This is a genomic window from Burkholderia cepacia (genome assembly GCF_001039005.1).
In the GTDB taxonomy this organism is placed as follows: Bacteria; Pseudomonadota; Gammaproteobacteria; order Burkholderiales; family Burkholderiaceae; genus Burkholderia; species Burkholderia theae.
This window is the reverse complement of the sequence record NZ_LDWR01000074.1, coordinates 1-54,639: the sequence shown is the minus strand read 5'-3', so window position 1 is coordinate 54,639 and position 54,639 is coordinate 1. Positions and strand designations below refer to the sequence as shown.

The window sequence follows — 54,639 nt, the reverse complement described above, 5'->3', positions numbered from 1 at the left end:
CCTCCGCCGCCGCTACCGCCGCCGTGGCTTCCGCCGCCGTTTCCACCGCCTTGCGGCCGCGCACCGTAGCCACCACCGCCGCCCTGGCGCATCGGCGGAGGCATCGTACGCGCCTCGCCGCCCGGCCCGGCCGGCGCATGGAGCACGGCCGGCGGCGGGCCCGCCGGGCGGGCATTGCCGCCGGCGCCCGGCATCTGTGCGGGTGCCTGCGGCGGCGGCGTGCGGATCGCGCCGTTCCAGCCGCCGCGTGCAGCCGACGGCCGCGCGTCATGCTGCGCGGGTGGCGGGCCGCCCGGTTGCGGACGCCCCTGTCCCGGCGGCATGCCTCCGGGGCCGAGCCTCGGCTCCGGACGATGCGCCCAGCGATCGCGGTCGTGAAACCACGGCCGGTTACGGTAGTAGCGATCCCAGTACGCGGCGATCGCGAATCCGGTGATCGGGACACCGATGATCGCGCCATATTCCAGCATCGGCACATAGCTGCCCTGGTACGGATATTCGAGCAGTTGCGCATCGATCCAGCCGCGCACGCCCGGCAGCGCGACATCGCACCACGAGTAGTCGCTCAGGCAGCCGAACACGTCCAGCGCCGTGTCGGGCGGTATCTGCGCGACCACCGGATAATCGGGCGCCGGCCCCGCGTACAGTTCGGCCGGCGAATTCGTATAAGCGCTGCTTTGCGCATCGGCGACGCCCGGCGCGGCCGCGAGGCCAAGCAGGACGACGCACAGACTTCGGACAATCGTGTTGCTCATGATGCTCTCCCGCGCGGTGCCGCCGCGCGCCGGTCAGTGCCGATGGCCGCCGCCACCCCAATGCCCACCGCCCCACGGGCGGTGCCAGTAGCCGCCGCGGCCACCCCAGTATCCGCCGCCCCAACGGCCCCAGAAGCCGATCGTCACGGGCGGCCCGTACCAGCCCGGGTAGTATCCGGGGTAGTAGACCGGATACGGCGGCGGCACATAGGCCGGTGCGACGTACACGGGTGCCTGCGCATCGACGTCGGCTGGCGTGCCGGGCATCGGTGAAAGGGCCGGACCAGATGGGGCCGGTGCCACCGGGATTTCGCGCTGCGTCACCGTGGCGGGCACCGGCGCGTAATATGGCGCATAACCGTACGGGCTTGTGTAGTAGCAGCCGCCGAGCGTCAGCGCGGCGAGCGCGATGACGGCAGGCCTCGCGGCGGGAATCGGGTTCATCTCATGCTCCGGCAGAATCCGCGCGTCGCCGCCGGGCGCGCGCTTGACTCTAGCTTACGTCCCCTGCAGATTTCCGCGGGTATGATCGGTTACTTTTTGTTTCCTGCACCGGACGGTCGTGCGGGCATGCCGCGTGCTGGCACGTCTGCCGCGCCCGCGTTGAAGTTGGCGCAAATGCCCTCAACTTGAACGATGTCAGGCTGACCGGCGCGAACGGGCGTTCGCGGACATCCGGGTTGCCAGAATCCGGCGGACTTCGGCCCGCCCAGACAGGAACGCGGCTCACGCCGCCATCGACATGACTACGCCACGCCCCACTCTCCGGGCGGACACGCCGCTCGATCCGATCATCCAGTTGCTGGCGCTCGCCGGCGAACAGGGTTATCTGACGCACGCCGACCTCGTCGACGCGCTGCCGCCCGAAAGCGACAGCCCCGACGCGCTCGACGTCGTGCGCGCCGCGCTCGCCGACATCGGCATCGCCGTGCTCGACGAGCCGGCCGCGCCCGCGCCGTTCGCCGGCACGGCGCCTGTCGACGTCGATCGCGACGCGCTCGACGAAGGCCGGGCCGTGCTCGGCGATCTCGCACGGGGCACGAGCGCGTCGACCGATCCGCTCGCGCTCTATATGCGGCGCATGCAGGCGGTACCGCTGCTCACGCGCGAAGGCGAAATCGTGCTCGCCCGCGAGATCGAGACGGGCCGCCACCAGGTGCTGCACGCGGTGGCCGGCTGTCCGGCGGCGGTCGACGCGCTGCTTGCGCGTCACCGCGCGACGGGTGCGGCCGCCGCAACCGGTCCATCCGATGACGACACCACCGACACGCCGTTGCCCGCCAGCTACGACGCGCTGCAGGCAGCCGTCTCGGCGCTGCGCGGCGCACTGCTTGCGCATGGCTGCCGTTCGGACGAATACCGCGACGCACGCAACCGCATGGCCGCCCTGCTCGGTTCGATCGTGTGGGTCGCGCCGGCCGTCGACGACGCGAGCCGTGTCGTGCGCGCGCTCGCGGCGGCGCCGCATGATGGCGCCACCGGTGAAACCGCCCGCTTCGACGCGGTCGCGCGACGTGCACTCGCAGCCGCGCTGAGCGACGGCCAGCAGAAGGTGCACGACGCCACCCGCGCGATGCTCGAGGCGAACCTGCGGCTCGTGCTGTCGATCGCCCGCAAGTACATGAACCGCGGTGTCGACCTGCCCGACCTCGTGCAGGACGGTTGCCTCGGCCTGATGCGCGCGATCGAGAAATTCGAATACCGGCGCGGATTCAAGTTCTCGACCTACGCGACCTGGTGGATCCGCCAGGCGATCACGCGCGCGGTCGCGGATCGCTCGCGCACGATTCGGGTGCCCGTGCACGTCGGCGACCAGTACCAGCGCGTGCAGCGGCATGCGCTGCGCTTTCGCCAGCGCACGGGCCGCAAGGCGACGCCGGCCGAACTCGCGGCCGAAACCGGTCTCGACGAGGACAAGCTGCGCGCGGTGCTCGCGCTGCCCGCCGAGCCCCTCTCGATCGACACGCCGCTGCCCGACGCGGACACCGGCCTCGTGGATCTGATCGAGGACCAGGCATCGGCCAGCCCGTTCGAGCAACTGGCCGATACGCGCATGCGCGAATGCGTGACGTCGCTGCTCCGGTCGGTCACGCCGGCCGAGGCCGACGTGCTGCGCCGGCGCTTCGGCCTCGGCGGCACCGAGCCCGATACCTACGACGCGATTGCGCACGACGCGGGCATGTCGCGCGAGCGCGTGCGGCAGATCGAGAAGCGCGCGCTCGCCACGCTGCGCACGGCCGCCGAGGCCGAGAACGCGCAGTCGTTTCTCGACGCGTGATCGGGTCAAGCGACGCACGGTCGTGCCATCTGCCGGCACGACCGTGCGCTTCGCGCATGTGCTACGTTTGCCATTGACGTGCGTCAAGTTTTGTTCGTCGCGTACCGCGACAATGGTGAAAGGCCGACCGGCGCATCGCTCGCCGCGTCCATTTCGTTTGTGCTTCCCCAGGTCCCGCGCCATGCAGACGACCATCAGCCAAACGTACGAGGAAAACCGGCATATCGCGGCATGCCTGCGCGAGGCCGCTCAGCGGCTGGCCGACCAGGGTGCGAATCCGTATCGGGTCGCCGCGTACCGCGCGTCGGCCGATACGGTCGATGCGCACGACCACGACATCCGCACGCTGTTCGAGGCCGGTGGCGTGGACACGCTCGGCGCGCTGCCCGAGATCGGCACGGGCGTTGCGCAGGCCATCGCCGAGCTGCTGGTGACGGGGCACTGGCGCCAGCTCGACCGCCTGCGCGGCGACGCCGAACGCGCCTCCGCGTTCGAAGCCGTGCCGGGCATCGGCCATGCGCTCGCGCTACGCATTCACGACCTGCTGCATATCGATACGCTTGAGGAGCTCGAACGCGCGGCCCGCAACGGCCAGCTCGAGACGATCTCGGGTGTCGGCCCGCGGCGCGCGGCCGGCATCCGCAGCGCGCTCGACGACGTGCTGACCCGCCGCCGGCGCTGGCAGAGCCACGCGCAAGACGCCGGCCCCGGCACGGAACCGCCGGTCGAACTGCTGCTCTACATCGACCGCCTGTACCGCAACAAGGCGGCCGCCGGCGTGCTGCCGACGCTCGCGCACCGGCGCCTGAACGCGGACGGCTACGTACCGCCGCCCGTGATGCACGTGACCAAAGGCGGCTGGCATTTCACGGCGCTGTGCCTGCTGGCCGCCGCGCGCACGCCGGAAGCCGGCCGCCCGACGAACTGGGTGTCGCTCTATTTCTACGACGCCGTGCAGTGCGAGCATCAGCGTACCGTCTTCACCGAAACGTTCGGCTCGCTGGTCGGCAAGCGCATCGTGCGCGGGCGCGAGATGGAATGCCGCGTGTATTACGCGGGATGAGTCATGCGTCGGAGGCGTCGTCGAAGTCGAATGCCGCGTCGAGCACGTCGGCAATCTCGCGACATGCGTGGGTAAGCGCGCGTGAACGGCTGTCGGAATGCTCCAGATCCAGATCGAACAACGTCGAGTGCGATACGTACTCGGTCAGCTTTTTCAGGTTTGGCACGTCGAACCACAACGTCACCATGTAGCCGCCCACCCAGCGTAGCGGCAGCACCCGCGTCAACTTCAGCCTCGTGATCGCGCCGTGGCGGAACCGGAAGGCGTCGTCGCCGACGCGGAACCCCGACCACGCACCGTCGTTCGACACGAACACAGTCAGCGTGTCGTCCGCTGGCGCAAGCTCGGCCGCCGAAACCATCGCCGCGCCCGATCCGTCGCGGCCTGCGTCGATCTCCACGAACGATTCGATCCCCCGCTTCAACTCGTCGTAGAAACGGCGCGTGACGTCGAGCCGCGTGTCGCCGGCTACCAGGACCAGTTGCTTGAATCGCGCATGCTCGCCGTATCGCAGCCGCACGTCCGGCTCGTCATCCGGCTCGGCCTCGGGGAGGTCGGCCGGCACGATCGCCGCAGGCGGCGCGGCGGCCGCACGCCGCCGTTTCACCCGGGCCGCACCCCACGTCAGCAGCGCGGTCTGCGTCGCCAGTACGGCGGCCAGCGTCGCGAACCCGGCGAGAAACCCGTAATGCGGCCCGACCTTCGATGCCGCGTACGCGGCCGGAAGCACGTAAAGCAGATAGAAAAACCACACGCGGCAACCCCGTTGTCCCTGTTTGCGACGTCCGGACTGACGTAGCGTGGCGCGCCACCCTGCCTCCGGACCTCCGCTGCATCCCGCCGATGACACGCATCGCGCGGGCCGACCGCCTAAGCGCTTTCCGCCTTCGTGCGGCGCGCCGGATGACGATGCGCGGCGATGCGCAGCAGCTTCTGGAACGACGGGCATTCGAGATGGTTCGACGCCGGGCACACGGCCGCATGGCGCAGCGCATCGCGCACGGCGCCGAGGCGGCGGATCGTGCGATCGAGTTCGTCGGCCTTGCCGTCGAGCTTCACGCGATCGATCGCGGGCCGGCCGTCGGCGCCGACCATCGCGAGGATGTCGTCAAGCGAAAAACCGGCCTCGCGGCCGAGCGCGATCAGCGCCAGGCGCTCCAGCACCGACTCGTCGTATTGCCGCCGCAGCCCGTGCCGGCCGTTCGGGACGATCAGCCCCTTTTCCTCGTAGTAGCGCAGCGTCGATGCGGGCAATCCCGTGCGACGTGCGACCTCCGCGATATCCAGACGGCTCATGCTTGACCTCAAGTGAACTTGAAGTTGCAAGATAGTCGCTCGACTCCGTAATGACAAGCCTGGACCATCATGAAACCGCTGAAACCACCCCGCCTTCCGCTGCGCCGCGTTGCCGTCACCGTCCACCACGCGCGATGAGCCCGGCCGATATCCTGTTCGACCTGGTGCTGATCGGCGTAGGCGCCACGCTCGTGACGGATCTGTGGGCGCTGTTCCGGCGGCGTGCGTTCGGCATTCCGTCGCTCGACTTTGCGCTGGTCGGCCGCTGGATCGGCCACATGATGCACGGCCGGTTCCGGCACGTGTCGATCGTCGCCGCGCCGCCCGTGCCGGGCGAGCGCACACTCGGCTGGATCGCGCATTACGCGATCGGCATCGCGTTCGCGGCGCTGCCCGTCGCGATCGCGGGCACGGCGTGGATCGGCACGCCGACGCCGCTGCCCGCGCTCGTCGCCGGCCTCGCCAGCGTGGTCGCACCGTTCTTCGTGATGCAGCCCGCGTTCGGCTTCGGCATCGCCGCATCGCGCACGCCTCACCCGGGCGTCGCGCGCCGGCGCAGCATCGTCACGCATCTGTCGTACGGTGTGGGTCTCTATCTGGCGGCGTTCACGCTCGCGGCGCTGGGCCGTTGAACATGGGGCTTTGCGGGAGCCATGCAGGGTGGTACCGGCTCGGCCAGCCATCACTGAAGCCTGCGATGCGTCGTGCCGACGCCCTGTCTCCCGCTGTTCTCGTTGTTTTCGATCCCGCCACCCGGCGCGCCCGGATGGCCACGTGCATCACTCCCCGCCGCAGTCGATCAGGTTGTGGCGCACGCGCCCGAGCAGGCGCACCAGCGTATCGCGCTCGTCGGGCGTGAAGCCGCGCAGCCCGTCGTCGGTGACGGTATCGCCGACTTCGAGCATCTGCGGAAAGATCTCGCGCGCCTTGTCGGTCAACCGGATCACGAACGCGCGACGGTCGTCGTCGTTCGCGATGCGTTCGATCCAGCCATAGCTTTCCATCCGGTCGAGCAGCCGCGTGAGCGAGATCGGCGTGATCTCGAGCCATTCGGCGAGCCGCGCCTGATTCATCTCGCCTTTCCACGTCAGGTAGGCGAGCACACGGCTTTGCGCGCGCGTCAGCCCGATGCGCTTCGCACGCCGGTCGAACAGGCGTCCTTGCAGGCGGGCCACGTCTGAAATCAGGTAGCCGATCCGGTTCTCGTAGGTCTTGTCCATCCGCCGATTATAGGGTCAAGCCGTCACCGGCCCGCGGCTCGCGGGCCTGCGATAAGCGCATATATGATAAGCATGCTTATAATTGGCGCCATGCCGGATCGCCGCCCACGGCGACCGCCCTACGGAGACACCCGCTTGAACCCCGCCGCCGACGCCCCCGCCTCGCCCGCCCTGAACCGGCCGATGCTGACCCTGTCGATCATGCTCGCCACGCTGATCCAGACCCTCGACAGCACGATCGCGAACGTCGCGCTGCCGCACATGCAGGGCACCCTTTCCGCGTCGCAGGACGAGATCACATGGGTGCTGACCTCCTATATCGTCGCCGCGGCGATCGCGACGCCGCTCACCGGCTGGTTGTCCGACCGGCTCAGCGTCAAGCGGCTGCTGATCGTCTCGATCGCGGGCTTCACGGTCGCATCGGCACTGTGCGGGCTGGCCGAGTCGCTCGTGCAGATCGTCGGCGCGCGGATGCTGCAGGGTGTGTTCGGCGCCGCGCTGGTACCGCTGTCGCAGTCGATCCTGCTCGACATCAACCCGCGCGAGAAACAAGGCCAGGCGATGGCGATCTGGGGGATGGGCGTGATGGTCGGCCCGATCCTCGGCCCGACGCTCGGCGGCTGGCTCACCGACAGCTACAACTGGCGCTGGGTGTTCTTCATCAACGTGCCGATCGGCGCGTTCGCGCTGGCCGGCGTGATGACCTTCCTGCCCGCACGCGCGCCGCGCCCGCACGTGAACTTCGACGCGTTCGGCTTCGCGACGCTGGCGCTCGCGATCGGCGCGTTCCAGGCGATGCTCGACCGCGGCGAACAACTCGACTGGTTCGGTTCGTACGAGATCCGCATCGAGGCGCTCGTCGCGGCGCTCAGCTTCGCGTTCTTCCTCGTGCATACGGCGACCGTCGGCAAGGCCTCGTTCTTCAAGTCGGAATTGCTACGCGACCCGAATTTCGCCACGGGCACGCTGTTCATCTTCGTGGTCGGCGCGGTGCTGTATGCGACGCGCGCGCTGCTGCCGCCGATGCTGCAGAACCTGATGGGCTACCCGGTCGCGACGACGGGCCTCGTCACCGCGCCGAGCGGCGCCGGCACGATGATCGCGATGCTGTTCGTCGGAAGGCTGCTGAAATACGTGGATGCGCGGCTGCTGCTGCTCGCGGGACTGTCGATTTCCGCGCTCGCGCTCTGGCAGATGATGCAGTACACGGTCGTGCTGTCCGAATCGGACATCGTGTGGCCGGGCGTGGTCCAGGGCTTCGGGCTGGGGCTTGTGTTCGTGCCGCTGAGCGCGCTGTCGTTCTCGACGCTGGCGCCCGACCTGCGCGCGGATGGCACGGCCACCTACAGCCTGATGCGCAACATCGGCAGCAGCATCGGCATCTCGATCGTGCAGACGCTGATGACGCGCAACACGCAGGTCTCGCACGCCGATCTTGCCGCCCACATCACGCCGTTCAACCCGGCCGTGCAGGCAATGACCGGCAGCCGCCTCGACCTCGCACTGCTTGACAGCACGATCAACCAGCAGGCGACGATGATCGCGTACCTGAACGACTTCAAGCTGATGTTCGTCGCGACGCTGCTGATGATTCCGCTGTTGCTGCTGATCCGCCCGCCGCAGAAAACGGCGAGCGTCGATGTCGCGCACGCGGCGATGGATTGACGATCACGGCGGGCGCACGTGCGACGCACGCCCGCTGCAAGCCGCGTCAGGCCTTCATCGTCCCCGTGCGCACGTAGCGCTCGTGCCACGACAGCGCCTCGGCGAGCAGGTGCGGCGTGTGCTTGCCGAAGCTGTCGTGCGACGCGCGCTCGAAGTAATCCTCGAGCATCGGCCGGTAATCCGGATGCGCGCAGGTCGCGATGACCTTGCGCGCGCGCTGCTTCGGCGACAGGCCGCGCAGGTCCGCGAGGCCCTGCTCGGTGACGACCACCGCGACGTCGTGCTCGGTATGGTCGACGTGGCTCGCCATCGGCACGATCCGCGAGATTGCACCGCCCTTCGCGGTACTTGCCGACATGAAGCACGACAGGTAGCCGTTGCGCGCGAAGTCGCCCGAACCGCCAATGCCGTTCTGGATCTTCGTGCCCATCACGTGCGTCGAGTTCACGTTGCCGTAGATGTCGGCCTCGATCATCCCGTTCATCGCGATGCAGCCGAGGCGGCGCACGAGTTCCGGATGATTGCTGATCTCCTGCGGACGCAGCACGATCTTCTCGCGGAACGTCGCGATCTCGTCGGCGAAGCGCTGCACGGCGGCCGGGCTCAGCGACAGCGCGGTGGCCGACGCAAAGCTCAGCGTGCCGTCGTCGAGCAGGTCGAGCATCGCGTCCTGGATCACTTCGGTATACGCAGTCAGGTTCGAGAAGCCGGCCGAGCTGAGTTCCGCGAGCACCGCGTTCGTGATGTTGCCGACGCCCGACTGCAGCGGCAGCAGGTTTTCCGGCAGGCGGCCGCGCTTCACTTCGTGGCGCAGGAAGTCGATCAGTTGCAGCGCGATCTGCTTCGACGTCTCGTCCGGCGCGGAGAACGCGTTGCTGCGATCCGGCGCATCGGTCTCGACGATCGCGACGATCTTGTCGGCCGGGCAGCGCAGGTACGGCTCGCCGATCCGGTCGTCGCTCTTCGTCAGCGGAATCGGCTTGCGGTGCGGCGGCAGCGCGGTGCCGTAATAGACGTCGTGCATCCCGTCGAGGCCGAGCGGCTGGCGCGCATTGACCTCGAGGATCACGTGCTTCGCGCGTTCGAGCCAGGTCTTGTTGTTGCCGATCGACGCGGACGGAATCAGCAGCCCGTCCTCGCGGATGCCCGCGACTTCGACGATCGCGACGTCGAGATCGCCGTACAGCCCGAACCACGCATATTGCGCGACGTGGCTCAGGTGGACGTCCTGGTAGTCGACTTCGCCGCTATTGATCTTGTCGCGCAGCGTCGGGTCGGACTGGTACGGCAACCGCATCGAGATGCCGTTGGTGCGGGCGAGCGCGCCGTCGAGTTCCGGCGCGGTCGACGCGCCCGTCAGCACGTTGATCCGGAAATCCTCGCCGCGCGTGTGCGCCGCGTCGATGTGGGCGGCAAGCGCGGCCGGCACGGCCTTCGGATAACCCGAACCCGTGAAGCCGCTCATGGCGACGGTCATGCCGGGACGGATCAGCGCGGCGGCTTCGTCGGCGGTGCGGACGAGCGAACGCAGGGCGGGAGCGAGGATGCGTGATGAAGACATGGCTGGTTTCTGACGCTTTGGTCTGTCGTTGATGTCGCGGGGTCGCTCCGGAGCGACATGAAGCCCTTGGGGCCGCTCGGGGCGGCCGGCACCACAGGCACGGTCGGAGTATCGCAGAGGCAATCGCCGCGAAATGTCCGCTGAATGCAAAAGATCCTTACCGAATTTGCCGGGTATCGAACGACCGTTCTGTGACAGGCGATCCGCATGCGCCGAATGCACACGAAAGGTGCACGAAAGCCGCGATCGAATGGTCGGTCGACGATCGCCAACCCGTGCGCATCAATCGGCGGATTTCCATTGAAATTTATCGCCGGTCCATCAACAATCGACGACCCGCTGGCGGCGCGGCCAATTGTCGCCCGATGCGGCTGTTCTGGGCCCGACGCGGGTCAAGGTTGCACGCGCCGCGCGCCGTCCGCCGGCATGCGCGAAAATAACCGCCGCGCCGGCCTCGGAGGCCCGTCCGCCCTTGACACCCGCACGATGCGAACCACACTGGAATACGGGTGCGGCCGCCCCGTTTACCTGCCCTTTCGCATGCGCGGTTTTCGACCGGCCGACACCCGCAGGACGCGGTAACACTCTTGTATGTCAGGACATTGATTGAATAAAAAGCAACAAATTACAATTCCGTATATATTTCGCCGATGGACCAAAGAAAAACCGCCACACGCTCCGAGCCCCCCCTGCCACGCACCTGGGATGCGCGGCTCGCGCGCTCGCTTGTCCGACCGCTCGTCGATACGCCGGTCACCCCGAATCACCTCACTACACTGCGTCTGCTGATCGGCCTCGCCGGCGCCTGGTGTCTCGCGCACGGCGGTTTCGGCTGGAGCAACGCGGGCGCGTTCCTGATCGTCCTGTCGAACTTCGTCGACCACACCGATGGCGAGCTCGCGCGTATCAGCGGCAAAACCAGCAAGATCGGCCATTTTTACGACCTCGCGGCGGACGCGCTCGTCACGATCGCGCTGTTCGTCAGCATGGGCCTCGGCATCGTCGCTCAGGGCGGCCAGATGGCTGCGTCGCCGGTGCTGCTCGGCGCGGTGGCCGGCGCGGCCGTCGCACTGATCTTCTTCCTGCGCATGCGGATCGAATCGATCGCCGGCAAGGCCGGCACCAAGCAGGCATTCGCAGGCGGCTTCGAGACCGAGGACGTGCTGTACCTGCTGCCGCTCGTGACGCTCGTCGACGGCGTCGAGCCGTTCCTGCTCGCGGCGTCGATCGGCGCGCCGCTGTTCGCCGCCTGGGTCGTGATCGACTGGTGGCGCATCGTCCGGCGCGGCAACCTCCCGCAAGAAAACGCCGGGCCGCCCCAAGTTTTCTTGCCCCCCTCGGGGGGCCTGGCGCGCAGCGACAGGTCTGGGGGCGCTCAAAACCCTACTGAAATCCAGGCTTCCAAATGACTCCTAGCACGCGCGACGACTCCGTGCTGAGCCCGGCACGCCCCGCGCCTGCACGCGCGGCCGCGTCCGACCCCGATCGCACCGTGGCCGACCGCGTCGGCCATCTCGACCTCGACCGCCTGCGCGGCGACTATACGCGCCAGGGGTCGTTCCTGTATCTCGACACGTTCCTGCCGGCCGACGCGCACGCGAAGCTGGCGGCGGCCGCCCGCGCGATGCAGGCCGGCCTGAACCGCAATTACCTGCCCGGCCACAAACAGGGTGGCAGCGTGAGCCGCCATACGATCGACGAGCAGGCGCCGTACATCGCCGAACTGTACCGATCGAAGGCGCTGATCAGCTTCCTCGAGAAGGTCACGGGCGACAAGCTGATGCTGTCGCCGGACGACGATCCGCACGCGTACGCGCTGTATTACTACACGAAGCCCGGCGACCACATCGGCTGGCACTACGACACGTCGTACTACGACGGCCGCCGCTACACGCTGCTGATCGGCGTGATCGACGAATCGTCGTGCCGGCTCGACTACGAGCTGCACACGCGCAACCCGGACATGGCCGACGAGCCGGGCTCGGTGCAGATCGCCGACGGCGGCATCGTGCTGTTCGACGGCGACAAGCTGCGCCACCGCATCACGCCGCTCGGCCAGAACGAGATGCGCGTGTCGCTCACATTCGAATACGTGACGAACCCCGGCATGCGGCCGTGGAAGCGCTTCATCTCGAACATGAAGGACGCGATCGCGTATTTCGGTTTCCGCCAGGTGTTCAAGCAACTGGCCACGCGACGCACGACCGGGTCATGACACGCGCCGGCCTGATCCTGCTGTCCCTCGGGACGGCACTCTTCATCGCACTCCTCGCATGGCAAGGCGTCGGCGCCGTCGCGTCCACGTTTCTCGCGGCCGGATGGGGGCTCGCGCTCGTCGCGGCGTCCCACGTCGTGCCGCTCGTGATCGATGCGATCGCGATCTCGGTGATGTTTCGTCGCGGCCAGCCGGGCGCCGAGCTCGGCAACGCGCTGCGCGCGCGCTGGGTCGGCGAATCGGTCAACAGCCTGCTGCCTGCCGGGCAGATCGGCGGCCCCGTGCTGATGGTGCGCCACCTCGCGCAGCGCGGCACGCGGATGGCCGATGCGGCGGCGGCGGTCACCGTCAGCACGACGATGCAGGCGCTCGCGCAAATGGCGTTCGCGCTGATCGGCATCTGCGCGTTCAGCCTGTATGCAACGCACGAGTCGGTCGCGCACCTGCGCACGCCCGCGCTGATCGCCACCGGCGTGCTCGGCACCCTCGCCGCGCTGTTCTATGTCGCGCAGCGGCGCGGGCTGTTCGGCCGCGGCATGCGTCTCGCGTCGAAGCTGCTCGGCCCGCGCGACTGGTCGTCGCTCGCGACCCGTGCCGATGCGATCGACGCTGCGGTCGGCGCGCTGTACCGCGATCGTGCGAAGGTCGCGAAGACGTTCGCACTGAGCCTCGTCGGCTGGATCGTCGGCACCGCGGAAGTGTGGCTCGCGCTGCACTTCCTCGGGCACCCGGTCAGCTGGCTCGACGCGCTGCTGCTCGAGAGCGTCGGCCAGGCGATCCGCGGCGCGGCCTTCGCGATCCCGGGCTCGCTCGGCGCGCAGGAAGGCGGCTACCTGCTGCTCGCGCCGCTGGTCGGCCTGCCGCCCGACGCGGCGCTCGCGCTGTCGCTCGCGAAGCGCGCGCGCGAACTCGCGCTCGGCCTGCCCGGCCTGCTCTATCTGCATTTCAGTGAAAGAAACTGGCAGCGGCGCCGTGCGCCGCAGCCGCTCGCCGACTGATCGTTCAGATCCGCCGGCTTTTTGGTTGGAGAACCCATGCGAGCCATCATTCTTGCGGCAGGCCTCGGCTTGCGCCTGCAACAACCGCCCGAAGCGCAGTTCCCGAAGTGCCTGCTGCGCTTTGACGACGTTTCGCTGCTCGAGCGCCATTTGCGCGTGCTCGACGCCGCGGGCGTCGACGAGATCGTGCTCGGGCTCGGCTTCCAGTCCGAGAAGGTCGAGCAGGAATTGAAGCGCCTCGGCCGCCAGGCCGAAATCGTGCTGAACGAGCGCTACGACCTCGGCAGCGTGCTGACCGTGCATACCATCGCCGACGCGATGACGCGCGGCGGCGACGTGCTGCTGATGGACGCCGACGTGCTGTACGACGAAAACATCCTGCATGCGCTGATGGCCGATCCCGATAAGGCGGTCGACCGCCTGCTGATCGACCGCGACTTCGAGGCCGGCGACGAACCCGTCAAGCTGTGCGTGAAGAACGGCGTGCCGGTCGAGCTGCGCAAGCAGCTTGCGGTCGACCTCGACTACGACACGATCGGCGAATCGGTCGGCTTCTTCCGCTTCACCGAAGGCACCGCGCGCCGCCTCGCGACGATCGTCGCGGGCTACGTCGACAGCGGCCGCGCGAACATGCCGCACGAGGAAGCCGTGCGCGACCTGCTGCTCGAAGGCGGCCATTCGTTCGACATCGCCGACGTGACGGGCTCGCCGTGGATCGAGATCGACTTCCCGAACGACGTCGCACGCGCCACGCAAGAAATCCTCCCCCTGATTCAACGCACTACCGCAGGAGCCGCACGATGAACGCACGCGAACCCAATTTCACCGAATCGCGCAGCGCACGCCTGCGCCGCATGCTCGTCAGCAGCGACCTCGAATTCCTGATGGAAGCGCACAACGGCCTGTCCGCGCGAATCGTCCGCGAAGCCGGCTTCAAGGGGATCTGGGCGTCGGGCCTCGCGATCTCCGCGCAGTTCGGCGTGCGCGACAACAACGAGGCGAGCTGGACGCAGGTCGTCGACGTGCTCGAATTCATGGCCGACGCGAGCGACCTGCCGATCCTGCTCGACGGCGACACCGGCTACGGCAACTTCAACAACGTGCGCCGCCTCGTGAAGAAGCTCGAACAGCGCGGCATCGCCGGCGTCTGCATCGAGGACAAGCAGTTCCCGAAGACCAACAGCTTCATCGGCGGCGAGCGCCAGCCGCTCGCGGAAATCGACGAGTTCTGCGGCAAGATCAAGGCCGGCAAGGATTCGCAGACCGATCCCGACTTCTCGATCGTCGCGCGTGTCGAAGCGCTGATCGCAGGCTGGGGGATGGACGAGGCACTGCGCCGCGCGAACGCGTATGCGGAAGCCGGCGCCGACGCGATCCTGATCCACAGCAAGCTCTCGCGCCCGGACGAGATCCTGCAGTTCGCACGCGAATGGAGCGGCAAGGCGCCGCTCGTGATCGTGCCGACCAAGTACTACAGCACGCCGACCGACGTGTTCCGCCAGGCCGGCATCAGCACCGTGATCTGGGCGAACCACCTGATCCGCGCGTCGGCATCCGCGATGCAGGCGACCGCGCGCGAGATCCACGAGAGCGAAACGCTGATCAACGTCGAGGACCGCGTGGCATCGGTCAACGAGATCTTCCGCCTGCAGGACGCCGACGAGTACTCGGCCGCCGAGCGCATCTACCTGTCGTCGTCGTCACGCGCGTCGAACGCCGCGATCGTGCTCGCCGCGAGCCGCGGCAAGGGCCTCGAAGCCGTGACCGAGGACAAGCCCAAGGTCATGCTGTCGGTCGCCGGCAAGCCGCTGCTGCGCTGGCTCGTCGACGGCTTCAAGACGCACGGCGTGAACGACATCACCGTGGTCGGCGGTTATCGCGCCGACGCGATCGATACGTCGGGCATCAAGCTCGTGATCAACGAACGCCATGCGCAGACGGGCGAACTCGCGTCGCTCGCATGTGCGGCCGAACGCCTGACCGGCGACACCGTGATCTCGTACGGCGACCTGCTGTTCCGCAGCTACATCGTGCGCGACCTCGCGGAGAGCGAGGCCGAGTTCAGCGTGGTGGTCGATTCGTCGTTGACCGAGCCGACCAACCAGAGCGTGCGCGATTTCGCGCTGTGCTCGGCGGCGGACGATCGCGGCCTGTTCGGCCAGAAGACCTATCTGCAACGCGTATCGAGCGACGTCGCCGCAGGCACGCCGCACGGCCGCTGGATCGGCCTGTTGAACGTGCGCGGCGCGGGCGTCGATCGCCTGAAGGCGATGCTCGCGACGCTGCAGGCGCGCGACGATTTCGACACGCTCGACATCCCGTCGCTGCTCAACGAACTGATCGCCGCCGGCGAGAAGATCGAGGTGCAGTACGTCCACGGCCACTGGCGCGGTGTGAACGATCTCGAAGACTTCCGCCGCGCGGGCGACTTCGCGCACGGCCAGACGCCGCTGTCCGAACCGGGCACCGGCAACGGGGGCGCGCAATGATCGAAGCGGCACAGTTCGTCGAGGCCGCGCGTGAGCGCGGTTTCGACTGGTACGCAGGCGTGCCCTGCTCGTACCTGACGCCGTTCATCAATTACGTGCTGCAGGACCCGACGCTGAATTACCTGTCGGCCGCGAACGAAGGCGACGCGGTCGCGCTGATCGCCGGCGCGACGCTCGGCGGCAAGCGCGGGATCGCGATGATGCAGAACTCGGGGCTCGGCAACGCGGTGAGCCCGCTGACGTCGCTGACCTGGACGTTCCGCCTGCCGCAACTGCTGATCGTCACGTGGCGCGGCCAGCCGGGCGTCGCCGACGAGCCGCAGCACGCGCTGATGGGCCCGATCACGCCCGCGATGCTCGACACGATGGAGATCCCGTGGGAGACGTTCCCGACCGACCCCGAACAGGTCGGCCCGGCACTCGACCGCGCGATCGCGCACATGGACGAGACGGGCCGCCCGTACGCGCTCGTGATGCAGAAAGGCAGCGTCGCGCCGTATGAACTGAACGCGAACCCGGCGGCGCAGCCGCGCGCGCATGTCGCCGCGCAATCGACGTCGCGCGCCGCGTCGACCGATGCGTGGCCGACCCGCCAGGACGCGCTGCAGCGCGTGATCGCGCACACGCCGGTCGACTCGACCGTCGTGCTCGCGTCGACCGGCTTCTGCGGCCGCGAACTCTACGCGATCGACGATCGCCCGAACCAGCTGTACATGGTCGGCTCGATGGGCTGCCTGACGCCGCTCGCGCTCGGCCTCGCGCTCGCGCGCCCCGACCTGCGCGTGGTCGCGGTCGACGGCGACGGCGCCGCGCTGATGCGGATGGGCGTGTTCGCCACGCTCGGCACCTACGGCCCGGCCAACCTCACGCACGTGCTGCTCGACAACGGCGCGCACGAATCGACGGGCGGCCAGGCAACGGTGTCGCGGCACGTATCGTTCGCGGGCGTCGCGGCCGCATGCGGCTACGCGTCGGCGGTCGAAGGCGACACGCTCGACGTGCTCGATACGGCGCTGGCCGGGTCTCACGACGGTGCCCAGTTCGTGCGTCTCGCGATCCGCACGGGCGTGCCCGACGGCCTGCCCCGCCCGACCGTCACGCCGGTCGAGGTCAAGACCCGTCTGATGCGGCACATCGGCGCCGCGCAGACCGAAGCCCACGCTGAAGGAGCCCTTTGATGCTGCTGCTGAACCCCGGCCCGGTAACGCTGACCGAACGCGTGCGCCGCAGCCTGCTGCAACCCGACCTGTGCCATCGCGAAAGCGAATTCTTCGATCTGCAGGATGAAGCGCGTGCGCGCCTCGTCGCCGCCTACGAACTCGACCCGGCCGAATGGGCCGCCGTGCTGATGACGGGCTCGGGCACCGCCGCCGTCGAGAGCATGATCGCGGCGCTCGTGCCGCAGGACGGCAAGCTGCTCGTGATCGAGAACGGCGTGTACGGCGAACGGATCACGCAGATCGCCACGCAATACGGCATCGCGCACGATGTGCTGAAGCACGAATGGATGCAGGCGCCCGATCTCACGCAGATCGCCGCGCGCATCGACGCGGGCGGCTACTCGCACGTCGCCGTGATTCATCACGAAACGACGACGGGCCGGCTGAACGATCTGGGCGCAATTGCCGAGGTGTGTCGTTCGCGCGGCGTGAAGCTGCTCGTCGACGGCGTCAGCAGCTTCGGCGCGGAAGCGCTCGATTTCGCCGGCGGCGACATCGACGCCGTTGCCGCGACCGCGAACAAGTGCCTGCACGGCGTGCCGGGCGCGGCGTTCGTGATCGTGCGCCGCAGCGCGCTCGCGAAGGCCGCAAGCCGCACGTACTACCTCGATCTCGGCCGTCTCGCAAAGCTGCAGGATCAGCGGAATACGCCGTTTACGCCGTCGGTGCACGCGTACTACGCGCTCGTCGAGGCGCTGCGCGAGTTTGATGAGGCTGGTGGATGGCGCGCGCGTCATGCGCATTACAAGGCGCTCGCCGATCAGGCGCAAGCCGGGCTTGCTGCGCGCGGGATGCCGTTGGTGCTGCCGGAAGGTGCGTCGTCGGTTGTGCTGCGCGCGTACCGGCTGCCGCAGGGCGTCACGTACGAGACGCTGCACGACGGGTTGAAGGCGCGTGGCTTCGTGATCTACGCGGGGCAAGGCGGGTTGTCGAAGGAGCTGTTCCGGATTTCGACGATGGGGGCGATTCAAGCGGCTGATGTCGATCGGTTGCTGGAGGGTTTTACTGCGCTGACGCGGTAAGCCGCTGCTTTTTTCGCCGACATGTCGACAAAAGGCCCGGCATATGTGAACTGAACCGCGGAAGTTGGACGGTTCAAGAATGCTGGGCCAAGAAGGCTGAACCGCTTGGAAGAAGCGCCTGGCAGCCGCCTTGTCGCGGCGCTTCTGTCGCAATATGTCCAGTTCGACGCCATGCTCGTCGACCGCCCGCCACAGCAGGTAGGGCTAGCCGCGCAGTGACACGAACATTTCATTCAGGTGCCAAGTGCTGCTCGGCTTGCGCCGTGCAGTCGTGACGTTATGCGCGAAGCCCGGGCCGAACTTGTCGCGCCAGCGGCGGATCGTCTCGTGGCTGGCGACCACGCCGCGCTCGAACAGCAGTTCCTCGATGTCGCGCAGGCTCAGTTGGAAGCGGAAATACCAGCGGACCGCCTGGCAGATGATCACCGATGGGAATCGATGGCCGTGGTAGGGCGATTTCTTTTTCATCGCCGCAGCTTACCCGACACCCTCCGGCAACGTGACAGCGCTATTAGCGACTCTAAATCAATGGATTGAACCGGGATGCGGCGGATTTCTCGCGAATCCCGGCCAAGCCTCAACTCCACAGGTCAATCCACATTACGCACACTGATTACTTGAATTCACCTAGTTCTTTGGCCTCTTCACATGTCCTGAAACTATGGCTGCCCACGCGATCATTAGCACCAACCACAACGTAATATGGTAGTAGGCCGCTGCCGTTTGCGGAGACCTGGTAATCCCAGCACTCACCATCCCGACCCCTTGTAATTTTCTGCGGAGCCTGAATTCGCCGCACATCCTTGCCAAATGCCCCCTCTTTTTTAGAGGACGCCATCACGATCGGATGACCAGCGGCATGAATACGCGCCATGCCGTCCGCACAACCCGTCAAACTTACCGCGCTCATAGAAAATAAAAGAGTAAAAGTCCATTTATTCAGCATAACCAACCTTTCCATATAAAGCTGTTCTTCAAGCTACCAAAGCATAAGCACAAAATTCGACCTGGATCGGCTTCAAGCGAGTGTAGTGCTCCAGTTTCCATTTTCGCGGCCAATCCCCAATTGTTTGTAGCCACCGACCGGCATCTCAGCAGGCGACTCACCCCAAGTGTTTCCCAGACAAACGCTTGCTTCACGCCGATGAATCACGCGATGCGCGCGGCTGAGATTTTCGGCTGCAACGCCCGCAGCCAATCCGTACTCAGTGTTGTTGGCACGTCGAAGGAAATGTCCAAAAGATAGATGAGAGTTGGGACAGTGGGTGTGATATCGGTTAGGCAACCATTCGATCATGGCCAATTTTTTAGTTGTCAATTCATTCCGGATACCGAATTATGTTTTTCGTAAGTCGTAATTTCAGCATGCCGAAGGAGAATCATCTGCGGCTGCTTCCTTGCCTCTGCTGCATTGGAAGACCCAGATTTTACTCATCCCGCGCTCTTGTTCTGTCACGTTTTGTACTGCTCCCGTGCACGGGACCATGAGGAGCTGCTGCCAAGATGCGTTAATCTCATACATTGGCATATGACCGGAGAATTTGTCGAATTTTGTGATCAGAGATACGAAGCCGCGCGCCATAGGAGCGTAGGTCGTGTCGAGCGCCCAGGCCTGGTTGGCCCGCTCGATCTTCATGCCGCGCAGTAGGGCACGCCTGTCGCGGAGGTCTGCCACAAGATGAGGATCAGCGACGCGACGTTTTACAACTGGCGGACGAAGTACGGTGGGCTGTCGCCCTCGGAGTTGCCCGGCTGAAACAGCTTGAGGAAGAGAACGCAAAGCTCGACGGGTTGAATCCGCAGCCGAGCACCAACGCTCTATCATACGTTCCCAGGAAATCTGCAAAGCCCCCCCCTTTTCCCATCGAGACCATGAAAATCCGTCGCTTCGTTCCTTTGCTGGCGCTTGCCGCTGCTCCCGCCGTGCACGCCACCGACAGCCAGCCTTGCAGCGACGATACCGTCACGGCCATCGCCCGATGGGCCGGCATCGTGAGCGCACGGATCGCCACGCGCGACGCGGACCGGCTCGTCGTCGCGTCGGCGTGCAAGGTCATGCCGAACGCGCCGGATACGACGATCGCGGCCGTCGCGTTCGATTCGCTTCCGAAAAGCAAGAACCCGGACGACAGCGACAAGCTGCAGATCGTCGCGCTCGTCGAGGGCGGCAAGGTCGTTGCGGCCGAGCGGTCAGTGGTCCAGGAAGATGCGCTCACGGAGGTCGGCGAGAACAGCTATCGCATCGATACGGCACCTTACCGGTTGTCGCCGGACGTTCGCGCGTTCGGTGTCGTGTTCTCGAGCAGCGCGCGGGGGCCGAGTTGTCCCGACGCCGCTGCCAGCGAAGAATTGACGCTGTGGGTACGCGAAGGCAACCGCATCCGCCCGGTATTCGGCACCAACCTCTACGGCTGGGTCAGTAGCGAAGGCACCGCATGCGGCACCGGCGACGCACGCAGCGAATCGGCGCGCATGACGATCGCCGTCGAGAAAGCCTCGAGCCACGGTTTCGCAGACCTGTCGATCACTGCGCACATCACGAAGACGCAACGCAAGGACGGCGACTACTCGGACACGGGCACACGCACCGCACGCACGGTCGTCCGCTATGACGGCAAGACGTACGGAATCGATATGTTCCGAAACTTCTGGTATCCGCCTTCGGCGATGAAATAACGCAGTGACCTACTCCGCCACCTTCGGCCCGATCGCCTCGCTCGGCGCCGGCCCCCGCAACACGTCATCACGCACGCGTCGCGCCTCGCGCGCCGTATATCGATCCTTCAGCCGCAGGAACGGTTTTTCGACGAGGAAGTAGCTGGCCGTCGCGGCCATCAGCGCCCACACGATCCCAAGCGGAAACGCGTGCGCGACCGGCAGGTCCGGGTTCGCAAACGGCTGCTGCCACAGATAGAGACTGAACGAGATCGTGCCGATGAACACGACCGGCCCGGCGCGCAGCCAGCGCGCGCACCAGAACTCGTTACGGAAATTCAGCACGACGATCACGATCGCGATCAGCGCGGCTTCGAGCGTCACGCCGTATGTCGCATTCCAGAAGCCGCCGAGCCGATGTTCGGCGAGCGGCATCCCGAGCAGCACGACAACGATGATCGCCGTCACGATGTGCGTCTCGCCGCGCCACGAGCGGATCCACGCTTCGAGCCGTTCGCGGTTGAGCGACGCATAACAACCGATCAGGATCGGATCGACGCCGGTGTGCAGCATCATCCCGAGCTGCCCGCGCAGCGCCGGCGCAACGAAATACGTGACGGCGCGCACCAGCGGCACGATCAGGATCAGCGCGGCCAGCCAGCGCGTGCCGCGGCGGCGGATGCCGTACGCGAACAGCAGCGGCCAGAACCAGTAGAACTGCTCCTCGAGCGCGAGCGACCAGAAATGGCCGAGATACCACGCGCCGTCGCGATGCACCAGGTTGTCGGCGGTCAGCCCGAACCACGCCGAGTAATTCCACAGGTGCAGCGCGGCATACAGCCACTGCCGGCGATCGACGTCGAACCAGCCGGCGAAGGCCACGATCGCGACGGCCGCGAGATAGACGTAGCAGGCCGGCCAGATCCGCAGCGCGCGGCGCACGTAGAACGACGTCAGCGCGATGCCACCGGTGCGCGAGAACTCGGCGCGCAGCACGTTGGTAATCAGGAAACCGCTGAGGACGAAGAAGATCAGCACGCCGAGCTTGCCGTCGGCGATCAGCCGCAATGGCGCATACCAGCCCGTGTAGCCGCCGGGCAGCACGTGCTCGGCATGGCCGACGACGACCATCGACACGGCGACGGCGCGCAACCCGGTCAACTGCGTGACGCGATGGTTCATCGACTGATTCCCGTTGGCACGGTAAAGAAGCAGGAGATAGGCAGGCGCCCCCGATCCGGCGCACCGATATGCCGCCGGGATTTTGTATGAAAAATATCGGAATGAAATTGCTTCAAAAATCCCGGCGCGAACACCGGCGGCGACGCACACGATAGCGAGCCAACGTCCGGCGCGGCGAATGGGCATAATGACAAGCCTTGTCCGGCGGCGGCCGGCCGATGCCTGCGCAACGAGTTTTTTGCGGCGCCGCAATATTCAAAGTACCGTGCCCGCCCGCACACCGGCCCGCTCGTCCGCCTCCTGTCGACCCTTACCCGGAGCCTGTCTGTGTACCCACCGATCGAACCCTACGCCCACGGCCACCTCGACACCGGCGACGGCCATCGCATCTACTGGGAGCGCTGCGGCAACCCGGCCGGCAAGCCCGCCGTGTTCCTGCACGGCGGCCCCGGCGCGGGCTGCAGCCCCGATCATCGCCGCCTGTTCGACCCGGAGCGCTACGACATCCTGCTGTTCGACCAGCGCGGCTGCGGGCGCTCGACGCCGCATGCGAACCTCGAGAACAACACGACGTGGCACCTGGTCGCCGATATCGAACGCCTGCGCGAGATGGTCGGCGCCGAGCAATGGCTCGTATTCGGCGGCTCGTGGGGCAGCGCGCTGTCGATCGCGTACGCGGAAACGCACCCGGAACGCGTCAGCGCGCTGATCGTGCGCGGCATCTTCACGATGCGCCGCGCGGAATTGCTGTGGTACTACCAGGAAGGCGCGTCGTGGCTGTTCCCCGACCTGTGGGAAGCCTTCGTCGCGCCGATTCCGGAAGCCGAACGCGGCGACCTGATGGCCGCCTACCATCGCCGGCTGACGGGCGACGACGAAGCCGCGAAGCTCGAAGCCGCGCGCGCGTGGAGCATCTGGGAAGGCCGCACGATCACGCTGCTGCCCGATCCCGCGCTGGCCGCGCACTTCGCGGACGGCCACTATGCGCTCGCGTTCGCGCGGATCGAAAACCACTACTTCGTCAACCACGGTTTCGTCGAGGAAGGCCAGTTGCTGCGCGACGCGCATCGCCTCGCCGGCATTCCCGGCGTGATCGTACAAGGCCGCTACGACATCGCGACGCCCGCCCGCACTGCGTGGGATCTGTCGAAGGCGTGGCCGGAAGCGACGTTCGAGATCGTGCCCGGCGCCGGGCACGCGTATAACGAACCGGGGATCCTGGAAGCGCTGATCGCGGCGACGGACCGGTTCGCGGATTAGCCACGCAGCTTCAGGAGGTCGTTTCCCGGCGCGCGGCGCCCGCCCCGGTGGAAGCGTCGGGATTCGACCACTGCTCCCAGTCGCTCTGCTTCGGCGGCTTCGTCGCGCGTATCAGCACCAGCGCAATGCAGAACGTGACGATCGCGTAAACCGTGATCGGTTGCCACGGGATGGCGATGCGCCGGTATTCGTGCGGCAGGTAGCGCACCAGCGGCGTCGCGACCGACACGTAGCTCAACAGCATCGCCAGCATCGCGACGGCGGACGTCATCAGCGACATCCCGCAGCACCACATGCGTTGCCCGCGTGGCGCGACAGCGGTGCCGACGGCCAGCGCGATCGCAGCGGCGATCAGCAGGTCCATCGGCCGGCCATTCGGCAGCAGGTAGCCGAACGTGCCGGTACGCATCGTCGCGAACGAGATCGCCCAGTAATGCAGCGCGGACGAAGCGGCCAGCAGGCCGACGAATGCGAAGCGCCGTGCCGTCGGTTCGATCGCGGCGTGCGGCAGGTTCAGATAGTCGTTGCTCAGCCGGTTGTACATCAGCGCGAGGCCGGCGACGCCCAGCGGCAACCCGATGAGCACCGTGATCCACGACGACAGCATGAGCGACGCGGCGCTCAACACCACCCAGGTCGCCACATCCAGCGTCCGTCCCCATCGGCGACGAAGTGCCAGCGCAATGTGACCGACGAGACCGGCGATCGCCGCCGCGAACGACACGCCCTGCAGCGCCCACATCTGCCCGGACCATGACGAGAACGCGGCCAGCGACCGTTCGTGCAGGAACAGCATGAACGGGACGAACGCCAGCAAGGCCGTGATGTTTTGCAGGATGCCGTGATACGCGATCACGCGAATCGTCGTATAGCGGCGGGAAACGGGAATGGCAGCGCCAGTTGCGGACATCGGGCATGCGTGAATGAGCCGGTCGGACCGGCAGCATACTCCTTGATCCGCGCCGCCGCGCCGTGCTTATGCGGTCACAGCGCGGTTTCGACGATCGTCCTGCCGCTGATCGCCCGCTCGACGAGTTGCTCGTCGCCGACCTTGCGGATCGCGTCGTCGAGCAGCCCTTCCGGTTCTTCGGTTGCGACCTTCAAGAGACCCGACAGGCCGCGCGCGTCGAGCACCACCAGCGTCTCCATCGAATCCGCGCGGCTCACGAGCACACGGCGCAACGCCGGCCCCGCGCCGAAGCTCGCGCAGAGCGCAATCGTCTCGCTGCCGAGCGTGTAGTCGAAGTGCTTGATCATGGTCTGTCGCCGTTGCAAGGGAATGGTGACACGCGACGGCGCGGCGCCGTGACGTCGACGCACCCGCGCGTGCCGCCGGCGCCGGACCGGGGCCCGATCCGTTCGCCGGCATTACCATGCTAGGCGTGCAGTATTAACGAAGACTTAAACGGCGAAGCGCCCGGGCGGGCGGCATCGCGCGACGTTACGGCGCCTCCAGCGGCTCGACCGTCACGCCGACCTTCAGCTCCTGATCCGCGCCGCCGCCGCGGATCACGCCGCGCAGCGGCGTCACGTCCGCGTAGTCGCGGCCGATCGACAACATCACGTAGTCGTCGCCGGGCGCGCGGTCGTTGGTCGGATCGAGCTGCAGCCAGCCGCCGTCCTCGGGCCACGCCGGGTCGTACACCTCGACCCACGCATGCGACGCGTCGGCGCCGATCAGCCGCGGCTGCCCGGGCGGCGGCTGCGTGAGCAGATAGCCGCTCACGTAACGCGCGGCCAGCCCGAGCGAGCGCAATGCGCCGATCATCACGTGCGCGAAATCCTGACAGACACCCTTGCGCAGCCGCAGCGCGTCGAGTGCCGACGTCGTGATGTCGGTACTGTTCGGCGTGTAGGCAAAGTCGGCGTGCACGCGCCGCATCAGGTCCCATGCGGCCTGCACGAGCGCCCGGTGCGGCGTGAAGCTCGCGGCCGCGTACGCGGCGAGTTCGGGATCGCACGCGACATGCGGCGACGCGAACACGAATTCGCTCGCCGCGTCGTAGGGCTGCCCCGCGCGAAACCGCAAGCGGTCGCGCACGGCTTCCCATTCGGTCGCCTGCTTTCCATCGGGACGCGCGATCGCGGGCGGCGGCGCGCCGCGCGCACCGAGCGACCACACGGGCGGCGTCACGCGCACGGTGCTGCAACTGCGCACGAGCAGCGCGTCGTGCGGCTGGTTCAGCGCGAACGACGCGCGTGCGTTGCCGAATGCGTCGATCTCCGTGCAGACCGATTCCGGCGCGGGCTCGATGTCGAGCGCGAACGACAGCACCTGCTGCCGCGGCGTCGCGAGCGGTTGCAGGCGGGCCTGGTGCTGGGCCGATTCGACGCGTGCCGCGTAACGGTATTCGGTATCGTGCGTGACGCGCAGCAATCGGCCGGGCGCAACGGCGGCCGGCGCAACCGGTGTCGCCGGTGCGACCGGTGCCGCAGCCTGCCGTGCGTGCCCGGAACCGGACGGCGTTTTCGCCGCGCCTTTCGTCGTCACCATAGCGTCCTGCCCGCCTCGCGTACGTGGCTGAAATAGCGTTCGCCGATCCGGTTCGACAGTTCCCAGACCGCCCTCACCGTCGCGTCGAGCGCATCGAGCAGCTTGTCGTGCCGGCCGCCGTCGGCGGTTTCGCACAGTTCGTGCAGCGACCACGCGGGCACGTCCGGAACCGTCTCGGCCAGCTCCGACAACGCATAACCTTCGCTGCGCTCGACCTTCGTCAACCGGCCGCGCAGCGCCTGCACGACCCAGCCGAGCGAGCGCGGGTTGTCGGTATCGAGCACGACGAGCGACAGCAGCGGCGCGACGTCGAAGCCGCGCTGAAAACGCGAGCGGAACGTGATCGTGCTGTCGAACAGCTCCAGCACGAGCTCGAAGCCGTCCTGCCGATGCACGGCGCCCTCGTCGAACGCGAACTTCAACACGGCGCACAGGAAGTCCAGCCGTTCGATCTGCCGGCCGATCGACAGCAACCGCCAGCCGTCATCGCGCGTCATGTTGTCGGTCTGCGCGCCCGTGATCGCGCCGAGCAGCAGGCCGAGACGCTCCAGCAACTGCAGCGCGTCGTTGCCGATCTGCTCCTCGGCTTCCGGCAAACCGGCGCTGTCCGCGAACAGTTGCGTCGCGTCGTCGATCAGCCGCCATTGATCGCTCGACAGCCGCTCGCGGATCGCGGCGGCGGCGCCGCGCATCCCGAACAGGCACGACGCGACTCCCGACGTGCGATCCGCGCCGCGCGTCAGCGACGTCGCGAGCGCGTGCTGGAACGCACGCGGCGCATCGACGGCGTTCGGCGCATCGGCCGCGATCAGGCCGGTGTCGCGACACAGCGTGTCGATCAGCTCCAGATGCGCGGGACTGTCGACGTCGTCCTCGCCGCGCAGCCGCTCGAGCGCGGCGCGCGCGAGGCGCATCAGGTTGGTCGCGCGCTCGGTGTAGCGGCCGAGCCAGAACAGGTTCTCGGCCGCGCGGCTCGCGATCGCGCGCGGCCGCTCGACGAGGTCGTCGGGGCCGAGGTGCGTTTGAAGCAGCGTCGTCGAATCGACGATGCCTTCGGTCATCACCCACGTATCGACGGTGCTGCCGCCGCGCGGCATCGGCGCGTTGAACAGCGTGTCGCGCGTGCCGACCCGCGACAGCCCGCCCGGCAGGAGGCGCCAGCGCTGCGCGCCGTCGGCGAGCGCGAAGACGCGCAGCAGCACCGGCTTCGGCACGATGCGCGCACTGCCGTTGCCGTCGGGCGCGTCGTGACGCGGCCAGGTCGGCGCCTGCGACAGCGGCAGGTCGGCCTGCACCGTGTAGTGTTCGGGCTGCGCCAGGATCCGCGCGCGCCACTCCGCGAGCTGCGCCTGCGTGAGCCGCGCGCCGATCACCGGCTCGAACGGGCCGCCGGCCTGCACGTCGGGCGGATACGACGCCTTCACGATGCCGCGCGCGAGCTGCGGTAGCGCGTCGTCACAGGCGGCCGCCTCGCCGCACCACCATGAATGCACGGCCGGCAGCGTCAGCGTTTCGCCCAGCAGCCCCTCCGCGAGTCGCGGCATGAAACCGAGCATGGCCGGCGATTCGAGAAAGCCCGAGCCCGGCGCGTTCGCGAGCAGCACGTTGCCCGCGCGCACGGCCTGCAGCAGCCCCGGCACGCCGAGCATCGAATCGGGCCGCAGTTCGAGCGGATCGAGCCACGCGTCGTCGACGCGCCGCAGGATGCCGTGCACGGGTTCGAGCCCGCGCAGCGTTTTCAGGAACACGCGGTTGTCGCGCGCTGTCAGGTCGCCGCCTTCGACGAGCGTGAGGCCGAGGTAACGCGCGAGATACGCATGCTCGAAATAGGTCGCGCTGTGCGGCCCCGGCGTGAGCAGCACGATCCGCGAATTCTTCGCGGTCGGGCTGAGCGCCTGCATGCTCTGCAGCAGCGCGCGGTACGCGGACGCGAGCCGCTGCACGCGCAGCCCGCGAAACCCGCGCGGAAACAGCCGCGACACGATCAGCCGGTTTTCGAGCAGATAACCGAGCCCGGCCGCGCCCTGCGTGTGCTGCGCGACGATCCGCCACTGCCCGTCCGGGCCACGCGCGAGATCGAACGCGACGACGTGCAGCCACGTGTCGCCCGGCACGCGCGCGCCGCGCATCGCGCGCAGGTAGCCGGGATGCCCGGTGACGAGCGCGGGCGGCAGCAGCCCGCGCTGCAGGATCGTCTGCGGCCCGTACAGGTCAGCCATCGTCGCGTTGAGCAGCCGCACGCGCTGCAGCACGCCGCGCTCGATCGCGACCCAGTCCTCGGGCGTGACGATCAGCGGCAGCAGGTCGAGCGACCACGGGCCAACCGCGCCGGCGCCGGCGCGCTGCTCGTGCAACTGATAGAACAGGCCGTTCTCGCGCATGCGCCGCTGCAGCGCGTCGGCGCGGCGATCGAGGTCGGCCACGCCGTCGCTGCCGATCGACGTGAAAAAGCTGCGCCATGCAGGCGCGAGCGCAGGCGCGTTCAGGCCGGCCGCGCTGCCGCGCAGTTCGTCGTAACGGCCGGTGGCGGCCGGCGCCGCGAGCGCGGCGGCCAGTTCCGCGGCGTCCGGCTGCGCGCCGGTATCGAAAAGCGTGGGCATCGCGTCGAGGGCGGCGAGATGATCGGTTTGAATGGGCGACACAGTATCGTTTCGTCTTCAGGGTGCGGCCGCGCACGGGCGCCGCCGCATGAGCGGCGGGCCGTTGCGCGCGGCCGCAATCTGCCCGCATCCTAGCACTCCGGCGGGGCCGCTATCGACCGGTGCGCCGGGAGAACGCGAGCCGCGCATCGTCGTGATGCCTGTCATCGGCCGGTCAGGGCCGCCGCAGGTCGAGCGTGAACGGGAATTCGCGGCTCGGCGCGGCGGCCGAGACGTCCATTCGCCCCGGCGTATGCCCCATCTCGACGAAGCGCGCGAGCCGGCGACTCTCGGCCTCGTACGCATTGACGGGGAACGTCGCGTAGTTGCGGCCGCCCGGATGCGCGACGTGATAACGACAGCCGCCGAGCGAGCGCTGCAGCCACGTATCGACGATGTCGAACGTGAGCGGCGCATGCACGCCGATGGTCGGATGCAGCGCGGACGGCGGCGCCCACGCCTTGTAGCGCACGCCCGCGATGTATTCGCCGACGGTGCCGGTCGGCTGCAGCGGCAGCGCGCGACCATTGACGGTCACGACGTGCCGGTTGTCATTCAGCCCCGTCACGCGCACTTCGAGCCGTTCGACCGACGAATCGACGTAGCGCACCGTGCCGCCGGGCGCGCCCTCCTCGCCCATCACGTGCCACGGCTCCAGCGCGCCGCGCAGCGACAGCTGCATCCCGTTCACCGCGATCTCGCCGAACAGCGGGAAGCGGAATTCGAAATGCGGCGCGAACCAGGCCGGATCGAACCCGAAACCGGCATCGCGCAGTTCGGCCAGCACGTCGTCGAAATCCATCTGAAGAAACGCCGGCAGCATGAAGCGGTCGTGCAGCGCGGTGCCCCAGCGCGTCAGCGGCGTCGTGTACGGCGCTGCCCAGAAACGCGCGACCAGCGCGCGCAGCAGCAGTTGCTGCACGACGCTCATCCGCGCATGCGGCGGCATCTCGAACGCGCGCAGTTCGAGCAGGCCGAGCCGGCCGGTAGACGAATCCGGCGAATACAGCTTGTCGATGCAGAATTCGCTGCGATGCGTGTTGCCCGTCACGTCGATCAGCAGGTTGCGCAGCACGCGGTCGACGAGCCACGGCGGCATGTCCTGCCCGTACAGCAGCTTGTTGCGCTGGATCTCCGCGAACGCGATGTCGAGTTCGTAGAGCTGATCGTTGCGCGCCTCGTCGACGCGCGGCGCCTGGCTCGTCGGCCCGATGAAGAGCCCGGAGAACAGGTACGACAGCGACGGATGGTTGTGCCAGTACGCGACCAGGCTCGCGAGCAAGTCCGGACGGCGCAGGAACGGGCTGTCGGCCGGCGTCGCGCCGCCGAGCACGAAGTGGTTGCCGCCGCCCGTGCCGACGTGGCGGCCGTCGACCATGAACTTCTCGCTGCACATCCGCGACTGCCATGCGGCGTCGTACAGGAATTCGGTGTGGTCGACGAGTTCGTCGAAGCTCGCGGCCGGATGGATGTTCACCTCGATCACGCCGGGATCGGGCGTCACCTGCAGCATCTTCAGCCGCGCATCGCGCGGCGGCGGGTAGCCTTCGAGCACGAGCTTCACGCCGAGCGCGTGCGCGGTCAGCTCGATCGCGCCGAGCAGTTCGAGATAATCCTCGAGCGCGGCGAGCGGCGGCATGAACAGGTACAGGATGCCGTTGCGCACTTCGACGCACAGCGCGGTGCGCGTGATCCACGCGGCCGATTCGAAGCGCTCGGGCCGACGCTGAGGATCGTGCGCGGCGGGCCGCCCGTCTGCGGCCGTGCCGTCGTTGCGCCACTGCATCACGGTCTGCGCGGACGCTTCGCGATGCACGCCGGACAGGTAGCGCGGCGCGTCGGCCGGCCCCGCATAACGCGCGCGGATGGCGGCAGCTTCCGGCAGCGCGGTGCGCGGCGCGAACGGATCGCGTTCGACCAGGTGCGGATGATCGGCACGCGCGGCCCATGGCAGCGAATCGAGCGGCAGCCGATAGCCCATCGGCGAATCGCCGGGCACGAGGTACATCCGCTCGTCGCGGAAGAACCACGGGCCGGTCTGCCAGCGCGGCCCGTCGAGGCCCGGCCGATGGCGGCCCCGCCCATCTTCCGTGCGCTGGACCGGCAGCACGTAGCCGACCACACTGTCGAGCTGCTGCTCGAACACCTTGCGCAGCCGCGCGCGTTCGAGCTCGTCGTCGAGGCGCGAGTCGAACGGGTCGACGTTGACCGGCAGCCGGCGTTCGCGCCACAGGTAGTACCAGACGTCCTCGTAACCGGGCAGGATGAAGTCGCCGGTCAGGTTCAGCCGCGCGGCCAGCGCGTCGATGAAGCGCTTCGCGTCATCGGTCGTACAGGCGGACGGCTCGCGCTCGTCGGCGAACAGCGATGGATCGTGCCACACGGGCTGGCCGTCCGCGCGCCAGAAGATCGACAGCGCCCAGCGCGGCAATTGCTCGCCCGGATACCACTTGCCCTGCCCGAAATGCAGGAAGCCGCCGTCGCCGTATTCGGCGCGCAGCCGCTGCACGAGTTCGGTCGCGTAACCGCGCTTGGTCGGTCCGAGCGCATCGGTATTCCACTCGGCGCCGTCGCGATCGTCGATCGACACGAAGGTCGGCTCGCCGCCCTGCGTGAGCCGCACGTCGCCGGCCGCCAGTGCGCCATCGACCTGCGTGCCGAGCGTGCGCACCGCGTCCCATTGCGACTCCGTATACGGCTTCGTCACGCGCGGCGATTCGTACACGCGCGTCACCGCCATCTCGTGCTCGAACGACACCTCGCACTCGTCGATCAGCCCTTCGACCGGCGCGGCGCTGGTCGGCTGCGGCGTGCACGCGAGCGGGATATGCCCTTCGCCGGCGAGCAGGCCCGAGGTCGGATCGAAGCCGATCCATCCGGCGCCCGGCAGGTAGACCTCGCACCATGCGTGCAGGTCGGTGAAGTCGACCGACGTGCCGCTCGGGCCGTCGAGCGACTTCACGTCGGGCGTGAGCTGGATCAGGTAGCCCGACACGAAACGCGCGGCGATGCCGAGATGCCGGCACAGCTGCACGAGCAGCCACGCGCTGTCGCGGCACGAGCCGGACGCGAGTTCGAGCGTCTGCTCGGGCGTCTGCACGCCGGGCTCCAGCCGCACGAGATAGCCGATGTCGCGCTGCAGTTGCTGGTTCACCGCAACGAGGAAGTTCACGGTGCCGGCCGGCGTAAGGTCGACGCCGTCGACATACGCGCGGAACAGCGGCGACGCGCTCGTCTTCGGATCGCACGCGAGATACGGCGCGAGCTCGGTCTTCAGCGCATCGTCATAGCTGAACGGGTATTGCTCCGCGCTGGCTTCGAGAAAGAAGTCGAACGGGTTGTACACCGACATCTCGGCGACGAGATCGATCGTGATCTCGAAGGATTCCGTGCGCTCCGGAAACACGAGCCGCGCGAGATAGTTCGAGAACGGGTCCTGCTGCCAGTTGATGAAGTGCTGCGCGGGCTCGACCGTCATCGAGTACGCGACGATCGGCGTCCGGCAGTGCGGCGCGGGCCGCAACCGCACGACCTGCGGGCCGAGATTGACGAGCCGGTCGTAACGGTAGCGGGTGGTGTGATGCAGCGCGACGTGGATGGACATGGGAGCTCGGTTCGGGTTGGGCCGGCCGCACGCGTCGCGTCGCCCTCGACGCGGCGGCCCGGCATGGCGGATTCGGCGAAAGCGCGCGTCAGGTCAGACGAATTCCGGCGACTGCACGACGCTGATCTCGACGCCCACGGCCGTCGCTCCGAGCCCCGTCACCGGCTGCGCGTCGCGATAGTCGAGGCCGACCGCGATACGCACGTAGCGCTCGTCCGGGCAGCGGTTCATGAACGGATCGAACCCGACCCAGCCGAGCCCTTCGACATAAGCCTCGGCCCACGCATGGCCGGCCGGCTGCTGCGTCAGCGCGGCGGCTTGCGGCTGCGCGCCGAGCGCCGGATGCGGCACCCCTTGCGATTGCGACTGCGACTGCCCCGCATGCGACGCACCGAGCACCTGCTGCATGTCCTCGCCGCTCTGCAGCGCGAGCGCTTCCTCCTCCTCGTCGGCCACGTTCTGCTTCGCGTCGGCGATGCGCTGCATCGCGCTGTCGGCGAGCACGTAACCCGAGATATAGCGCGCGGGAATCTTCAGCACGCGCGCGGCCGCGATGAACGCGTGCGCATGGTCGCGGCTCGTGCCCTCGCCGCTTTGCAGCGCGGTTTCCGCATCGACGGGCGCGTCGGCGGCCAGGTTCGGCGCGTACGCGATGCGGCCGTGCACTTCCGTCATCAGCCAGTGCAATGCGTCGAGGCCATGCGGCTCGATCGGCAGCGCCTCCGCGAGCGCGCGCACGGTGTCGCCCGCCTTCGTCAGCGCGGTCTCGCGCTCGAAGATCCACGGCGGCGCATAACCTTCCGGATTGCCGAGAATGCCCGCGCGGTCCTGCGTCTCGACGACGCCGGCCGCGATGACGACGATCTCGGCCTTCGTGCCGCGGTCGTGGCGCACGAGGTCGATCCGGTTGCCGAGCCCGTCGGCGTACGACAGCGTCGGCTCGACGCCGTCGATCGTGACCTGCCACGCGCGCACCGTCTGCCCGGGGCCCGACTGCGGGCGCAGCCGCAGCCGTTGCAGCGCATGGGTGGCTTGATCGTCGAACTGATAACGCGAGATGTGTCGAATGGCGAGTCGCATGGCAAGTCTCAGTCGAAGTTGTAGGCCTGGGCGATTTCGAGCCCGAGGCTGTTGTTGCGGCCGATGAAGTCGGTCAGGAACTCGTGCAGGCCGCTCTTGAAGATCCGCTCGACCGAGGTGTCGGACAGCATTTGCAGGATCTTCGTGGCCGTGTCGTGACACGGATGTGTCACGCCGTAATCCTTCGCGAGCAGGTTCAGGCTCGACACGACGCGCCCGTAGCAATAGCGCAGCGAACGCGGCATGCGGCCGTTCAGGATCAGGTAGTCGGCGATGTTCAGCGGCTTGTACTGCACGTCGTACACCCAGCGGTACGAACGGTGCGCGGCCACGCAGCGCAGGATCGTCTCCCACTGGTAGTTGTCGAGGATCGTGCCGACGTGCGACACCGACGGCAACAGCAGGTGGTATTTGACGTCGATGATCCGCGCGGTGTTGTCCGCGCGCTCGATGTATGCGCCGATCTGCGCGAAATCAAAGATCTCGTTGCGCAGCATCGTGCTGTAGAAGCTGCCGAGGATCAGCGCGGTTTCGCGCTTCACCTCGTCGAGCACGGCCGGCAGCTCGCTCTCCGGCACCGGCTCCGCAAGCGCGCGGCGCAGCGCGAGCCACGCGCCGTTCACGCTCTCCCACGCTTCGCGCGTGAGCGCCGTGCGCACCATCCGCGCGTTCGAGCGTGCGGCCTCGATGCACGCCAGCACGCTCGACGGGTTGTCGCGGTCGCGCAGCAGGTAGTCGGTCACGGTATCGGCCGCATACGCGTCGTATTTCTGCCGGTAGCCGTCGTCGGTGCCCGAGCTGACGAGCACCGACGACCATTCAGCCGGCGCGTCGGACGTGCGCGTGAGCGCCATCCGCAGCCCGGCATCGACGATGCGCGCGATGTTCTCCGCGCGCTCGATATAGCGGTACATCCAGTAGAGACCGCTTGCAGTACGTCCCAGAAGCATCTCGTGTCCACTCCGTCTTCGTTCGGTTCGCGCGCCGGCTCCGGCGCGCGCAGTCGTGTCCGGCTCAGTCGGCCAGCACCCAGGTGTCCTTGGTGCCGCCGCCCTGGCTCGAGTTGACGACGAGCGATCCCTCCTTCAGCGCGACGCGGGTGAGCCCGCCCGGCGTGATGCGGATCCGGTCCGACACCAGCACGAACGGCCGCAGGTCGACGTGGCGCGGCGCGAGGCCGGCTTCGGTCAGGATCGGCGTCGTGGACAGCGCCAGCGTCGGTTGCGCGATGTAGTTCGCGGGCCGCGCACGCAGCTTCGCGGAGAACGCCTCGAGCTCGGCCTTCGACGCGCACGGCCCGACCAGCATCCCGTAGCCGCCCGAGCCGTGCACTTCCTTCACGACCAGTTCGTCGAGATGCTCAAGCACGTACTTCAAGCTGTCGGCCTCGCCGCAGCGCCAGGTCGGCACGTTCTCCAGCAGCGCCTTGCGGCCCGTGTAGAACTCGACGATCTCCGGCATGTACGAATAGATCGCCTTGTCGTCGGCGATGCCCGTGCCGGGCGCGTTCGTGATCGTGATGTTGCCCGCGCGGTAGACGTCCATGATGCCCGCGACGCCGAGCACCGAATCGGGGCGGAACGTGAGCGGGTCGAGGAACGCGTCGTCGACGCGCCGGTACAGCACGTCGATCGGGCGGAAACCCTCGGTCGTGCGCATCGCGACGCGGCCGTCGACCACCTGCAGGTCGCTGCCCTCGACGAGGTGCACGCCCATCTGGTCGGCGAGGAACGAATGTTCGTAGTACGCGGAATTGTGGATGCCGGGCGTCAGCACGGCGATGGTCGGGTTGTCGGCGTTGCCGCCCGGCGGGCACACGGCCGCGAGCGACTGGCGCAGCATCTGCGGATAGGTCTCGACCGGGCGCACCTTCACCTGCTGGAACAGCTCGGGGAAGAGCTGCATCATCGTCTCGCGGTTTTCCAGCATGTACGACACGCCGGACGGCGTGCGCGCGTTGTCCTCGAGCACGTAGAACTCGTTCTCGCCGGTGCGCACGATGTCGACGCCGATGATGTGCGTGTAAACGTTCCCCGGCGGCCGGAAATCGATCATCTCCGGCACGAATGCTTCGTTGTGCGCGATCAGGTGCTTCGGCACGATGCCCGCGCGCACGATCTCCTGCCGGTGATAGATGTCGTCGAGGAACGCGTTGAGCGCCATCACGCGCTGCTCGATGCCGAGCGACAGCCGGCTCCATTCCGCGCCCGAGATGATGCGCGGGACGATATCGAACGGGATCAGCCGCTCGGCGGCCTCCGCGTCGCCGTAAACGGCAAACGTGATGCCCGTCTTGCGGAACACACCTTCCGCGTCGTGGGCTTTCTGGGCGAGGCTCGCGGGATTTTGCGTGTCGAGCCACCGCTTCAGGCGCGCGTAAGGCGCCCTTACCATGTCGCCGGATTGCAGCATTTCATCGAATGGCTTCATCGATCTTTTCTCCATCGATCGTTTTCCCCGGCATTGCGCATGCCGGACCGGCGTAATGAATGCTTCGCAAGGAACGTGCCTTGCGATATCCCGTCGATATCCTCCCCCCTTTTTGTGCCGCGCCGGGCACGCCCGCGCGGCATTCCGCACCACAACGGTGCAGCACCCGGCGCGACGCGCGGCAACGGTGCGCCGCGAGCGCGCACGGCCGATGCTGCGCCGCGTCTTTCGAACATAGTTCTCCCGCGTGTCACGACTGTGCAATCTGCACTGCACAAAAAATGGCCTGCCCGGGGCGCCCTGGCACACCTGGAACGCCGGCTCAGCGGCCGCCGGAACGTCGGGACGAAAAGGCGGGCCGGCACGCATACAGCGCAGCCGGCCCTGGGGAAGTACCGTCTGCGGCAGCGCGGACAGCTCGACGCGATGAACTGTCCGGTTAGCCGGGTCCGGCACCTCAAACCTATGCAGCCGTAATCCCGCCGACAACGCCCATGCATATTTCGACTGACACCGATCGAAAAAAAACATCGGGCCGACCCACGCGAGGCGCGGTACGCTAGAAAGTTCGTGCAGCGAAGCGGCGCCGCGCCTTCTGACGCCCGACTATAAAAAGCGAAGATCGAAATGGAAGCAAAGTGGCTGGAAGATTTCCTGAGCCTTGCGGATACCAAGAGCTTTTCCCGGGCCGCGCGTAACCGGCACCTCACGCAGTCGGCATTCAGCAGACGAATCGCGTCGCTCGAAACCTGGATGGACGCGAAGCTGGTCGACCGGAGCATCAACCCGATCACGCTGACGCCGGCCGGACAAATGTTCCGCGGGCTCGCCGCGGACATCCTGCGCAGCATGTATGCGGCGCGCAATCTCGTGAACGGCTACGACCAGTTCGCGGCCAGCGACCAGGTCGTGCGGTTCGCCGTCGCCCATACGCTCGTCTTCACGCTGTTTCCCGAATGGCTCAAGCAGCTCAACGGCGAGGTCGGCCACGTAACTGCGCGCGTGAACGCGGTGAACGTGCCGGAAGGCGTGCAGCAGCTCGTCGAGGGCGAATGCGACCTGCTGCTCGGCTATCACCATCCGCAGTTGCCGATCGTGCTCGACCCGAACCACTTCCCGTTCGTGAACCTCGGCGTCGAGCGGATCCTGCCGGTGTCGACGCCCGATGCGCGCGGCAAGCCCGTGTTCCAACTGCCGGGCACGCCCGACGCACCGCTACCGCTGCTCGCGTATTCGTCGGGCGCGTTTCTCGGCAACATCGTCGAGATGCTGCTGCTGAATGCGACCGAGCCGTATGTGCTGCACCGATGCTTCGAAACGCACATGTCCGAGGCGTTGAAGGGCATGGTCGTGGCCGGGCACGGGATCGGCTGGCTGCCGGAAAGCTGTGTCGCGAAGGAGCTCGCGGAAGGCACGCTCGTGTGCGCGGGTTCCGGCGACTGGATCACCGAACTCGAAATCCGCCTGTACCGGTCGGCGCGCAAGCGCGGGCTCGCGGCCGAGCAGCTGTGGACCTACATCATGAACCGGCCGCGCAAGGCGCTCGATGGCGCGGTCGAGGCGGCCGGGCAAGCGGCCGCGCCGGCGATACGCATCGCGCGGCGAAGCGCGGACGGCAGCCGCTGACATTCGGGTTCGCGTCCGGTCTGTTCACGGCGCGAACGCGAGTGCGGTCCCGGGCAATCCGGCGTTGACCCGCATTCGCGTCGCACTGCTTCGTATCGAACGCGACCGCCTTTCCGGCAACAATCGATCATCTCGCCGCAGCCCGTGAAATCACCGTACCCACCCCGTAATCGACAGCGGAGAAATCGCAAACGTTTGCTTTCGAAAATCGAGTTTTTTACCCCTCCAACGTAATGCCCGAATATTCCGACTGATTTTCCGGGTCGAAATACCCTGTTACAGAACAAATTAAAAGTTTCGATTTACCTGTAACAACCCGAATATCAAAAACGTCGCACCCTCATTTCAAATTTCTCGACCTGCATCCGGATCTTCATCAATTCGCGTCGAACACAGAAGCAACAATTCCTTTTATCAGTCGTTATTTTTCGGCACGAATGCCGATACCTCCGACATGATTCAATGCGGGCTCGATCATCGCTACCGACGAGCAATGATCATATTCGGCAATATCGACTTTCTTCAGCGGTAAACGAGTCAGACAAATCCGTCGTTATCCTATTTAAATAGGACATTTCACCCTCGTCCCATTTCGACCACACGCGGTTGTTGGTTCAAAGACCATCGTGTATCAATAGCGTGTCGCAAAAAAAACGCTGGCAAATTTGACTCGGAATAAATGCTTGCCATTGATTCCGGACGGGAGGTTGCAATGTCTTCCTCGTTTCGACAGCATGCCCGCCCTTTCCTGAGCGTTGTCCTCTCCACGCTCTGCATGAATGCCATCGCCCAGGCCCCCGCATCCGGTCCGGGCACCGGCCGCTACGTGATCTCGTATATCTGCGGCGACGCGCGGATCGACGGTACGGCGCCGCTTCCCCCCGACGGCCGTCCCTACAACCTCGGCGTGTCGTTCACATCGGCCCGGACCGGGCAACCGCTTGTCAACGTGCAGGTCCGCCTGAGGCGGCATGGCCGCGTGCTCGTCGAATTCAACGCATCGGGGTCGCGCTGCCTGTTCAGCGTGCCCGACGCGAGCTACCGGGTCGAAGGGACCTATCAGGGGGCCACGCAGTTCGCGATCGTCGAAACGGGCGCGCTCACCACGCAGTTGCGATGGTGAACGCCACCTGACCCGCCCCGATCGCGTCATTCACCGCAGCGTCTCGAATCGAGGAACATTGAATGACTCGTGCAGAACGACCGGACAACTCACCCGCCCGACAGCCGAAACCCTCCTGGGGCCCCGGCAAGAACGCGGCACTCAGCTTCGTCACGTTCGCGGCGATCTTCGGCATCTTCGCGTATGCCGAGCGTGACACGGCAACCGGCCATGCCAGCGTGACGCACGACATCTCCGGTGTGATCGGCACAGCCGCCGGGACATACCGCAACGCGATCGTGGCCACGACCTCCCGCTCGACCGGTGGGTCCGGAACCTCGGTCGTCCAAGGGCCGGAGCCGGCGATCGCACCCGCCGCACCACCCGTCACGCTCGCGGCCGAACCGGAAGCCGCGCCGCGGGCAGCCACCCGCGCCGTCGCGAAACACCGGCCACCGGTGCATGTGCCGCCCATGGCACTCGCCGCCAACCCGCACGCCACGCCGGCTCGCGGGCACATCACCGCGCGCTTCGGCGATACGCACCGCGCGCCGCGAACCGAAACGCTGGCGGGCACGAGAAAGCGCATGGACTTCGCGCCGATGCCACGGTCGTACAACACCGACACGGCGCGCATGCAGACGGCAAGCATCACGCGTGCGGACCTGGCAGGTGCGCGAGCGCTGGCAAAGGCGCGCTCGTGCGCGGTGATCGACGAATGGAACTGTGTGGAGCAAAACGCGAGCCGGGCGCTCGCGATCGACCCGAAGAACAGCGAATCGCGTGCATTGCTTGGGCAGGCGATCCGCAATCGCCTGTGAACCGGCGCCGCATGGCCGGGCCCGCTGCCCGACCGCGCGGCGAGCGGTGACGTGGATCGTCGGGTGTGCAACCGAAGTGATCGTTTCGAAGCGAGGACACACCGTGGCCAACAATCGCAAACAACACCGCACTGCCGTCGCTCCGTCCAACCGGCGGATCTTCCTGCATGCGCCGCTGATGGTGCTGCTCGTCGCGTCCGGCCCCTGCTTCTCCGCCGAAAGCGATACGGAATCCGGCGGCGTCAGCGAAATCGCCGGCGTCAATGGTGTGCCGGATCCGAAACCGCCGGACTTGCCGACACAGGGTTCGCTCGCACCGGACGCACCACCACCACATGCGCCGACACTGATCGCGCAGGCCTCGGGTGCCCAGATGCCGAGTGCCGCGACGCCCGCTGCTCAAACACCGCCCCCGCCGACATCGGACACCCCGATGCCCAATGCCCAGCCTCCGGCCGCGCAGACACCCGAAGCGGAAACCCCGAATGCGCAGGCGCCCGACCTCCGTACCGCCGACCCGGCCACCGTCCGCAACGACGTGTTCGGCCTCGCGTCGAGCGGCGGCGCGATCAAGGCGCTGGAAGAAGCGAAAGCGCGCCCCGACGTGTTCTCCGCCGTCGATCTCGCGCGGCTCGAGGAACTGTCGATTCGCCAGCAAGTGCGCGGCGGGCGCGACAAATCGCGCTCGATGACGAGCGCCGACCGCTTCGACGGGCTCGATACCGCATTGCGCGCCGCCGACGACCTCGACAAGCGGATGCCGCCCACGCCCGAGTATTCGCCGGTCCGGACGGCGCTCGCCGGCGACCGGACGATCGCCTACGCGGCGCGCGGCGACATGAAGAAGGCCGTCGCGACATTCGAGACGATTCCGCCGGACGCGGAGATCTCGATCGACGCGCTGGCGGCCGTCGGCGACGCGTACCTGTACCTGAGCGAACCGGGCAAGGCCAACGCCGTGTACCAGCGCGCGCTGAAGCAGGCGACTGCAGCGCCGACGGACAGCGCGACGCGCGGCTTCCAGTACGGCGCACGCACGCGTCCGATCGAATTGCGCGAAGGGTTGTTCTGGTCGTACGTCGACCAGGGGCGCGCGGCCGATGCGAACCAGGTGCTCGACGACATGGGCAAGTCGCTGCCGCCGGCAAAAGAGGTACGCGTGTGGGGGCCGGAAAACGACGACTACCTGCGTTACTACCGGCTGCGTGCGCAGTACCTGATCTACACGGGCCGCGTGGATGAAGGGATCGCCGCGCTGGAAAAGCTCGAGAAGGAAGTGCCGTTCAATGCGGAAGTCCGCGCCGCGCATGCCGATGCCGTATCGGGCCAGTCGCACCCGCGCCAGGCGATCGCGATGTATCACGCGTCGCTGACCGACCACCCGGACAACGTCGAAATGCTCGCCGGGCTCGGCCGCGCGGCGCTGTCGGCCGACGACTACGCGACCGCGAAGAGCGTCGACCAGACCTTCGACAACACGTTCCCCGACAGCGGCTCCGTGCGCGCATTCAAGCGCGACTACAACGCGTACCGCAGCCCCGTGTTCACGACCGACCTGAGCTACGAGCACGGCAACAGCGCGCTGGCCGACAACAGCTTCACGTCGGACAGCTATGTGTATTCGCAACCGTTCGGCGACAACTGGCGCGTGTTTTCGCACACGTTCTTCGGTTATGCGCAAACCGACACCGGCAACATCAGCCGCACGCGCACCGGCGTCGGCGGCGACTACCGGCACGGGCCGCTCACGGTCCAGGGCGAAGTCACGCGCTCGCTCGGCACCGACGGGCGAACGGGCGGCCGCGGTTCCGTCACGTACAACCTCAACGATTACTGGACGGTCAGCGGCGCGCTCGACTCCAACGACAACACGCTGCCGTGGAAGGCCTATGTCGCGCACATCTGGGGCCGCTCCGCGAACGTCGAGGTCGTGTATCGCCAGAACGACCGCCGCGAAGTCAAGCTGAGCTACGGCGTGAGCCGCTACAGCGACGCGAACTTCCACCAGGAAATTTCCGCGACGGGCACGCAGCGCGTGTACACATCGGCGAACCAGCTCGTCAACATCTCGCTGGATCTCGGCACCGACAGCAACACGCGGCAGGACGCGCCCTACTTCAACCCGGGCCGCGACTATGCGGCGGCGGCAACCGTCATGCACCAGCTGACGCTGTGGAAGAAGGGCGACATGTCGTTGCAGCAGCGCCTGTCGGCGTCCGGCGGCGTGTACAACGAGCGCGGCTTCGGCACCAGCGCGTTATGGACCGCCCGCCTCCAGCACGTCTGGACATTCAAGCACGACATCACGCTGAGCTACGGCGTCGAAGTCAGCAGCCATGCGTACGACGGCCAGCGCGAGCGCTCCGAAACCGGCTTCCTGTCGGTCAACCTGCCGTTCTAGCAAGGAGATCGGACAATGCAATCCAGACGGACCTTCATGTGCGGATGCCTCGGCGCGTTTACGGCCTGCTCGTTGTTTCCGGGCGTGGCGAACGCGCGGATGATCGACCTGCTGCCGCCGTCCGATCCGGTCGACGGCAAGACGTTCCGCGTGATCTGCATGCACGACGTGCGCGACAACCTGCTGTCGACCTTCTCCACGTCGACGATGGTCGATCCGTATGCGGTCGACACCGGCACGCTGACGGCCATCTTCTCGTGGTTGCAGACCAACAACTACCACACGGTCACGGTCAAGCAGATCGAGGCATCGCGGCACGGCGGCAAGCCGCTGCCGCCCCGCGCGGTGCTGATCACGTTCGACGACGGCTACCGCAGCCACTACACGAAAGTCCTGCCGCTCCTCGAGCGCTTCAAGTATCCGGCCGTGATGGGCATCGTCACCGCGTGGATCGACGCGCCGCCGGATGCGCCGATCAAGATCAGCGACAGGATCGAGATGCCGCGCGACTACTTCATGTCGTGGGACGAGGTGCAGAAGGTCGGCCAGTCGAATCTCGTCGAGCTTGCGTGCCACACGCACAACCTCCATCACGGCGCGGTTGCGAATCCGCAGGGCAACGAGTTGCCAGCCACCACGTCGCACCTGTACTTCGACAACGAGAAGCGCTATGAAACCGATGCGGAGTTCGAAGCCCGCGTGCATGACGACCTGCAGACATGCGTGCGGCAGATTCGCGACCGCACCGGCATCGTCGCACGCTCGATGGTCTGGCCATACGGCGCGGAAAACCAGCCGGTGCGCAAGATCTCGACGTCGCTCGGCATGGATATCCAGTTCAGTCTCGACGCCGGCCCGAATACGCCGGACGTGCCGCTCGACCGGCTGAGGCGGATCCTGATGATGTACGACGTCGACATCGGCGGGTTCGAGCGGTCGATGCGCGAGCCGGCGACCAACCGCGGCGACGTCGACGTGCCCGAGCGCGTCGTGCAGGTCGATCTCGACCAGGTCTACGATCCCGATCCGGCGCGGCAGGAAACCAATCTCGGCAAGCTCGTCGAGCGCATCTACCGGATGCAGCCGAAATCGGTGTACCTGCAGGCGTTTGCGGATCCGAAGGGCACAGGCGTCGCGGAATCGCTGTACTTCCCGAACCGGCACCTGCCGATGCGCGCCGACCTGTTCTCGCGCGCCGCATGGCAGCTCAACACGCGCTCGAACGTGCAGGTGTATGCGTGGATGCCGGTGCTGGCGTTCCGTCCGCCGACCGACAAGCATCGCGGCCTCGAAGCCGTCAGCGCGTACGGCGGCGCGCCCGCGCGCGAAAACGGCTCGCGAATGTACCGCCTGAGCCCGTTCGATCCCGAAGCGCGGCTGTTCATCGAGCAGATCTACGAGGACCTCGGCAAGTACGCGTCGTTCAGCGGCATCCTGTTCAGCGACGACGCCGTGCTCGACGATTACGAGGATGCGGGCCGGCACGCGTTGAGCATGTACGCGCAATGGGGGCTGCCGGCCGACATCGGCAAAATCCGTGCGACGCCCGACCTGATGAGCCGCTGGACGCGGCAGAAGACGCGCTACCTGATCGACCTGACACGCCAGCTCGAACAGATCGTGCTCGCGAACCAGAACGCGGGCGACGTGCTGACCGCGCGCAACATCTTCGCGCTGCCGGTGCTGAAGCCGGAATCCGAAGCGTGGTACGCGCAGAACTACGACGATTTCCTCGCCACCTACGACTTCGTCGCGCTGATGGCGATGCCGTACATGGAACAGGCGCAGGACCCCGTGCGCTGGATGGACCAGCTCGTCGACGCGGTCCGCGCGAAACAGCGCGGCTTCGCGCGCACCGTGTTCGAACTGCAGTCGTACGACTGGCATGCGCGCAAGGAGATTGGGGGCAGCGCGCTGCTCGCGCAGATGCGGCGGCTGCGCAGCAAGGGCGCGGTGAACTTCGGCTACTACCCGGACAACTTCCTGAACAACCAGCCGGATCTCGACACGATGCGCGACGTGATGTCGCTGAAGTCGCGCCTCGATCCGACGTCGATCAACGCGCTGATGCAGTCGCAGCATCCTCAGGGGACGAAAACGCCATGACGACCCACGGCATCATCCAGCGCCTGCAGGATTTCGTCTTCTACTACCCGTTCTTCATGTCGTATCTGTGGATGATCGGCGGCGTCGTGCACTACTTCCTGCTCGAGGAGGGCCGCGTGCTGTCGACGCGGACGATCGCGTCGAGCGGCATCCCGAAGATCTCGATCGTCGTGCCCTGCTTCAACGAAGCCGCGAACGCGCGCAGCGTGATCGGCCACCTGAACGGGATGCAGTATCCGAACTACGACATCATCGCGGTCAACGACGGCAGCAAGGATCGCACCGGCGACATCCTCAACGAACTGGCCGTCGAAATCCCGCGGCTACTCGTGATCCATCACGCGCACAACGAAGGCAAGGCGGTCGGGCTCACGACCGCGGCGGCCGTGTCGAACGCGGAATACCTGCTGTGCATCGACGGCGATTCGCTGCTCGCGCACGACGCGATCGGCTGGATGCTCGAACACTTCCTGACCGACCCCGGTGTCGGCGCCGTGACCGGCAACCCGCGCATCCGCACGCGCACGTCGCTGCTCGGCCGCATGCAGGTCGGCGAATTCTCGTCGATCGTCGGGCTGATCAAGCGCACGCAACAGGTGTACGGCCGCATCTTCACGGTGTCGGGCGTCGTCACGATGTTCCGCAAGACCGCGCTCGCCGACGTCGGCTACTGGAGCTCGGACATGCTGACCGAGGACATCGACATCAGCTGGAAGCTGCAGTGCCGCGACTGGCGCGTCGTGTACGAGCCGCATGCGCTGAGCTGGATCCTGATGCCCGAGACGCTCAAGGGGCTCTACCGGCAGCGGCTGCGCTGGGCGAAAGGCGGCATCCAGGTACTGATGAAGTATGCGGGCACGCTCGCGCGGCCGACGCAGATGATGATGTGGCCGCTGTTCATCGAATACCTGATCGGCATCGCATGGGCCTATTCGATGTCGTTCATCCTGCTGCTCGCGCTCGTCGACGTCGTCCATCCGCTGCCGCTGAACTGGCACGTATCGGTCGTGCCGCACTGGCACGGGATGCTGCTGGTCGCAACCTGCATCCTGCAACTGATCGTCGGCAGCATGATCGATCGCCGCTACGACGAAAAACTCCTGATGTATTTCCTGGACACCGTCTGGTACCCCGTCGCCTTCTGGCTGATCAGCATGATCACCACCGTCGTCGCCCTGCCCGCCGTCGTGCTGCGGGGCCGCGGCAAGCGGGCCGTATGGGTCAGCCCCGACCGAGGCATTCAACATGAAGAACGCGCCGATTATTGACCTTTCCCTGCGCGCGCCGCGCGAAATGATCGCCGAGCGCGGTCGCATCGTCGGGCTCGGGCTCGTCGTCTGGTTCCGCCTCGTGCGGCCCGCGCTGGTGGGCGCCGTGTGGGCATCGATCTGCATCTACACGTACCGCTACCTGCTGCCGTTCAACCAGGCGGAGATGCCGATCGAGCAGATGGTGTTCTACGCGACGTGTATCGCGATCATCGGCGGCACGATCGTCACGTGGCTGATCGCGGGGCGCGTCGTGCATCCGCTCGCTTACCGGCTGCGCGTATCGAAGATGGTGCGGCGCTCGGCCAGCGCGAAGATACGCTCGGTGCCCGCGACCGCATTGACCGGCGTCCGCCGGCGCGGCTTACCGCGCACGACGCGCATTCTGGTCGCGTCGCACGACGCGAACGGCTCGATCTCCGGCATCGAATGGGTAGCCCACGCTGGGCCTCCGCCCCGCGAGTAGATCGGCGGAGACGCGCTGCCGCGCACGAGGCCGCATCCGTGCGGCGCGGCGCCGCTCCTGACGCCGCGCTGCCGTGCATCGCCGGCAGGCCGGCAACTTCTTGTGGACGAGGTGAATCATGTGCGGAATCGTCGGAGCAAGCGGCCTGAACAATCAGGTGCCGCAACTGGTCAATGCGCTGAGCCGGCTCGAGTATCGCGGCTACGATTCATGCGGCATCGCCGTGCAGGACGCCGGCCGCCTGCGCAGCGAACGCACGCTGCGGCGCGTGACGGACCTGCAGGATCGCGTGATGACGCTCGGCCTCGAAGCGCAGACCTGCATCGCGCATACGCGCTGGGCGACGCACGGCGCGCCGTCGGAGATGAACGCGCATCCGATCATGTCGGGCGACACGATCGCGGTCGTGCATAACGGGATCATCGAGAACCACGACGCGCTGCGCACCGAGCTGCGGCAGCGCGGCTACGCGTTTCGCGGCGAAACCGACACCGAGGTGATCGCGCATCTGATCCACAGCGTCTATCGCGACGACCTGTTCGACGCGGTCGTGCACGCCGTCAAGCGGCTGCACGGCGCGTACGCGATCGCGGTGCTGAGCGCGCGCGAGCCGCAGCGCCTCGTCGCCGCGCGCGCCGGGTCGCCGCTCGTGATCGGCATCGGCGCCGAACAGAATTACCTGGCGTCGGACTGCGCGGCGCTCGGCGACCTGACCGACCGTTTCATCTACCTGGAAGACGGCGACGTCGCGCTGATCACGCCGGAACGCATCGCCGTGGTCGACGCGGGCGGGCAGGAAGCACAGCGCCCGTTGTGCCAGGTGAAGGCGCGCGACGGCGACGTTGCGCTCGGCCCTTACCAGCACTTCATGCAGAAGGAGATCTTCGAGCAGCCGAAGGCGATCGACAGCACGCTCGACGGCATCGACACGATCTCGCCGGCACTGTTCGATGCGACCGACAGCACGCGCGCGCTGCTGTCGCGAGTGCGGAGCGTGCTGCTGCTCGGCTGCGGCACCAGCTACTACGCGGGCCTGACCGCGAAGTACTGGCTCGAGAGCATCGCGGGCGTGCCGGCGCAGGTCGAGGTCGCCAGTGAATTCCGCTACCGCGATACCGTGGCCGATCCGCGCACGCTCGTGGTCGGCATCTCGCAGTCGGGCGAAACGGCCGACACGATCGGCGCGATCGAGCGCGCGAGGGAGATGGGCCAGGAACTGTCGATGGCGATCTGCAACGTCGCGACCAGCACGATCGCGCGCAACGCGCCGCTCCGGTTCCTCACGCGGGCCGGCACCGAGCTCGGCGTCGCGTCGACCAAGGCGTTCACGACGCAGCTCGTCGCGCTGTTCGTGCTGACGCTGACGCTCGCGCAGTTGCGCGGCCGGCTCGACACGGCGCAGGTCGCGATGCACCTGAAGCAGTTGCGCGCGCTGTCCGGTCGCATCAGCCACGCGCTCGCGCTGGAAACGCAGATCATGGGCTGGGCCGCGCAGTTCGCGCGCACCGAGAACGCGCTGTTCCTCGGGCGCGGCATCCATTTCCCGATCGCGATGGAAGGCGCGCTGAAGCTCAAGGAGGTGTCGTACATCCACGCGGAAGGTTATGCGGCCGGCGAGCTGAAGCATGGCCCGCTCGCGCTCGTCACGAGCGCGATGCCGGTCGTCACGATCGCGCCGGACGACCGCCTGTTCCAGAAGCTGAAGTCCAACATGGCCGAGGTGCGTGCGCGCGGCGGGCGGCTCTACGTGCTGGCCGGCAATCAGCTCGAAATCGACGCCGACCGCGACACGCACCTGATCCGCGTGCGCGAATCGGGCGACCTGCTGTCGCCGATCGTCAACGTGATTCCGCTGCAGCTGCTCGCATATCACGTCGGCTGCGCGCGCGGCGCCGACGTCGACAAGCCGCGCAACCTCGCGAAATCGGTGACGGTCGAATGACGCGGCGCACGCGCCCGGCGCAGGCGGTCGCGCGGCGCGTCGCGGCTGCGCTGTGCAGCGCGTGCTGTCTCGTCGCGGCAGCGCCGCCGGCCTTCGCCGGCGCGCCGGCCGTGCATACGGTCACCGTGCAGAGCTCACCGCCATCGCAGGAGACCGGCGACCCGCGCCGTTTCATGCACGGCATCGGCGTGGCCGACGCAGGCAACGGCAACCGCTGGGTGTTCTTCAGCAGCTCGGGCATCGTGCCGCGCGGCGCGATGCGCAACGGCAACTGGCCGCATGACGTGTACGTTGGCGAATGGCTGCCCGGCAAGCCGCACCTGCTGCACGTCCATACGTTCATCAGTCGCCCCGAGGCGCAGGAGCCCGTGTCGATCGCGCAGAACGCGCGCGGCGACATCTTCGTCACGTTCGAGGACGGCTGGAACGCGCCGCAGGAAGTCAGCCAGCGCTACGGCGTCTACCGGCGCGACCTGAAGCCGGTCAAGCCCTACCCGAACGACGTCGAGTCGGGCGGCCACTCGGGGCATGTGGCCACGGTCGGCGAACGCTTCGTCGTGTTCTATTCCGCCGACTGGGTCGATGGCGGCGGCGTCGACAACCTCGGTACCGGCAACGGCGTCTACCTGAAAACCTACGACGCGGCCGGGCGCGTGCTGAACCACGTCGCGGTCGCGCCGCACCGCCGCGAGTGGTGGCCAGTGATCGCGGGCTCGCCGCGCAACGCGCTGCTCGTCTGGCAAAAATTCATCGAAGGCAGCACGGACGCGACGCTCGAATACGCGCTGTTCGATCCGGTCACGGCGAAGCTGGACATGCTGGGGCCATTGAACGAGGCCATCCGGTACTACGTGTACGCATCGGCCTACGTGCCGGCGATCGACCGCTTCATCGTCGTCACGACGGCGGCGGACGATCGCGGCGTCGCGATGCTGATCGACCCTGACGGGCACCGCACGGCAACGCTCGGCTGCCTGCCGGCGTCGGTGCGCGAATCCGGCATCGGCGTCTCCGGCACGCATGCGTATGTGCCGACCCGCGACGGACGGCTGCTGACGCTGGCGCTTGCGCCGGCGGACATCTCGGTGAGCGGCGTGCAGCGTTCGCCGATTCCGTGGGGCACGACGGGCATCGCCGGTTTCCCGGCGCGCGGCGCGACGATGCATTTCGTGTCGCTGACGCCATCGGGTACGCGCGAAGCCGATTTCGAACCGGAGCGGGATACGCCGTTGCCGAAGAGCGAAGCACCGTGTTCGAGCCATTGACGGTGGTCCAGTAACGGCAATGTCGTGAACGCGGGCAGTCCGCGGGTTCGCCACACCGCCGTTCGTCCTCTTCCCATCGGAGCCGAGCTACGACACGCCTCGCCAATTCAGCGGCCCGCTCGTCGGGCACACTGCCGCTTGCCGGTCCGGTCGCCGCCTCCCCGCCTTTCCGCGCCGTAGTCGCCAGCGCCGCGCGTACCGGATAGACTGTCGCCCGATTCCTTCCGTCGGCCGCGGCTTCCGCCTCCTGCCGCCGCCGGAACGCCCTTTTCCGGAGAACGAATGCTGAAGCGCCAGTGGTTTTTGCTTGTGCTGCTGACGGTTTGCCTGATCGGACAACGCGCGTCGGCCCAGTCCGCGCTCGAACTCGAAACCGACGGCACGGCCCGCGCCCTCACCCGCCAGACGCTGCTCGCACGCCCCGATGCGACGGACATCCACGTGCCGCGCGACATCGCCTACGGCCGCCCAATGACGTTCCGCGCCGTGCCGTTCGCCGCACTGCTCGGCGACACGCCGCTGCCGGCCGACGGCGTGCTCGAAACGCGCGCGGCCGACGGCTTTGCCGCGCAGTTGCCGATGGATCTCGTGCGCCACCGCGCGCCGGCCGGCGCCGTTGCGTGGCTCGCGATCGAGGATCCTGCCTATCCGTGGCCGAAACTGCCCGGCAAGCAGGTCAGCGCCGGGCCGTTCTATCTCGTCTGGCTCGGACCGGATGCGTCGTCGGTGCGCGGCGAGCAGTGGCCGTACCAGATCGTGCGCATCACGATCGAATCGTCGCCGGTCACACGCTGGCCGTCGCTCGCCGTCGATTCCGCGCTGCCCGAGAACGATCCGGCCCGCGCGGGCCAGCACCTGTTCGTCACGCAATGCCTCGCGTGCCACCGCCTCGACGGCGCGGGCAGCAGCCATGCCGGCCCCGACCTGAACACGCCGATGAATCCGGTCGACTACTTCCAGCCGGCCGCGCTGCGCCGCTATATCCGCAACCCGGCGTCGGTGCGCGACTGGCCGGGCCGGAGCATGCCGGCGTTTCCGCCCGATCAGTTGAGCGACCGGGAACTCGACCGGATCGTCGCGTATCTCGCTTATATGGCGCGGCGAAAGGCCGCTCAGTAACGCGCGGCCGGATCACACAAGGAACGTTGATGACGCCAGGCGACACGCTGTTCACCATCGCATCGATCGAAGCCGTGCAGACCCACCCGCTCCGGGCCACGATCCTGCTGAACGGCGATCTGAACGCGTGCGAACTGGCGGGCGACCATGCCGCGACGACGCTGCACGTCGGCGTGCGCGACGATCGGTCGGGCATCGTGGCGGTCGCGTCGCTTTGCGAGGAGCTGCGCGACGACGACCGTGCGCGGCCGGCGTGGCGGCTTCGCGGAATGGCGATCGACCCGGCCGTTCGTGGCATGGGCTTCGGGCGCGTGCTGGTGCAGGTGTGCGTGCGGCACGCGGAAGAGCGCGGGGCCGCGCTCGTGTGGTGCACGGCACGCGAATCGGCGTACCGGTTCTATGAAAAGCTCGGCTTTGTGTCCGATGGTGCGCCGGTGACGATGCCGGGGCGCACCGATACGGCGTTCCATGTGATGCGGCGCTACATCGATCGGCACGCGCCGCCTGTCTGACGCGGACCGCGCGTCGGCATCATCGGGAGAGAATCGGCGCGGCCCGGCGTACCACCTTGTGCCGGGCCGCCCTCATCACGCTCACGCTTCCTGCGCGCTCCGCAGCACCGCACGCAACAGCACATCCGCGCCCGCCGCCGCCCATTCGGGCGTAATCGCTTCGGCCTCGTTGTGGCTCAGCCCGTCGACGCACGGCACGAAGATCATCCCGGTCGGCGCGACGCGCGCGACATAACACGCGTCATGGCCCGCGCCGGACACGATATCCATGTGCGACAGACCGAGCGCCTCGGCCGCGTCACGCACCGTGTCGATGCAGCGCGGCGCGAACGGTATCGGCGGATACGTGAAGATCTGCTCGATCTGCGCACCGAGACCGGTTTCGTCGGCCACGCGGGCGAGTTCCGTCCGCAGCGCTACATCCAGTTCGTCGAGCACCGCATCGTCGGGGTGACGGAATTCGACCGTGAAGAAGCAGCCGCCCGGCACCGTGTTGCGCGAATTCGGCCGCGCTTCGATCATGCCGACCGTTGCGCGCGCATACGGCGCGTAACGGCGGCCGAGCACTTCGACGAACGAGATCATCCGCGCGGCGCCGACCAGCGCATCGCGACGAAACTCCATCGGCGTCGTGCCCGCATGCGCATCGACACCGGTGAGCGTCACCTCGTACCAGCGCTGCCCCTGCCCGGCCGTCACGACGCCAATCGTCTTGCCGGCCCGTTCGAGAATCGCGCCCTGTTCGATATGCAACTCGTACGCCGCGTGCACCGGATAACCGCCGACGGGCTCGGCGCCCGCGTAGCCGATCCGTTCCAGTTCCTCGCCGATCGTCTTGCCCGCGGTGTCCGTGCGCGACAGCCCGTATTCGAGCGTATAGACACCCGCGAATACACCGGCCGAGATCATCGCCGGCGCAAAGCGCGAACCTTCCTCGTTGGTCCAGATCACGACGTCGACCGGACGCTCGGTCTCGATGCCCGCGTCGTTCAGCGCGCGCACGACCTCGAGCCCGCCGAGCACGCCGTAGATGCCGTCGTAGCGACCGCCCGTCGGCTGCGAATCGGCGTGCGAGCCCGTCATCACCGGCGCGGCGTCGAGGTTGCGGCCCGCGCGGCGCGCGAATACGTTGCCCATCCGGTCCACGCGCACCGTGCAGCCGGCCTCCTGCGCCCACTGCACGAACAGGTCGCGCGACGCGCGATCGAGATCGGTCAGCGCGAGACGGCAGACGCCGCCTTTCGGCGTCGCGCCGATCTGCGCCATCCGCTCGAGCGATGCCCACAGGCGGTCGCCGTCGACGCGCGGCGCGCTCACGTTGCCGTCACGCATCGCCCTGCTCCGGCGCGGATTGCCGTGCGTAACGGAAATCGCAGCGCTTGCCGCCCTGCATGATCGTGCTCGTGCGCGTGAGTGCGATGTCCGGCGCATAACCCTGGATGAAATGGCTGTCGCGCGCGCAGCTCAGCAGGTGGCCGATCTCGCCGAGCCCCATCGCGTGATACATCTCCGCGTAGCTGCAGCGATGCACGTCGTAGTCGTAGTGCGCGTCGTCCACGCGCCGCACCTCGACGTCGAGTGCATCGTCCTTCTCCCACAGCACCTGCAGCGCGATGAACGACTTCACGCTCGTGCCGTCCGGCTCCTGCGCGGCGAACGTGCGGCCCGCGTCGACGGCCGCGCCGCGTACGGCTTCCGCGATCACGGCCTGCGCGCGCTCGGCGCCGAACTCGCGCTTCATGATCTCGTAGATCGGCTTGATGATTTCCGCTTCGATGCGGCGCCGCGCGAGGATCCCGAGGCGCGTGTCCTCGGCGGCGGCGGATGTCTGGGTCGGTTCGGTCATGGGGTTCGTCTTTGTCGTTGATTTATTTGGCCACGGTGCGCGAGCCGCCGAGCACGTCGACGACGGTCCACTTGCCGCCGCGCACCTGATAGATCGTGAACGCCGGGTCCTTCAGGTTGCCTTCGCCGTCGAACGCGATCCGCCCCGTCACGCCGGGCCGGTCGATCGCACGGACCGCCGCGACGAGCTTCGCCGGCTGCGTCGTACCGGCCTTCTGCGCGGCCGCGATCAGCGTGGCGGCCGCGTCGTACGCGAACGGCGCATGCAGTTCGATCGGTGCACGATAGCGTGCCTGGTACTGCGTGTCGAACGCCTTGCCGCCCGGCATGCGGCCGAGCGGCAGGCCCGGTTCGAGCGCCGTCACGCCGTCGCCGTCCTTGCCCGCAAGCGACAGGAAGGTCTGGCTCACGAAGCCGCCCGCACCGAGCAGCGGTGCGTTCACGCCGAGCTGGCGCATCCGGCGCGCGATCGGCGCGGCCTGCGCATCGAGGCCGCCGAAGAACACGAGATCCGCGCGCTTGCCCTTGATCGCGGTCAGCACGCCGCTGAAGTCGGTCGTCTTGTCGTTCACGTACTGCCGATCGACGATCACGCCGCCGTTCGCCTGCACGCCCTTGACGAACTGGTCGGCCAACCCCGCGCCGAACGACGTGCGATCGTCGATCACCGCGATGCGCTTCGCCTTCAGCGTCTTCACCGCATACGCGCCGGTGAAGTTGCCGCCCGCATCGTCGTGACCCATGATGCGGAAGGCCGTCGCATAACCCTGCTGCGTGTATTGGTGGCCGGTGGACGCCGGCGCGATCTGCGGGATGCCCGCATCGCGATAGACGCGCGACGCCGGCACGCTGCAGCCCGTGTTCCAGTGACCGACGACGCCGATCACGTGCTGGTCGACGAGCTGCTGCGCGACCGCGACGGCCGTGCGCGGATCGGACTGGTCGTCGGCCGCGACGAGCTTGTAGACGACCGGCTTGCCGCCGATGGACGGATGCTTCGCGTTCGCGTCGTCGATCGCGAGTTGCGCGCCGTTCTGCAGGTCCTTGCCGATACGCGCGGACGGGCCAGTGAGCGGCGCGGCAAGACCGATCAGGATCGTCTGCGGCGCGGACTGTGCAAACGCGGGAACGGATGCGGCCAGGGCGGTCGCCGAGAAAACGAGGCTGACGGGTAGGAAAGCGATTTTCATGTGTGGGGATCGGTGATTCGAATCAAAACATGAAAAATATTAAATATTCAGCACCCAAACCCCAAATACCCAATTGTTGGATGCTTATGCCGATCCTGACACATTAAACCAAGCACCTGTAAACACAAGATATTTTCAGATTGTCTCTCATCCAGACTTTTCGATAAAATTCGACACATGAAAAATATCGAACAATTGCCGCACGATCCGCCGCTGCGCGCGGTGCGTGCGTTCGAAGCATTCGCGCGTCTCGGGTCGGTCACCGCGGCGGCGGGCGAACTCGACATCACGCCGTCGGCGGTCAGCCATCAGCTGCAACTGCTCGAAGCGTTCATCCAGACGCCGCTAACGGTTCGTGAAGGTCGGCTGCTCGCGCTCACCGACGAAGGGCGCGACTACTACCGCTCGATCAGCGCCGCGTTCTCGGTGCTGCGCAGCGCGACGCGCTTCGTGCGTGACCGCTCGTCGCTGCGGCAGATCACGGTCAGCCTGATTCCGCTGCTCGGCATCGGCTGGTTCATTCCGCGGCTGCACGCGTTCCTGGCCGACAACACGGACGTCGACGTGACCGTGCTGTATGCGCATCACCGCAACTACCGAAGCGATGCGTCGGACCTGTCGATCCGCTTCGGCACAGGCGACTGGCCCGGCTACCGCTGCGAGCGGCTGCTGCCGGGCGCGATGGTGCCGATGTGCAGCCCGTCGTTCCTGAAGCGCCACGGGCCATTCCGCACGCCGGCCGATCTCGCGCGCGCGCCGCTCGTGCACGACGAGGATCGCAGCACGTGGGTCAACTGGCTGCAGGGCGCCGGCGTGCGGCACGTGTCGCACGCGGTGGGGCCGATGTTCGAGGACGGCCAGCTCACGCTGAGCGCCGCGCGCGCGGATCTCGGCGCCGCGCTGCTGCGCGCGCCGCTGGTCGAACGCGAACTGGCGAACGGCGAGCTCGTGAAGCTGTTCGATCATGCATTGGACGACGGGCGCGACTACTACCTGTGCACGCGCGAGGACGCGGACATGCCGGACGGGGCACGACGGTTGGCTGAGTGGTTGAGGAAGATGGCGGGGATTTGAGCGGCGTGCCTTCTCGTGTTGCCGAACGACGGTTTACGCGAACGCAGCACCCACCGCACCCGCCCGAGTCTTGCATGCGTCAGCTCAAGTATATATGATATGTATATCATATATCGGAGGCTATCATGAGCCGGATTCTGGTGGATCTGTCGGACGGCCAGCTCGACGAGTTGGCCGCTATCGTCGAGACTGAACATCGTCCCCGCGCCGCGATCATTCGCGACGCGATTGATGCCTACATTGCCCTGCACAAACGTCCGCTCGCCGACGACGCATTCGGTCTCTGGAAAGATCGCACGGTCGACGGGCTCGCGTATCAGGAGGAAATGCGCTCGGAATGGTAAAAGCTCTGTTCGACACCAACATCCTGATCGACTATCTGGGCGGCGTGGAATCCGCCCGCGTCGAACTGGCCCGCTACCACTATCGTGCGATCAGCATCATCTCGTGGATGGAGGTTCTGGTCGGCACGTCCGCACATAACGAAGCCACGACTCGCGCATGGCTCTCGTCATTCGATGTCATCGCGCTCGACAGCACGATTGCGAATCGCGCCGTGACCATTCGCCAGGAACGCCGCATCCGCCTGCCCGACGCGATCGTCTGGGCATCGGCGCAAGTGAACGGGCTGCTGCTCGTGTCGCGCAACACGAAGGACTTCCCCGCCACCGAACCCGGTGTTCGAATGCCGTATCAGATCTGAGCCGATCCACGCGGCTACGCACCCTCTCCCCTCAGGCTTGCATCGATTGGGCTCCCGCCCGCCCCCCCGCCCA

At 67.2% G+C, this 54,639-nt stretch carries 46 protein-coding genes and 3 pseudogenes; 28 read left to right on the top strand and 21 right to left on the bottom strand.

Annotated features, from left to right (window positions below):
- Positions 1-755, bottom strand: a 755-nt coding sequence (locus VL15_RS34980) for an SH3 domain-containing protein (protein ID WP_048251370.1), incomplete at its 3' end; no start/stop codon positions are given.
- Between the two features lie 33 nt (positions 756-788).
- Complete coding sequence (locus tag VL15_RS34975) at positions 789-1,199, bottom strand: hypothetical protein (RefSeq protein WP_048251369.1); 411 nt, start codon at positions 1,197-1,199, stop codon at positions 789-791.
- Between the two features lie 298 nt (positions 1,200-1,497).
- Here VL15_RS34975 and VL15_RS34970 point away from each other — a divergent pair, with 298 nt between their 5' ends.
- Both VL15_RS34970 and VL15_RS34965 read left to right on the top strand, forming a co-directional pair.
- Positions 1,498-3,033 (top strand): sigma-70 family RNA polymerase sigma factor, encoded by a 1,536-nt coding sequence (locus VL15_RS34970; protein ID WP_048251368.1) that lies wholly within the window; start codon positions 1,498-1,500, stop codon positions 3,031-3,033.
- A 181-nt stretch (positions 3,034-3,214) separates the two neighbouring features.
- Positions 3,215-4,096: a helix-hairpin-helix domain-containing protein gene (locus VL15_RS34965; RefSeq protein ID WP_048251367.1), complete on the top strand. Its 882-nt coding sequence runs from the start codon at positions 3,215-3,217 to the stop codon at positions 4,094-4,096.
- A 1-nt stretch (position 4,097) separates the two neighbouring features.
- Here VL15_RS34965 and VL15_RS34960 read toward each other — a convergent pair whose 3' ends face one another.
- Positions 4,098-4,850: a hypothetical protein gene (locus VL15_RS34960; RefSeq protein ID WP_048251366.1), complete on the bottom strand. Its 753-nt coding sequence runs from the start codon at positions 4,848-4,850 to the stop codon at positions 4,098-4,100.
- Between the two features lie 116 nt (positions 4,851-4,966).
- Positions 4,967-5,392: a helix-turn-helix domain-containing protein gene (locus tag VL15_RS34955; protein ID WP_048251365.1), complete on the bottom strand. Its 426-nt coding sequence runs from the start codon at positions 5,390-5,392 to the stop codon at positions 4,967-4,969.
- Between the two features lie 134 nt (positions 5,393-5,526).
- On the opposite strand from VL15_RS34955, the gene VL15_RS34950 reads away from it, so the two are divergent.
- Complete coding sequence (locus VL15_RS34950) at positions 5,527-6,024, top strand: DUF2938 domain-containing protein (RefSeq protein ID WP_048251364.1); 498 nt, start codon at positions 5,527-5,529, stop codon at positions 6,022-6,024.
- Positions 6,025-6,171: 147 nt separating this feature from the next.
- Here VL15_RS34950 and VL15_RS34945 read toward each other — a convergent pair whose 3' ends face one another.
- On the bottom strand, positions 6,172-6,612 hold the full coding sequence (locus VL15_RS34945; RefSeq protein ID WP_048251363.1) for a MarR family winged helix-turn-helix transcriptional regulator: 441 nt from the start codon (positions 6,610-6,612) through the stop codon (positions 6,172-6,174).
- A gap of 135 nt (positions 6,613-6,747) precedes the next feature.
- Here VL15_RS34945 and VL15_RS34940 point away from each other — a divergent pair, with 135 nt between their 5' ends.
- Positions 6,748-8,277, top strand: coding sequence for a DHA2 family efflux MFS transporter permease subunit (locus tag VL15_RS34940; protein WP_048251362.1), 1,530 nt, complete (start codon positions 6,748-6,750; stop codon positions 8,275-8,277).
- A 46-nt stretch (positions 8,278-8,323) separates the two neighbouring features.
- Here VL15_RS34940 and VL15_RS34935 read toward each other — a convergent pair whose 3' ends face one another.
- Entirely contained in the window at positions 8,324-9,838 is a 1,515-nt protein-coding gene (locus VL15_RS34935; protein WP_048251361.1) for an acetyl-CoA hydrolase/transferase family protein, read from the bottom strand.
- 650 nt (positions 9,839-10,488) lie between these two features.
- Between VL15_RS34935 and VL15_RS34930 the strand changes: the two genes are divergently transcribed.
- From VL15_RS34930 to VL15_RS34900, 7 genes are read left to right on the top strand one after another with little or no spacing between them, the layout of a single operon-like run.
- The gene (locus VL15_RS34930; RefSeq protein WP_048251360.1) at positions 10,489-11,247 is read left to right on the top strand and encodes a CDP-alcohol phosphatidyltransferase family protein; all 759 of its coding nucleotides are present in this window, start codon (positions 10,489-10,491) and stop codon (positions 11,245-11,247) included.
- Complete coding sequence (locus VL15_RS34925) at positions 11,244-12,053, top strand: 2OG-Fe(II) oxygenase (RefSeq protein WP_048251359.1); 810 nt, start codon at positions 11,244-11,246, stop codon at positions 12,051-12,053. Before VL15_RS34930 ends, VL15_RS34925 begins: the two co-directional genes overlap by 4 nt.
- On the top strand, positions 12,050-13,051 hold the full coding sequence (locus VL15_RS34920; RefSeq protein WP_048251358.1) for an HpnL family protein: 1,002 nt from the start codon (positions 12,050-12,052) through the stop codon (positions 13,049-13,051). Before VL15_RS34925 ends, VL15_RS34920 begins: the two co-directional genes overlap by 4 nt.
- A gap of 36 nt (positions 13,052-13,087) precedes the next feature.
- Positions 13,088-13,855 carry an NTP transferase domain-containing protein gene (locus tag VL15_RS34915; protein ID WP_048251357.1) on the top strand — a complete coding sequence of 256 codons (768 nt, stop codon included), beginning with the start codon at positions 13,088-13,090 and terminating at the stop codon, positions 13,853-13,855.
- Positions 13,852-15,540: a phosphoenolpyruvate mutase gene (aepX, locus tag VL15_RS34910; RefSeq protein WP_048251356.1), complete on the top strand. Its 1,689-nt coding sequence runs from the start codon at positions 13,852-13,854 to the stop codon at positions 15,538-15,540. Before VL15_RS34915 ends, aepX begins: the two co-directional genes overlap by 4 nt.
- On the top strand, positions 15,537-16,718 hold the full coding sequence (gene aepY, locus VL15_RS34905; RefSeq protein WP_048251355.1) for a phosphonopyruvate decarboxylase: 1,182 nt from the start codon (positions 15,537-15,539) through the stop codon (positions 16,716-16,718). Before aepX ends, aepY begins: the two co-directional genes overlap by 4 nt.
- Positions 16,718-17,782, top strand: a complete 1,065-nt coding sequence (locus VL15_RS34900) for a 2-aminoethylphosphonate aminotransferase (RefSeq protein WP_048251354.1) — start codon at positions 16,718-16,720, stop codon at positions 17,780-17,782. Before aepY ends, VL15_RS34900 begins: the two co-directional genes overlap by 1 nt.
- Positions 17,783-17,866: 84 nt before the next feature.
- Here the strand turns inward: VL15_RS34900 and VL15_RS34895 are convergent.
- The 3 genes and pseudogenes from VL15_RS34895 to VL15_RS41125 form a co-directional block, all read right to left on the bottom strand.
- Positions 17,867-18,250 (bottom strand): annotated as a pseudogene (locus VL15_RS34895) (IS6 family transposase); the annotation flags it as partial.
- Between the two features lie 145 nt (positions 18,251-18,395).
- Positions 18,396-18,728, bottom strand: a complete 333-nt coding sequence (locus VL15_RS42300; RefSeq protein ID WP_155420354.1) for a hypothetical protein — start codon at positions 18,726-18,728, stop codon at positions 18,396-18,398.
- A gap of 28 nt (positions 18,729-18,756) precedes the next feature.
- Positions 18,757-19,010 (bottom strand): annotated as a pseudogene (locus VL15_RS41125) (aldehyde dehydrogenase family protein); the annotation flags it as partial.
- 420 nt (positions 19,011-19,430) lie between these two features.
- Here VL15_RS41125 and VL15_RS42295 point away from each other — a divergent pair.
- Both VL15_RS42295 and VL15_RS34885 read left to right on the top strand, forming a co-directional pair.
- Positions 19,431-19,576 (top strand): annotated as a pseudogene (locus tag VL15_RS42295) (transposase); the annotation flags it as partial.
- Between the two features lie 78 nt (positions 19,577-19,654).
- Complete coding sequence (locus VL15_RS34885) at positions 19,655-20,458, top strand: hypothetical protein (protein ID WP_048251351.1); 804 nt, start codon at positions 19,655-19,657, stop codon at positions 20,456-20,458.
- Between the two features lie 9 nt (positions 20,459-20,467).
- On the opposite strand, the gene VL15_RS34880 is transcribed toward VL15_RS34885, so the two are convergent.
- Positions 20,468-21,619, bottom strand: a complete 1,152-nt coding sequence (locus VL15_RS34880) for an acyltransferase family protein (protein WP_048251350.1) — start codon at positions 21,617-21,619, stop codon at positions 20,468-20,470.
- 327 nt (positions 21,620-21,946) lie between these two features.
- Between VL15_RS34880 and pip the strand changes: the two genes are divergently transcribed.
- Entirely contained in the window at positions 21,947-22,879 is a 933-nt protein-coding gene (gene pip / locus VL15_RS34875) for a prolyl aminopeptidase (protein WP_048251349.1), read from the top strand.
- Between the two features lie 10 nt (positions 22,880-22,889).
- Here pip and VL15_RS34870 read toward each other — a convergent pair whose 3' ends face one another.
- From VL15_RS34870 to VL15_RS34835, 8 genes are all read right to left on the bottom strand, one after another.
- Positions 22,890-23,789 (bottom strand): hypothetical protein, encoded by a 900-nt coding sequence (locus VL15_RS34870; protein WP_230684590.1) that lies wholly within the window; start codon positions 23,787-23,789, stop codon positions 22,890-22,892.
- 74 nt (positions 23,790-23,863) lie between these two features.
- The gene (locus VL15_RS34865; protein WP_048251347.1) at positions 23,864-24,136 is read right to left on the bottom strand and encodes a hypothetical protein; all 273 of its coding nucleotides are present in this window, start codon (positions 24,134-24,136) and stop codon (positions 23,864-23,866) included.
- 184 nt (positions 24,137-24,320) lie between these two features.
- On the bottom strand, positions 24,321-25,373 hold the full coding sequence (locus VL15_RS34860) for a transglutaminase family protein (RefSeq protein WP_048251346.1): 1,053 nt from the start codon (positions 25,371-25,373) through the stop codon (positions 24,321-24,323).
- A complete protein-coding gene (locus tag VL15_RS34855; protein ID WP_048251371.1) occupies positions 25,367-27,973 on the bottom strand; it encodes a circularly permuted type 2 ATP-grasp protein in 2,607 nt (868 codons plus the stop codon). The genes VL15_RS34860 and VL15_RS34855 overlap by 7 nt, the downstream gene beginning before the upstream one ends.
- A gap of 214 nt (positions 27,974-28,187) precedes the next feature.
- Positions 28,188-31,616, bottom strand: a complete 3,429-nt coding sequence (locus VL15_RS34850; protein ID WP_048251345.1) for a DUF2126 domain-containing protein — start codon at positions 31,614-31,616, stop codon at positions 28,188-28,190.
- Between the two features lie 93 nt (positions 31,617-31,709).
- Complete coding sequence (locus tag VL15_RS34845; RefSeq protein ID WP_048251344.1) at positions 31,710-32,696, bottom strand: transglutaminase family protein; 987 nt, start codon at positions 32,694-32,696, stop codon at positions 31,710-31,712.
- An 8-nt stretch (positions 32,697-32,704) separates the two neighbouring features.
- Positions 32,705-33,646, bottom strand: a complete 942-nt coding sequence (locus tag VL15_RS34840; RefSeq protein WP_048251343.1) for an alpha-E domain-containing protein — start codon at positions 33,644-33,646, stop codon at positions 32,705-32,707.
- A gap of 64 nt (positions 33,647-33,710) precedes the next feature.
- Positions 33,711-35,126 carry a circularly permuted type 2 ATP-grasp protein gene (locus tag VL15_RS34835; RefSeq protein ID WP_048251342.1) on the bottom strand — a complete coding sequence of 472 codons (1,416 nt, stop codon included), beginning with the start codon at positions 35,124-35,126 and terminating at the stop codon, positions 33,711-33,713.
- A 627-nt stretch (positions 35,127-35,753) separates the two neighbouring features.
- On the opposite strand from VL15_RS34835, the gene VL15_RS34830 reads away from it, so the two are divergent.
- The 11 genes from VL15_RS34830 to VL15_RS34780 all read left to right on the top strand — a co-directional run bounded on the left by VL15_RS34830 (position 35,754) and on the right by VL15_RS34780 (position 49,754).
- Positions 35,754-36,752: a LysR substrate-binding domain-containing protein gene (locus VL15_RS34830; RefSeq protein WP_048251341.1), complete on the top strand. Its 999-nt coding sequence runs from the start codon at positions 35,754-35,756 to the stop codon at positions 36,750-36,752.
- Positions 36,753-37,464: 712 nt separating this feature from the next.
- Positions 37,465-37,875 (top strand): hypothetical protein, encoded by a 411-nt coding sequence (locus VL15_RS34825; RefSeq protein ID WP_048251340.1) that lies wholly within the window; start codon positions 37,465-37,467, stop codon positions 37,873-37,875.
- A gap of 62 nt (positions 37,876-37,937) precedes the next feature.
- A complete protein-coding gene (locus VL15_RS34820; protein ID WP_048251339.1) occupies positions 37,938-38,675 on the top strand; it encodes a hypothetical protein in 738 nt (245 codons plus the stop codon).
- Between the two features lie 103 nt (positions 38,676-38,778).
- A complete protein-coding gene (gene pgaA, locus VL15_RS34815) occupies positions 38,779-41,076 on the top strand; it encodes a poly-beta-1,6 N-acetyl-D-glucosamine export porin PgaA (RefSeq protein ID WP_048251338.1) in 2,298 nt (765 codons plus the stop codon).
- Positions 41,077-41,091: 15 nt separating this feature from the next.
- Entirely contained in the window at positions 41,092-43,182 is a 2,091-nt protein-coding gene (pgaB, locus tag VL15_RS34810) for a poly-beta-1,6-N-acetyl-D-glucosamine N-deacetylase PgaB (protein ID WP_048251337.1), read from the top strand.
- The gene (gene pgaC / locus VL15_RS34805; protein ID WP_048251336.1) at positions 43,179-44,450 is read left to right on the top strand and encodes a poly-beta-1,6-N-acetyl-D-glucosamine synthase; all 1,272 of its coding nucleotides are present in this window, start codon (positions 43,179-43,181) and stop codon (positions 44,448-44,450) included. The genes pgaB and pgaC overlap by 4 nt, the downstream gene beginning before the upstream one ends.
- On the top strand, positions 44,428-44,916 hold the full coding sequence (locus tag VL15_RS34800; RefSeq protein ID WP_048251335.1) for a hypothetical protein: 489 nt from the start codon (positions 44,428-44,430) through the stop codon (positions 44,914-44,916). The genes pgaC and VL15_RS34800 overlap by 23 nt, the downstream gene beginning before the upstream one ends.
- A 118-nt stretch (positions 44,917-45,034) precedes the next feature.
- Entirely contained in the window at positions 45,035-46,858 is a 1,824-nt protein-coding gene (gene glmS, locus VL15_RS34795; RefSeq protein ID WP_048251334.1) for a glutamine--fructose-6-phosphate transaminase (isomerizing), read from the top strand.
- Positions 46,855-48,123, top strand: a complete 1,269-nt coding sequence (locus tag VL15_RS34790) for a hypothetical protein (RefSeq protein WP_048251333.1) — start codon at positions 46,855-46,857, stop codon at positions 48,121-48,123. Before glmS ends, VL15_RS34790 begins: the two co-directional genes overlap by 4 nt.
- 282 nt (positions 48,124-48,405) lie before the next feature.
- On the top strand, positions 48,406-49,242 hold the full coding sequence (locus VL15_RS34785) for a c-type cytochrome (protein WP_048251332.1): 837 nt from the start codon (positions 48,406-48,408) through the stop codon (positions 49,240-49,242).
- A gap of 29 nt (positions 49,243-49,271) precedes the next feature.
- Positions 49,272-49,754: a GNAT family N-acetyltransferase gene (locus VL15_RS34780; protein WP_048251331.1), complete on the top strand. Its 483-nt coding sequence runs from the start codon at positions 49,272-49,274 to the stop codon at positions 49,752-49,754.
- An 81-nt stretch (positions 49,755-49,835) separates the two neighbouring features.
- On the opposite strand, the gene VL15_RS34775 is transcribed toward VL15_RS34780, so the two are convergent.
- Genes VL15_RS34775 through VL15_RS34765 form a run of 3 tightly spaced genes read right to left on the bottom strand, consistent with a single transcriptional unit; the run spans position 49,836 to position 52,789 of the window.
- Positions 49,836-51,086, bottom strand: a complete 1,251-nt coding sequence (locus VL15_RS34775) for a Zn-dependent hydrolase (RefSeq protein ID WP_048251330.1) — start codon at positions 51,084-51,086, stop codon at positions 49,836-49,838.
- Positions 51,079-51,600 (bottom strand): L-2-amino-thiazoline-4-carboxylic acid hydrolase, encoded by a 522-nt coding sequence (locus VL15_RS34770; RefSeq protein ID WP_048251329.1) that lies wholly within the window; start codon positions 51,598-51,600, stop codon positions 51,079-51,081. Before VL15_RS34770 ends, VL15_RS34775 begins: the two co-directional genes overlap by 8 nt.
- Positions 51,601-51,622: 22 nt before the next feature.
- Positions 51,623-52,789: a branched-chain amino acid ABC transporter substrate-binding protein gene (locus VL15_RS34765; protein ID WP_048251328.1), complete on the bottom strand. Its 1,167-nt coding sequence runs from the start codon at positions 52,787-52,789 to the stop codon at positions 51,623-51,625.
- 177 nt (positions 52,790-52,966) lie between these two features.
- Between VL15_RS34765 and VL15_RS34760 the strand changes: the two genes are divergently transcribed.
- The 3 genes from VL15_RS34760 (at position 52,967) to VL15_RS34750 (ending at position 54,566) form a co-directional block, all read left to right on the top strand.
- Positions 52,967-53,863 (top strand): LysR substrate-binding domain-containing protein, encoded by an 897-nt coding sequence (locus VL15_RS34760; protein WP_021160899.1) that lies wholly within the window; start codon positions 52,967-52,969, stop codon positions 53,861-53,863.
- 125 nt (positions 53,864-53,988) lie between these two features.
- Complete coding sequence (locus tag VL15_RS34755) at positions 53,989-54,207, top strand: ribbon-helix-helix protein, CopG family (RefSeq protein WP_048251327.1); 219 nt, start codon at positions 53,989-53,991, stop codon at positions 54,205-54,207.
- On the top strand, positions 54,201-54,566 hold the full coding sequence (locus VL15_RS34750; RefSeq protein ID WP_048251326.1) for a type II toxin-antitoxin system VapC family toxin: 366 nt from the start codon (positions 54,201-54,203) through the stop codon (positions 54,564-54,566). The genes VL15_RS34755 and VL15_RS34750 overlap by 7 nt, the downstream gene beginning before the upstream one ends.
- Positions 54,567-54,639: the final 73 nt, after the last annotated feature.

Coding starts and splice junctions, on each gene's coding strand:
- VL15_RS34975 (WP_048251369.1), bottom strand. CDS start 1,199: ATGAACCCGATTCCCGCCGCGAGGCCTGCCGTCATCGCGCTCGCCGCG.
- VL15_RS34970 (WP_048251368.1), top strand. CDS start 1,498: ATGACTACGCCACGCCCCACTCTCCGGGCGGACACGCCGCTCGATCCG.
- VL15_RS34965 (WP_048251367.1), top strand. CDS start 3,215: ATGCAGACGACCATCAGCCAAACGTACGAGGAAAACCGGCATATCGCG.
- VL15_RS34955 (WP_048251365.1), bottom strand. CDS start 5,392: ATGAGCCGTCTGGATATCGCGGAGGTCGCACGTCGCACGGGATTGCCC.
- VL15_RS34950 (WP_048251364.1), top strand. CDS start 5,527: ATGAGCCCGGCCGATATCCTGTTCGACCTGGTGCTGATCGGCGTAGGC.
- VL15_RS34945 (WP_048251363.1), bottom strand. CDS start 6,612: ATGGACAAGACCTACGAGAACCGGATCGGCTACCTGATTTCAGACGTG.
- VL15_RS34935 (WP_048251361.1), bottom strand. CDS start 9,838: ATGTCTTCATCACGCATCCTCGCTCCCGCCCTGCGTTCGCTCGTCCGC.
- VL15_RS34930 (WP_048251360.1), top strand. CDS start 10,489: ATGGACCAAAGAAAAACCGCCACACGCTCCGAGCCCCCCCTGCCACGC.
- VL15_RS34925 (WP_048251359.1), top strand. CDS start 11,244: ATGACTCCTAGCACGCGCGACGACTCCGTGCTGAGCCCGGCACGCCCC.
- VL15_RS34920 (WP_048251358.1), top strand. CDS start 12,050: ATGACACGCGCCGGCCTGATCCTGCTGTCCCTCGGGACGGCACTCTTC.
- VL15_RS34915 (WP_048251357.1), top strand. CDS start 13,088: ATGCGAGCCATCATTCTTGCGGCAGGCCTCGGCTTGCGCCTGCAACAA.
- aepX (WP_048251356.1), top strand. CDS start 13,852: ATGAACGCACGCGAACCCAATTTCACCGAATCGCGCAGCGCACGCCTG.
- aepY (WP_048251355.1), top strand. CDS start 15,537: ATGATCGAAGCGGCACAGTTCGTCGAGGCCGCGCGTGAGCGCGGTTTC.
- VL15_RS34900 (WP_048251354.1), top strand. CDS start 16,718: ATGCTGCTGCTGAACCCCGGCCCGGTAACGCTGACCGAACGCGTGCGC.
- VL15_RS42300 (WP_155420354.1), bottom strand. CDS start 18,728: ATGCTGAATAAATGGACTTTTACTCTTTTATTTTCTATGAGCGCGGTA.
- VL15_RS34885 (WP_048251351.1), top strand. CDS start 19,655: ATGAAAATCCGTCGCTTCGTTCCTTTGCTGGCGCTTGCCGCTGCTCCC.
- VL15_RS34880 (WP_048251350.1), bottom strand. CDS start 21,619: ATGAACCATCGCGTCACGCAGTTGACCGGGTTGCGCGCCGTCGCCGTG.
- VL15_RS34870 (WP_230684590.1), bottom strand. CDS start 23,789: ATGTCCGCAACTGGCGCTGCCATTCCCGTTTCCCGCCGCTATACGACG.
- VL15_RS34865 (WP_048251347.1), bottom strand. CDS start 24,136: ATGATCAAGCACTTCGACTACACGCTCGGCAGCGAGACGATTGCGCTC.
- VL15_RS34860 (WP_048251346.1), bottom strand. CDS start 25,373: ATGGTGACGACGAAAGGCGCGGCGAAAACGCCGTCCGGTTCCGGGCAC.
- VL15_RS34855 (WP_048251371.1), bottom strand. CDS start 27,973: ATGCCCACGCTTTTCGATACCGGCGCGCAGCCGGACGCCGCGGAACTG.
- VL15_RS34850 (WP_048251345.1), bottom strand. CDS start 31,616: ATGTCCATCCACGTCGCGCTGCATCACACCACCCGCTACCGTTACGAC.
- VL15_RS34845 (WP_048251344.1), bottom strand. CDS start 32,696: ATGCGACTCGCCATTCGACACATCTCGCGTTATCAGTTCGACGATCAA.
- VL15_RS34840 (WP_048251343.1), bottom strand. CDS start 33,646: ATGCTTCTGGGACGTACTGCAAGCGGTCTCTACTGGATGTACCGCTAT.
- VL15_RS34835 (WP_048251342.1), bottom strand. CDS start 35,126: ATGAAGCCATTCGATGAAATGCTGCAATCCGGCGACATGGTAAGGGCG.
- VL15_RS34830 (WP_048251341.1), top strand. CDS start 35,754: ATGGAAGCAAAGTGGCTGGAAGATTTCCTGAGCCTTGCGGATACCAAG.
- VL15_RS34825 (WP_048251340.1), top strand. CDS start 37,465: ATGTCTTCCTCGTTTCGACAGCATGCCCGCCCTTTCCTGAGCGTTGTC.
- VL15_RS34820 (WP_048251339.1), top strand. CDS start 37,938: ATGACTCGTGCAGAACGACCGGACAACTCACCCGCCCGACAGCCGAAA.
- pgaB (WP_048251337.1), top strand. CDS start 41,092: ATGCAATCCAGACGGACCTTCATGTGCGGATGCCTCGGCGCGTTTACG.
- pgaC (WP_048251336.1), top strand. CDS start 43,179: ATGACGACCCACGGCATCATCCAGCGCCTGCAGGATTTCGTCTTCTAC.
- VL15_RS34800 (WP_048251335.1), top strand. CDS start 44,428: ATGAAGAACGCGCCGATTATTGACCTTTCCCTGCGCGCGCCGCGCGAA.
- glmS (WP_048251334.1), top strand. CDS start 45,035: ATGTGCGGAATCGTCGGAGCAAGCGGCCTGAACAATCAGGTGCCGCAA.
- VL15_RS34790 (WP_048251333.1), top strand. CDS start 46,855: ATGACGCGGCGCACGCGCCCGGCGCAGGCGGTCGCGCGGCGCGTCGCG.
- VL15_RS34785 (WP_048251332.1), top strand. CDS start 48,406: ATGCTGAAGCGCCAGTGGTTTTTGCTTGTGCTGCTGACGGTTTGCCTG.
- VL15_RS34780 (WP_048251331.1), top strand. CDS start 49,272: ATGACGCCAGGCGACACGCTGTTCACCATCGCATCGATCGAAGCCGTG.
- VL15_RS34775 (WP_048251330.1), bottom strand. CDS start 51,086: ATGCGTGACGGCAACGTGAGCGCGCCGCGCGTCGACGGCGACCGCCTG.
- VL15_RS34770 (WP_048251329.1), bottom strand. CDS start 51,600: ATGACCGAACCGACCCAGACATCCGCCGCCGCCGAGGACACGCGCCTC.
- VL15_RS34765 (WP_048251328.1), bottom strand. CDS start 52,789: ATGAAAATCGCTTTCCTACCCGTCAGCCTCGTTTTCTCGGCGACCGCC.
- VL15_RS34760 (WP_021160899.1), top strand. CDS start 52,967: ATGAAAAATATCGAACAATTGCCGCACGATCCGCCGCTGCGCGCGGTG.
- VL15_RS34755 (WP_048251327.1), top strand. CDS start 53,989: ATGAGCCGGATTCTGGTGGATCTGTCGGACGGCCAGCTCGACGAGTTG.
- VL15_RS34750 (WP_048251326.1), top strand. CDS start 54,201: ATGGTAAAAGCTCTGTTCGACACCAACATCCTGATCGACTATCTGGGC.